Here is a 57,671-nt window from a genome sequence, read left to right as displayed (position 1 = left end):
CCAAAGGTCCATCGTGTCGGCGACCACAAATCGTCGTGGGTGGGTGCATTGGGCGAGCATTTGAAGCTGGTTGTCGGGTGACATGTTGGCCAGCACCACGACCTGAGAATCCGCAATTTCAGCGGGGATCTTCACTTCCCAGCTCTCCAGCACATTGAGGCCGACTCGGTGGGTGACGCGCTCGTTGAGGTTCTCCAGATATTCGCCGCTCCACGTGAAGGATTCCCCCTCGGACTGTTCGACTCCGTTCAGGCAAATGCCGCGGTTTTCTAGCATTTGGAGATGATGGGCGGGGAAATCCCGGCCGATGATGCCCACGAGGCGCACATCCTCGCAGAAGAAGCTCGAGGAAAGAGCGGCATAGGCGGCGGAGCCCCCCAAAAGGTCGGCGCCCTCAGCCGTGGGAGTCTTCACATGGTCAATCGCAATGGTGCCGCCGACGAGGACGGAAAGGGAAGCGGAGTCGGACATGGCCCGAATTCCTCATCCACCACCCCAATGGGCAAGCGGAACTCTTGGAACCGGGGCAAAAACATGATTTTCAGTGCTCTTCGACGGGTCTTGCGGATCCGGGTGTCCACGTAGGCGGATGCGAGGTTTTTGTCGGCAAGAACCCCTTCCCCTGGGTGGGTGAGCGAGAAATGAGAGTGTAACTCGCTTGAAAAGAGGTGGTTGATCGGCGACAGTGGCAGATGCTTGGAAGTGGAACGGGAATTGCAGTCCGCCACGTGGCAAGAGCGTCACGGAGGCCCTCAGTTTTTCCTCGACGCGTCCGGCCAAAATCCGTAATTCCAAACTCGTCATGAAACTATTCACCACCATTGCTGCGCTTGGCGCACTTACGGTCGCGTCTTTCGGGGCAACGACCGATCCTGTCGGCTACATTACTCAGACGATCGTCGGTAAGACGGCGTCGTCGGATCCAGATGTTTTCAACCTTCTCGGGATCACCCTACATGGATCGAAAGTCGTTTCCGGAAGCCTCACGGCAGTGACGGCAACATCGGTTTCCGCCGACATTGATTTTGATACTCTTCTTGAGTCAGGAAACACCTACGTTCTGCGGATCACTTCTGGGGCTCAAGATGGCGCTGTGGTCGCAGTCTCCGATTGGGGAACCAGCGCAGGGTTGGATGCTGGTGCACTTGAAACTTCTCCCAATGATCTTTCTGCCGCTGGTGTTGCGGCAGGAGATACCTTCGAGCTTCGCGTGGCTCCAACAATTTCATCTGTTTTCGGTGCTGCAAATGAGATTGGTTTTGCTGAAGCCACTTCGATCACAACTGCAGATGTAGTCTGGTTGCCTACCGGTGGTGGCGGTTTCGCTAAATATTTCTATCACCCAGGTGCGAGCTTCCCTGTTGTCGTTGCTGAAGGTTGGAAGAACTCCTCGGGACAAGCTGCGGGCGATACTCCGATCGTGTATTCCGATGGTCTGTTCGTGCAGCGTCGTTCCACTGGAGATATTTCCTTGGTGGTCACCGGTGAGGTGATTCTCTCAAATACTCAGCTTCTTGTGGAGGCCGGATTGTTCAACTATGTGGGTTCTATTTTCCCAGTTGGTTCTACTCTTGGTAATAGCGGACTTGAAGCGAATCTACTCGCGGCCACTTCGATTTCAACTGCCGACGTGGTTTGGCTCCCAAATGGATCGGGTGGCTACAACAAGTTTTTCTATCACCCCGGTGCGAGCTTCCCTGTCGTAGTTGCTGCCGGTTGGAAGACAAGTGCTGGTGCTGATGCTTCAGCTCAGGCTTTGACACCCGGCATGATCATCCAGCGTCGCGGTAGTGGTGATGTAAATGTCACCATTTCGGTTCCAGACTACAACCTCGAGTAATTGCACTTATTTCTTGGACAAAGGATCTAAGTTTATTTTTCTGATATAAAGATAATAACCATGAAAATGAAATTAATTGGATCACTTGTTGGTGCTCTTGCGATTGCGGGTGCTAACGCGGCAACCATCACTTTGACCAACTTCGATGGGACTAACTTCAGTGGTGTGGTGGACTCAAGCGGAAGTATTCTCAACAGTGTTGGATTTGCTTCCATTGGAACCTTCTCGTCTGATCCGACCAGCATTGATGATCTGAGCAGCTTTGTTCAATTTGGGAATTCTCTTTCCGTTGGCGCAAACAGCTTCATTTCTGGTGATATCAATCAGTCGCTCACTTCTGGTGATAGTTACGTTGGTGGGTCCGTTTATGTTGTTATCGGCAACGGTACTGATCTTGCTACGTCCACTGAGTTCTTTGTTTGGAAGGCGACCTCGAACCCTTCGGGTAATGTTTACACCGAAGATGCTCCTATCGGCGGTCCTGACACTGTGAGCCTTCAAACGTCGACGGGCACTGTGCTGATTGGTGGAACGACCACTGCCGATTTCGGAGGTGGCAGCCAGACTGCTTTCCAGCTTGTTGCTGTTCCAGAACCCTCGGTTGCTCTTCTCGGTGCACTGGGCCTTCTTGGCCTTGCTCGCCGCCGTCGCTAATGGCTTGAGGCCTTTGCAACGAACGATTTCAAAAACGGGAACCCAAAAGGGTTCCCGTTTTTTGTTTTCGTGGCGAGAGTTCGATTGAGGAGCAAGTCGGCATCTTAGGAGGAAGGGAGAAGAAAAGCGCGGCTGGCAGGAAGCGTTGTTGAAGCTTTGTAATCAATTGGTTGAGATCGCTGAATATGATCAGTCGAGTCTATTCAGCGGCGTTGAGGGGGGTGGATGCTGTGGAGGTCGAAGTGGAGGTCAGTGTGAGTGGTTCGGAAGAGCCGCGGATCGTGATCGTGGGGCTTCCAGACGCAGCGGTAAGGGAGTCATCTCAACGAGTGTCATCCGCGATCCGGGTGTCTCCGATTCGGCTGGCGGATGGGGTCAAGACCGTCAACTTAGCACCGGCCGATCTGCGGAAAGAGGGGCCTTCCTTTGATCTGCCCATCGCCCTTGCCATGGGATTGGCCTCGGAGGAGGCATCGGTCGCCGTCGAGGAGATCTGTGTGGTTGGAGAGTTGGCGTTGGATGGAACGGTGCGTCCAGTCAAAGGCGTGCTTTCGATCGCGCTTGAGGCCAGGAAGCAGGGGCGGAGAAAGGTGCTGGTACCGGAGGCGAATGCACGGGAAGCGGCCGTCATCGACGGGATCGAGGTGATTCCTATCCGAAATTTCTACCAAGCCTGGTGCTACTTGCTGGGAACAGAGTCGATCTCCCCGATGATTTTGGATCGCGATACTCTATTTCAGGAGGCGTCGAGTTATGAGGTGGATTTCTGCGAGGTGAAGGGCCAGCACCATGTGAAGAGGGCGTTGGAGGTGGCGGTAGCAGGTGGGCACAATCTTCTCATGGTCGGTCCCCCTGGGACGGGAAAGTCGATGTTGGCCAAGCGGCTGCCGACGATCATGCCGGGGATGAGCGATGAGGAGGCGATCGAGGTGACGAAGATTCAATCCATCGCTGGGCTCCTGGATGCTAAGCGAGGATTTCTTTCGGCGCGGCCCTTTCGTGCTCCGCATCATACCATCTCTGATGCTGGGCTGTTAGGTGGTGGCAGTAATCCTGGGCCCGGAGAAGTTTCATTGGCCCACCATGGAGTGCTGTTCTTGGATGAACTTCCGGAATTTCGCCGTCAGACTCTGGAGGTTTTAAGGCAGCCATTGGAAGACGGGCAGGTGACGATTTCTCGTGCGGCGGGTTCGATCACCTTTCCGGCTCGGGCGATGGTGGTGGCGGCCTTGAATCCTTGCCCATGCGGGTATTATGGAGACTCGAAGCGAGAATGCCGGTGCTCGCCGCGACAGATTGAGAACTATCGGCAGCGGATTTCGGGCCCGTTGCTGGATCGGATCGACCTGCACGTCGAAGTGCCGCTGGTGGATTTTCGTGAGTTATCGAGCACTACGGAAGGGGAGAAGTCGGCGGCGATTCGGCAGCGGGTGATTGAAGTGCGCAGTCGTCAGTTCGAGCGGTTTGTGGGAAGCTCGACGCGGACGAATGCGGGGATGAGTCCCCGGCAGGTGCGAGATCACTGTCGATTGGATGCCGAAGGGGCCGGGTTTCTGGAGCACGCGATGGAGGCATTGAGCTTTTCTGCAAGGGCACACGACCGAATTCTCAAGGTGGCGCGGACGTTGGCGGACCTTGAAGGATCGGATGCGGTGGCCTCCCACCATGTTTTGGAGGCGATCCAGTATCGCTCGCTGGACCGCGCATTATTCTCCTGAGGAGCGCCAAGGATTTACCGGCAAGGCGAACGCAGGCTGGACGAAGAGGTTGAGGAAAGATTACCCATCGATCGCATGAAGATCTTTTCCTCCGCAGGGCTCCTGGTGATCGGTGCCCTGGCGTTCAGCTCCTGTCAGCCATTTTTCCGCACGGAAGTCGGAGCCCCGGCTGCTGGCTATGATGAATCGGATGCCTATCGGCGCGGCTTTGAAGATGGGAGCGGGGACCGTCTAGCGGGTCGGGCGCACAATCCTCACATCAATGAGGATTCGGCGACCCTGCCCTCCGCTCATCGGAAGAACTATCTGTGGGGCTACACCGACGGATACGGAAACCCGTCGGGAGCACGAGTGATGGGCAGCAAGTAAAGGGGGACCGCTTCAGTAGGTCGGCAGGGTGTCCTGTGGGGTGGACTCGGATCCGTCGAAGTTTTTTCCGTGGGCCTTGTATTCGAGGCCTTGTCCCAGCTGGCGGAAGTCCCGTCCGACACCGATCATCGTATTGCAGGAGCTGAACGAGATGGCAACGAGAGCGGCAAACGCGAGTTTCATCATGGCTTTTCTGATAGCGATGAAATCCCAGCCTGCAATCCGGAATACGGCCACTTCGGGAGTGGGGGGCGACTTTATTGGGGGCGACGCGGGTGCCGTTGAGCTTCTAGCGTCCGCTGAGTTCTCGGCGCATCTCGGTGATTTTGCCACGAAGTTCAAAGATTCCACCACGAAGCGCTTCGGTGGCGATTCGTTGATCAGGATCGATGGTGTGCGAGAGGAGGCATGAGCAGGCCTCTAGCGCTTCATTTTGGGCATCGAGGCAGCGTTTGAGAATGGCCAAGACGTAACCTTGCTCGCGCTGGTAGTGGCCATTGAGGGCTCCCGCGAGCTTGGCGGCGACGAGCGAAAGGGCATTCATGATCCGCTGGGCATGGGGGGCACCGTTCCCACTATTGCGGAGGAGATCGATGGAGCGAATGGCGAGGTCTTGAGCCTCTTCTTGAAGGGGGTGCACCTCGAATTCATCATCATCGCTCTCCTCGTAGAGCTCCTCTCCGGAGTCCTCGGACCAATCGAGTCCGAGACCGAGGTCGGATTCAAGATCATCGGCCATGGCTCCAAGCAGACCATCCCAACCCATGACGAAGGCTTCTTTCTGCTCGGCATCAGGATCGTCCATGTATTTCTCAAGGACCTCTTGGTAGGCATCGGTGAGACGGTCGCTTTGTTGAAGTCGCTGCTCCCAGGCGAACTCATCGTCTCGGGCGGAGCCCTCACTGGCATCGGGGCGAGCGATGAGGGTGGTGAGGAAATCCCGCATGGCTTGAAGATTTGCCAGTTTCTGGGCCTCCTCCGCGTCCGCGTCCATCGTCCAATGGGCTTCGCTGAGCCGAAGCTGATAGTCGCAGGATTCCAAGAGGATGCGTCCCTGGCTTTCGTCAAACCACTCGAGATAGAGTTCGTTTTTCCAAACCATGGGGACCACTTCGCCAGCGGCTTCCCGAGCGAGGCACTCGCTCAGATCGCAAGTGGGCACCCTCGCCTTCCGTGAAGCGGTCATATCGCCGACCAAACCCTTTTGGCGAAAGTTCAGGGAGACGGTTTCGAAGGGGCGTGAATTGGTGAATTGGAGGCGAGCCCCTGCGAGGTCTCGCCAGCAGTCCCCCGTCAAGTCGAGGCTTACGGGCTCGCTCGCGCCCACCATCCAGAGACGTCCTGTCGTGCGCCCTTCGAGGGTGTTGTCGATTTCGCCGCGGATCACCGCGCCTGCGATGCGGAGGGCCATGGCTGGGGAGTGTCGGAAATTCCGGCCCGCTCCGTCAATCCCCTTGCGAGGCGCGATCAAGGGGGAAAAATGGGAGGTTGGAGAAGGCGCTTTAACTTCTTGATGGGGGGATGACCGAGCTTAGGCTGCCGGCGAACTTCGTCATGGAATCGATTGGTCCCTTTACCCACGTTTTGCTGATCCTGGTTGTGATCTTGTTTTTCAACCTGATCATTTTTGTCCACGAGCTGGGCCATTTTTGGGCAGCGAAGTGGCGGGGATTGCGGATTGATCGTTTTCAGATCTGGTTTGGGAAGCCGATCTGGAAGAAGGAAGTCAATGGGGTTCAATATGGCTTGGGTTGGATCCCCGCCGGAGGCTTTGTGGCATTGCCCCAGATGGCGCCGATGGAGGCGATCGAGGGGGATCATCGGAAGGACAAGGAGGCGTTGCCGCCGATTTCCCCTCTGGATAAGATCATTGTGGCGTTTGCGGGCCCATTGTTCTCCTTCCTGCTTGCGTTCACGGCGGCGGTTTTGATTTGGGTGGTGGGCAAACCGGAAGACTCCATTCCGACGCGGCAAGTGGGTTGGGTACAGAAAGATAGCCCCGCCGAACGGGCAGGCTTTCAGCGTGGGGATGAAATCATCGCCGTGAATGGGAACCCGGTCGACATGTGGGTGGGCACTCTGGACAGCGTGTTGATGCAGGTGGTGACCAGCAAGGGGCAGGAGATTTCGTTCACTGTGAATCGTCCCGGAGTGGGCGAAATGACTCTGGTTTCTGAATTTGAGATTCCGGAGACGGAGTGGTGGCAGCGGCGCGCTGTCCGGCAGGTGGGGATTTCTCCGATGGAGGGACCGGTGGCAATCATCCCGCTTTCCGATTCGGAAAATGCACCGGCGGTTTTGGCGGGGTTGGAGGCGGGCGACCTTTTGTTGGCGTTCAACGACACCCCCATCGTCGACAGCCAGCAGGCATTTGATTTTCTCCAGGCCAATGGCGCGGAACCGGTGGAGGTGACGGTGCAGCGAGACGGTGAGGAGAAGGTGATGACGGTGACACCGGTAAAGCCCACTTCCCCCGTTTTCGATCCACCTCGTTATATGATTGGTGCTACCTTCGTGAATGAGCCGGGTGAAGACGGTGGGGCTCGCCAGATTTGGGTACGGCCGTCGCCAGTTTCTCAGGTCGTGAATGTTTTGCGCCAGATGTGGGTCACGGTGAGCAGTGTGGCGTCGGCGGATTCCAGCTTGGGAATCCAGCACTTGAGTGGTCCCGTCGGGATCGGAAAGATCCAGTTTTACTCGTTATTGATGGATCATCCGATGAACCGCCTCCTGGAGTTCATGGTGCTGATCAACATCAACCTGGCGCTTTTGAATTTGCTTCCACTGCCGGTGCTGGATGGTGGCCACATCACCATTGCGGTGATGGAATCAATCGCGCGGCGGCCGGTGAATGTGAAGTTTCTGGAAGTCCTGCAGCTTGGTTTCGTGTTCTTGTTGTTCAGCGTGATGATTTACGTGACCTCCAAGGATGTGGCCGATGATTTTGGCATGGGCAGCGGTCCAAAGCGGGAGAAGTTGGTATTCCCCGCACCGGCTGAGTCCTGATTTCACATGCCACCCGTTTGCCGAACCGCCTCGTAGAGGGTGATGGCGATGGCGGTGGAGAGGTTGAGACTGCGGGTCGACTCCTGGGCCATCGGAATGCGGAGTGCTTGCATTCCGGCGGCTTGGATCATCGGTTCGGGGAGCCCCCGGGATTCGCAACCGAAGACGAGGTAATCTCCCTCTTCGAATCCTGCTTCCCAGTGGGAGCGGGTGGCTTTGGTGCTGAGAAACCAAAATCGGGAGCTGGAGTCCGCCGATTGGAGAAGGGAGGGGAAGTCTTCCCAAACGTGAAGGTCGACGTCTTTCCAGTAATCAAGCCCGGTCCTCCGGACGTGTTTGTCATCAAGAGAGAACCCGAGTGGCTTCACGAGGTGGAGGCGGGCACCGGTGGCGAGTGCCAGGCGCCCAGCGGCTCCGGCATTGTGAGGGATCTCGGGTGCGACGAGGACGATGTGCAGCATGAGTTAGGTTCGGAAATGTTCCCAGCCACCTTGTATGGCGGATTCGCAAAAGGGGCCTTCGAGCAATCGGCCCACGGCGTGAATGGGGGCCAGCTCTTCGGGCCATTTGAGAACGAGGGCGTGCCAGCGAGCTGGAGAAATGGCGAAAAGGAGCTCATAGTCCTCGCCGTCTCCGAGAGCTTGATCGGGGGTGCAGCCCGGGGTCACAGGCAGAGCTTCAGGAATCCATTCGAACTGGCAGTGGCTGGCTTGCGCAAGCCGGGGGAGATCTTTGGCAATCCCATCGGAGAGGTCCATCATCGCGCTGGCACCGGCCTGTGCGAGCAGGGCCCCTTCCGCGCAGCGAGGTTGGAAATCGAGATGTTTGCCGTGGATCGATCCGCCGAGGGTGCCTGTGACGGCAATGACGTCGCCGGGCTGGCCCCCACTTCGCAGAACGCAGTGGCGGCGGTCGACTTGCCCGGTTCCTGCCACGGAAATCATGATGGGCCCCCCGTCCGGGACTGAGGTGGTTTCGCCCCCTGCGAGCGTGGCTTCGTGGGCGGCGAGGCAGCGGGCGATGCCTTGATAAAGCCCTTCGACCCAGTGGATTTCCAGGTCGGGAGGACAGGCGAGAGTGATCATGATTTCGCGTGCGCTTCCGCCCATGGCGGCGAAGTCGCTGATGACTCGAGCGCAGGCTTTCCAGCCGACTTTCTCTGGCGGTGCTTCGCGGAGGAAGTGGATTCCTTCTACGATGGCGTCGGTTTTCAGTAATCGCCATGGGCCATGGCCATCGTCGACGACTGCGCAGTCGTCGCCCGGCCCGACGCATAGCGTGGAGGGGGGAAAGGGAGTGAGGAGGCGGGCAATCAGCGCATCTTCACCAATGTCGCGCAGCGTTTTCACGATCCAGGAGGTGCCTGGATCAGGTTGAACTTGATCGCCAGTTGCCCAAGCACGGTGAGGGAGTTGAAGGCGGCGTGGATCGACATGGGCATCCAGATCGAGCCGCTTAGTTCGTAGCTGAGTGCCAGAAGAGTCGCGAGGAAGGCCAAGGGGACCAGGGCAACCGTGTTGTGGTGAACGGTGGCAAAAACGAGGGCGCTGACGATCACGGCGGCGGTCCGACCGGTTTTGCTTTTCACCATGGTGTAGAAGTATCCGCGGAAGAGGACCTCTTCGGTGACGGGGGCGACCACAGCAGCCATGATCACGAGGCAGATCAGAGTGACCGGATCGTTGAGCTGTTGGAATGCTTTGACGACTTCCTGCTGACCGTCACCGCCTTCCATGTCCTGAAGCCAGGGGATCACGCCGATTGCGTAGAGTACGGTCATGAGGATCCAAGTCGCGCCAATGCAAATGGGAATGGAGGCCAGCCATTTGACCCATTCGATGCCGCGTTTGCCCGGCCATTTGAGTCCGAGCCAGAGGGTTGGCTTGACGCGCCACACGGCGAGACCGAGCACGAGAATCGTGAGCGCAATCTGCATGAACATGGTCGAGAGGATCGTGGGAAGCTCGACTTGCACCGGTTGCTCAGGGTGTTTCCCCATGAACACCAGCACGATGGGCCAGAGGTAGAGGAGAAGGATCAAGGCCATGAGCGCGAAGTCGTAGCCGCGGATCCAGGAGGTAGGGATTTTGTCCAGTAGGGTGTGGGGAGCCGATGCGTCCGTGGCGGAAACCTCCGCTGAAGGTGGAGCAAGCGGAGCGATAGATGGGTTGTCGGGGTCCGGTGGCGACGAGGCGAGGTGAGGGGTCGCCTCCGCTGGCAAGGGAGGCGGGCCTGCGGGGAGGGAATCGGGAGAGTCGAAGGAGGAGGAGAGGGCTGCGGCAGAAGCTTTTCGCCGAGCCTGCATCCGCCAGCCGATGATTGCGACGATGAGGGCGATTCCAAGAGCACCCAATTCCAGCCCTATTCCCAGTTTGGTCGGCATCGGGCGCAATCTGGGCATGGGAAGCGGTTCAATCCAGCGGAATTCCCTGGGAGGGGAAGTCGTTGCGGATGGGATCCCGCGATCAAGGGCCTTCTTGATGGCTTGCCGCGGCCCGGGCGATTGGTCGAGGATGCGTCGCCCCACCCCATTCCCCCCCTCGATCTTATCAATCCTTATCGACAACTCCTGCGCCGGCGCTTTGCCGAACCGATTCTTTTCCTACTGGTGTTCCTGATGGGCATTCAGTTGTGGGACCTGCATGTCCCTCGCCTCGGGCCGGCGCCGCCCAAGACGGCGGCGGAGCAATCGTCCGACTGGCAGCTGGCTCTGCGCAAGGCGGACCGGGACCTCCGTCTGGCAGAGGGGCTGGGGGAAATGCCCTTTTGGCTGAGAGCCTTGTTTGGTGTGGATTCTCTGGAGCGGACCATCGAAGTTTCGAGAAGTCGCTTCGAGAAGTTGATGAACGCCCCCTATTTGCGGGAAGAGGGTCGGATGGGTTTGGCGGAGGAAAGTGAGGGAGCCTATGCTTTGGCGGTGCTGACGGCCCTGTCGGAAGATGCCAGTCCTGCTGCGGGCCCGTTCCGAAGTTATGGGTTGGCGGGGCCTCCGGCAGAAAAGGAGGTCACCGCCCGGATCATTGAGGCGCGCGAACAGTGGTGGGATCTTGCCTACCTAAGAGCATTGAAACGCAGTGAGTTCGATGACTACGCTCGGCTTTCGTCGACACGAACCGGGCGTTTGGTGGGACTCACATTGAAGTCCAGAGGAGTGGTGATTGCCGTGGCGTTTGGGGGCCTGGTGTTTGTTCCGGGGACGCTGTTGGCTTTTCTGCGCGCTCGTTCGAAAGGCTCCCGATTCAACTACGCGGAGCGCTGGAAGGCATCGTTCGGCGTGGGGGTATTTCTTTTGGCCTATTTGGCCTCGTATGGATTCACGATGACTCTCAATCAGGGACTGGCGTTGGCCGCCGACCCCTCGGCATCGGGAGGGGTGCTGTCGATGCCTGCCTACATTGCGCTCGATAGTCTCACGCGGTTTTTGCCGGCGTTGATCGGTCTCGGGATGTTGTTTCGGCGAACCCGGCACGCGGTGGATCGCTTGGGGATTGCGGGACCATTTGATGGAAAGTTGGTTCTGGGATGCTTCGCGATCTTGCAGGTGATGGACTTCGGGCTACGGGTGGGCTTTGATCGTTATTCGATCGAGGATCCGACCGGGGGGCTCACATTGAGCGAAACCGGCGGGTGGGGGTTGGTGTTAGGGATCGTGTCCGCATGCCTAGCCGCACCCATCGCCGAAGAAATCCTCTATCGAGGCATCCTGTTTCGATCGCTGGCGAATCGTTTTTCGATTTTTTCAGCGGCAGTTCTTTCGTCGGCGGTTTTCTCCCTGGTGCATGGGGTGTCGATTACAAGCCTCTTGATGATTGGAATGGTGGGCTGGATGGCTTCCTATACATTCGTTGCTTCCCGGACCCTGCTCACGGCCATCGTTTTACATGCTCTTTACAATGCTTCTGTAAAAATCCCTGAGTGGATCGTTTACCAAGTGCCGCTTTTCTGAGACCCCTGTCCCGTCGTATTTCATGAGTGAAGAAACCTTCATTGCACCTCAGCCAGAGCACCTCTCGGAGTTGCTGCCGGCTTTCGAATTTGAGTCCTTCATTGCCCAAGGTGGCATGGGGGCCGTCTACAAAGCCAAGCAAAAGTCTCTGGATCGAGATGTCGCGATCAAGATTCTCCCGCGTGAGTTTGGTGCCGACCCGGAGTTCCGGGCCTCCTTTGAAACGGAGGCCAAAGCGATGGCGAAGCTGAATCACGCCAACCTGATAGGGGTGTATGACTATGGGGATGTGGATGGCATGCCCTACATTGTGATGGAGTATGTGGATGGCAGTTCCCTCTATCACTATGCGTGGAACAAGGTGCTGGAGAAAGACCAGGCGGCCACCCTGGCGAAGGCGATCTGTGAAGGCCTGGGACATGCCCATGAGAACGGAATCCTTCACCGGGATATCAAGCCCGCCAACATCCTCCTGACCTCCAAGCTGGATCCCAAGATCGGCGACTTCGGATTGGCGCAGTCGACCGATGGAGAAGGGGATGGGCTGATCATGGGGACCCCGGGGTACACCGCTCCGGAGGTTTTGTTCGATCACCGTCCAGGGGATGCCAAGGCAGACATTTATGGAGTGGGGGTGATTTTTCACGAGTTGGTGACCGGTCAGCGGCCCGATCCGCAGTATCAGGAGGCCTTCAAGACCTGTGGGGACGCGAAGCTGGATGCGATTTGGCGGCGGGCGACGGCGGCAGATCCTTCCCGCAGGTATGGCACGGCGGAAGAAATGGCCAAGGATCTGGGGGCTTGGCTGAATAGTCCGGCTGCTAAGTTGAAGACCGTGGGAACAGCCGGGGTGCAGCGCGCTGCGGTCCTTTCGCCTCCCCATGCTCCGGCGCGGTCCGCGACCCCATTGCCGGGCGCAGTCCCCAAGCGTCCAGCGGCGACGTCTCATGCTTCGAGCGGAGGTGGAGGAGTGCTGGTGCGGAATTTGGTGATCATTGCGGTGTTGATCGCCGGGATCTCCGTGGTTTGGAAAAACCTGAAGAAGGAACAGGAGAATGTCCGCAATGAGAACGAAGCGATTCGGCAGCGCAATGCCGAGACTTTGGAAGCTCAGAAGAAGATGATCGAGGAGGCTCAGAAAGGCTCCTCGGGTGGAGCGGAGAGCGGTTCAACCGCCGAGCGAGATGAGACGACGGAGCAATCCCTGGCTCGTCTGCAGCGGGCTCTGGTGGCTGGGGTGCGTTCCCAGCTTCCTAAGGGCTCAGTCAGCCGAGGAGAATCCGATTTTCTTTTTGTCCAGGAGCCGATGTCGTGGCACGCGGCGGCGAACTATGCCGAGCAGTATGGAGGTCACCTCGCGACCTTGGCGGATGAATCGGAATTCCAATGGATGCTCTCGCTGGTTCCGGATGACGGAACTTTGTGGGTGGGTGCGGGCCGCATGGAGGGCAATCAGTGGGTGCAAGTGGATGGGACTGCCTGGCCGATGAGTTCGACTCCGAATGGGGTGGGCAGCTACGCCAGTCTCGACAAACTGGGCATTGCGCGAGCACGCGAGGAAACGACGGAGATGCCATTTTTGATCGAGTGGGATCGCGATGGGACCAATCCGGGTTCACTTGAATCGATGTTGGTGCGAGCGGCGGAGACTCAGAACCAAGCAGCTCCGAGTTACCCGCCGGGGACACGAATTCAGGACTCGAGGAGGTTCTGTGTGTTTCTGCGTCCGATGACTCAGGCGGAGGCGTCCCGCTTGGCAAAATTGGGTGGCGGAGTGCTGGCCTCGCCAGCGACTCGCGACGAGCAGATTTGGATGGAGGAGGCTCTGAGTAAGGTGGCCGCACCCAAGGGGCTTTGGCTGGGCGGAGAGAAGCAGGGACTCGATTGGACCTGGATGTCTGGGCAAAGCTGGGACGCAACTGCGTGGAGTGAGCGGGCGGTGCCTCAGGTCGGCCGGGAAGGGCTGGTATTTGTCCCCGGGACGGGGTGGATGGATTTCGATCCCGGAGCCCTTGCGGATGGATTCATTGTCGAGTGGAGCAACGACATCAGCTCGGGCTTGGTTTCCGATGAGGGCGAGCCTGCTTTGGCCCATGCGGATGTTGCCAGCTTGCGCAATAAAGCGATCGAACTGGTCGGTGAGCAAGTGGCCAAACGGGACAAGGATCTGGAAGCCAATCTGTCAAAGTTGGTGTGGGATCTGAATGTGTGGCGCCGGGGTCTGAATGCATCGGAGGCCACCCGATGGGGGATCCATGTGGAATCGTTGGTGGAGGATTTGGAGGAGAGCTCCGATCACCGGATTCCGACGCCAGCTTCTTTGGCGGAAAAGGCATCCCTCCAGGTTTCTCCGGACATGAAGAAGTCGATCGACTTCTACCACAACAAGCAGAGCGCGATCGATTCCGCTTACCGCAAGGAGCTGGTGGTGATTCAAAATGCTTACGCCAAGCGCTTGCAGGCGATTGGGGAGGCGTTGCCGAAGGGGAGTGATGAAGTGAGTTCCTCCATCGCCCGCATGATCCAGCATTCGGCGAGTGTCGAAGGCTGGGCCAAGGGGCTGATGAATTCGGCGGGTCAATAAGCGCTTAGTAGAATTTCTGGGGTTGTGGACGGCGATGGAGATCGCGGTCCACGGCCTCTAGATAAACTTTGGGCTGAACGGCGGAGGCGGCCATTTGGGTTTGGGCGGCCAGATGGCTACGCCAGGAGGCAAGTTCGCCTGTAGGAATGGTCTTGGGGTGGGTCACCGGCACGCCCAGTCCGACCAGCGCGGCCAACCAGGTGTCGATGCCCATGGCTGACTGGCCGCGGGGTAGGGCGTGAGCGAGCACGGGGCTCGCGCCTCCTTGCTGATAGAGGGCGACCAGTTCGTCGTGAGCGCCGAGGGATGTGGCAGCGGCTGCGTGATCCCACCAGGCGGAACTTTGTTGGCCATGGAAGCGGTGGTGGAGGGCGGAAAAATCCTGAATCTCCTGAAGTGTTTGGTGACAGGAGTTTTGGTAGAGTCGGCGGCTGGCTTCGCCGACCTGAGATTCGTTCTCGGCCAGGATTCGAGCGATCTGGTGGGCTTCTTGGACGATCAAAGCGAGGCGCGTGCCGGTCAGGGGAGAGGTCCATCCTGCGGCGTCGCCCATGGCGATGAGGTTGCCAACCCATGGGCGTGCGTGATGCCCTGTTTCCCAGGTGTGGAGACGGGCTTCCGAGGAGGGTGTGCCGGACTTCGCGAGAAGGAGTTGTAAGGCGGCATCTTCGCTGAGGAAATCGGGATGGAAGGCCACGCCGATGCCGATGTGTTCGCGGTGTTCGACGCGCCATCGCCAGCCGGACTCGTGAGTTTCGAGGGTGGCTCCTGAGCGGATGGCTTCGCTGCCACGGCGGCGCAGGGCCGTCCAAGCTCGGGTGCAGTGGCCGGGCGCATGATCACCTGTCCAGTGGTGTTCAGGGAGGTGGGAGCGGAGGCCATCGGCGCGAGGGGTCAGGTCGAGAATCCAATCGGCGCGTCGCTCGGTTCCATCCTGAGTGCGCAGGGAAACGAGAGAGTCTCCCGAACATTGAACTTCGACGACGGTGTCGTTGAGGATCTTAGCGCCCGCGGCCTGACATGCCCGGAGCAAGAGTTGGGAAAAGGGTGCGGGAGCGAGCTGGAGACCGCAGATGCCATCAAGGATGCGGATGCTATTGCGGCGGTCTTTCGGAAACAGTTTGCCCGCGCTGAGCAGGGCCATGCCGGTGGTGGATTGGCCCAATCCTTCCGCGTCGGCGAGTCGTGCTAAGGGAGTGGTCAACCCTGTCGGCAGGCTGGAAAAGGGAGCTTCGAAGGCTCGATGGAACTGACCCCGCATGCCCCAGCGCAATGAAAACCCCAAAGACCAGGTGGGGTTGGCGATTTTGTGGAGGTCATCGCGGCCGATGCCTCCGATGGTCGCGAGTTGCTGCCACAGGAGCGGGGTGGTGGTTTCTCCGATGGGATCGGCATCGCCGGGTGTCACCAGAAGGGTGAGCGGGCGGCCGGGCAAAAGGCGCCGCATCAGCAGGGCAGCGAGGGCGGCATCCGGAGCGGGGCCGACGACAAGAAATGTGGGATCGGATTTCATGACCAGTTCCAGGAGGGGGTGCGGGTGGCGGCGAGGATTTCACGGACGCCGAGAGCGGTGGCGGCGGTCTGGGCGTGACGGCGGTGTGCTTGGTGGACGCGTTCGGTTTCCTCCGGTTGGGTGAGATGGACGTTGTCGAAGGGGAGGCGAAGACCGATGAGCAAAGCGAGGTAGCCCTCCAATCCGTAGGCGGAGGGTTGGGTGGGAAGGCTGGCTCCCAGGAGTGGAGAGGGACCAATTTCTCGATATGCGGCGAGGAAGTTCTCAAGATCCGCGAACTGTGCCTGAGCGCGGGAGGTGATCCAGAATGGGGTGTCGAGACGGTGGTTGTGGGCGTGAAGTAAGGCGGTGAGATCGCGGGCCTCTTTGCGCAAAGCGAGGGTGCGTCGGCAGTAGAATTGGCGTTCGACTTCGCCGGGGCAGAAAGCACAAGCTTCAAGCAATTCCGCTAGCCAGCGACATTCATGGGCGAGTTGGGAAAGGCGACCGGTGACGAGAGGTTCGGCGTCCCCCATCGCAGCGCCAATGGCGACGACGTTGCCGACCCACGGGGTTTCGACATGACCGCGTTGGAAGGTTCCGCGGAGGGGTGCGGAGGCCTCTGGATGGGTTTCACGCAGCAGGGCCTCGATGTCTTCGGCGGCATGGTGTTCGGAGGAGAAGACCTGTCCTACCTGAATCGAGTCTTCGTGTTCGATTTGCCAGGACCACCCGTGGGGCTGGGTGCGGAACGTGGTGTGGGGGTGAATGGGGCCTTCGGGACGGGGAACGCGGACCGCGCACCACGCGTCGGCGATCAGTGAGGAAAACTTCAGAAACTCCACTCCCAGTTCACCGCGGATCCAGGCAGCGGCCTGTCCGGAGGCATCCACGTAAAGATCGGCCTCAAGTTGCCCGGATTGCTGGAGGTGAACCCCTCGGAGTTCTCCGTTGGCGGAGTCGACCCGGATGATTTCCTCGTCGAGGATTTGAATGCCCTGTTCCTTTGCGAGGGTTTCGAGAAGTTCGAGGAGGGGTTCGGACTTCAAGTGATAGCCGTAGCCCCCTTGGAGAGCGGGCTTGCCAAGCGGTCCGGTGGGGAAGGCTTTATCGCGTCGAATGAATGCGGCTGAGCGGCTGATGTCTTGGATTTCGACGGCAGCATAGTAGCCGGCAGCTTTGGTGACCCCTTTGGGGATTTGGGTGAATTGAGGGTCGTAAGTGAGGAGGAAATCTTCCCGGGGACCCCATTCGAGGCGGGATCCGAGCTTCCACACGGGCTTCACAGAATGGTGAAGTCGGGCGGGTGAGATGCCGAGGAAGTCATGGAGGAAGCTGGGCAAGGCCGCGTCGGTGCTTTCGTCGGGCAGGGGTGCGGAAAGGTTGGGCGGACGCAGGACGGTGATGTCGATGTTGGAGCCCCGTGCGCGGAGGCTCAGGGCGGCGACAAGGCCGTCGAGCCCGCCGCCGAGAATGAGGATTTTCGGGTTCGCGGTGGAATGCATGGATTTTGCCGACATCAGACCGCATTTCTGTCCCGCGGCAAGGAGGAAGGGTGACTTCGATGCGCGGGATTTCCTGCCGCTGCAGGTGTCTCGGCGGGAATGCCAAAAATCCATTTTGCATGGCACGGCATCGGCCTAGGATGCCGGCGATGGTGTTGGACATGGTGGCTGCGGGGGGCTCGACGATCACTCCGTTTTTCGGGGTGCTGGCCTTGGTGCTGGTGCTCGCGGTATTGGTTTCGTTGTTGTTAGTGAAGTTTCGCCAAAGTCTTTTGGTGGGCTATTTTGCGGTCGGGATCCTGATCGCGAACAGCGGTTTGCTGGGGCTGGTCGGAGCGGGACGGGAGGATCCGGTGATTGGGAATCTGGGGGAGTTAGGAGTGATTTTGTTGATGTTCACTCTCGGCATTGAGTTTTCGCTGGGAGAGTTGCGGCATCTTTGGCGGGTGGCATTGTTCGGAGGCGGATTGCAGGTGGCGCTCTGTGGAGGGGTGGCGGCTTTGGCGGCGGCGCTGGCGGGACTGGGGGGGGCGGAGTGTGCCGTGATCGGGGTGGCGGTGGCATTGAGTTCGACGGCAGTGGCGATGAAATCCTTCCAGGATCTCGGCCAGGCTCACAATCCGGGGGCCCGCGCTTCTTTGGGGATGGCCTTGTTTCAGGATATTTTGGTGATCCTTTTCATCCTGGTGCTCCCTGCCTTGTATGGAAAGGGCAGCAGCCCCTTGGTTGGAGTCGCGACGGCGCTTGGAAAGGGGGCCTTGTTTTTGGGGGCGGCTTTGCTGTTGGGAAAATACGGAGTCACGCCCTTGTTGCACGCCGTGGCACGGACCCGATCGCGGGAGTTGTTCACGCTGACGGTGATTGCTTTGTGTGCGGCGGTGGCACTGGGAGGAGAGGCGCTGAATTTGTCTTTGTCGCTGGGGGCGTTCGCGGCGGGCTTGGTGGTGAGCGAGTCGATCTACGCCCATCGAATCATGGCGGATGTGTTGCCATTCAAAGACCTTTTCCTGACGATCTTCTTTGTCTCGGTGGGGTTGATGATCGATGTCGGAGCGGTTCTGGATCAGTGGTGGTGGGTACTCACGGGAACCCTTTGTTTGCTCGTGATGAAGGCGTTGGTGGTGACAGGGGCGGCGCGGCTGTTGAAGGTGCCGATGAGGCCGGCCTTGTTGGCAGGAGCGAGTTTGGCGAGTACGGGAGAGTTTTCGCTGGTACTGCTTTCCAAAGCAGGGGAGCTGCGGCCGATGGATCCCGGCGTTGAGCAGTTGTTGCTGGCCTGCACGGCGGTATCGATGGGCTTGGTGCCAGGTTTGATGAAGAAAGCCGGTCCGTTCGGGAAGTGGTTGGAGAGCAAAGGATGGATCAAAGCCCACCAACGTCCGCCAGCGGGGATGGCGCTCGGTGCCGCGGTGGGAGGAATCGAGGACCATGCGGTGATCTGTGGTTATGGCCCGGTGGGAAGCTCGCTCAATGAGGCACTGCGGCGTTGTGGGATTGATACTCTGGTGCTGGAGTTGAACGTGGACACGGTGAAACGCCTGAAAAAGGAAGGTCAGCCGGTCTTGTTCGCGGATGCCACGCACCCGGAGGCTTTGGATCTGGCGGCAATTGGGCGGGCGCGAATGGTGGCGTTCACCTTTCCGGCTGTGGAATTGACGGTGGCCGCCTTGCCTTTGGTGCGGGAGCGAAATCCAGGAGTGTGTGTGTTTGCACGGGCTAAGTTTCCGAACGAGGTGGCTCGGCTCGATGCGATGGGAGTCAACGTGATCCACGATGAGGCGGAGAGCGCCGGCGCCATGATTCGTGCGGCGATGAGTGCCTATCAACGGGCGGATCTCGAGGACGAGGAGGTCAAAGAGATCGTGGTGGAGGAGACGGAGGTCTGAGGGGAGTCGAGGGAGGCGGGGATTTTCCCTTGCTCCAAAGGGCGTGGGCCGGGATATCTCCGCGCGAGCCATGTCCGCCGATTCCATTCTCACGACCGTCCGGCAGTATCTGGAGTTCGACCCGACCGTTCCGGTAACGCTGACCCCGATTACCAAAGGCGCATCCGGGAGAACGATTGTGCGGGTGGTCACCGAGGAATACGAGCCGTTCATTGGGATCTCCTGGACCGACGAGCGGCCGGACAATGATTTTTACCCGAAGGTCGCTCATTTTCTGGAGGAAAAGGCGGGCCTGAATGTGGCTTCGATTCTCCACGAGAATCTGAAGTGGCGCGTGGCGCTGGTCGAGGACCTGGGCGATGAAGATCTTCTCGATCTAAAGGATGAGCCCTGGAAAGAGAGGGAGCCCTATTACCGCTCAGCGTTTCGGCAGCTCGACAAATTGTTCTATTGCCGGGCGGCGAAGGACGTGGAGTTCAATCCATCGTTTGATGCCGGGATGTATCGGTGGGAGCAGGAATACTTTTTCGATCATTTCGTGGAAGGTTTGCAGGGTGGGGATGCAGAGGCGTTGCGGGAGGCCCCCGAGTTTTTGCAGCTGGCGGATCGGCTGGGGGCCTCGGCCAAGCATCTGGTGCATCGGGATTTCCAGTCGCAGAACCTCATGCGAGTCGATGGAAAGGCCTATTGGATCGATTTTCAGGGCATGCGCCGGGGTCGCCAGGAATACGATTTGGCCTCGTTGATCTATGATCCCTACATGGACCATAGTGCTGAGGAGCGGGAAAAGTTGATGGACCTCTGGGAGGACATTGCCGAGGACCGCCCGGCGGAGCAGGTTTTTCGGGAGTGTGCTGCGCAGCGCCTGATGCAGGCGTTGGGGGCTTACGGGAATATTTTGAGGAATCGGAAGGACGAATGGTATCGTCCGCATGTGCCGGTGGCGGCGCGGTTTTTGGCGGAGGTCACCGAAGGGCTGCCAATTGGAGAAAAGCTGAAACCGGTGTTGGAGTCGGCGATCGGCTGACGTTTCGCTTTCCACCCCCGCCACAGACGCTATCGGTCGGGCCGTGATTCGGATCGAGCATCCACGATTGGCTGGAGCGGTCGTCGCCTTGGGCGTCGGCTTGCTGATGCTGGCGGGGACCCCCTCGATTCCTGCCTTGGAGCGGGCGGATCGGCGGGTTTTCTCTGGGTTGTATGGAGGGAATCCTGAGATTGAGGGGATGGGGAGCGCGACGGACCCGCGGCAGATTGTTCGTGCTGCGCCACCAGCGGAAGTGGAGCCGTTGAGTTTGCTGACCTTGGAGGAGGACCCGGAGGGGTGGTTTGAAGCGATGCCGCCGCCGCCCTCGGATGTGGCGGTGGTGCTGGCGCGTCTTCATGGTGCGGGTCTTTCCCATTTGGGATTCGGATACCCGTTGCAGTGGGAAGAGCCGGATGTGCTGGCCTTGCAGGCGATGCGCGGGGTGATGGATCGTTTTGATGGGCTGGTTTTGGGCTTTCCGCTGAAAGATTCGACGGCTGGAGAACCCGTCGCTGCGCCATTTTTGCGGGCTTCCATTGATGAAGACCGAGTGTCGGGGGATGTGACAGAACTTCCTGTGGTCAACGCGGTGCGCGGCGTGGCACCTGAGTTGGGTGGGCGTCGGACGCTTGCTGGCTTCACCCGGTTGGAGAGCGAGAAGGAAGAATCGGAACGCACGTATCTGTTGGCTCGGTGGGGCGACCGGGTGGTTTTTTCGTTGCCGCTGGCACTGGAGATCGCGCGACTAGAATTACCCTTTGACGAGGTGGATATTGAGGTGGGTCAAGTGATCCGGTTGGGTGCGAACGGTCCGAGGATTCCCATTGATTTTCGTGGTCGAGCCCGTTTGCCCGAGGAGATTCCTGAGGTCAACCGGGTGCCCTTGAAGGCGGTGATTGAAGAATCAGTCCCGAGTGAGGTGCTGGAGGGTCGTCATCCGGTGCTGGTGGCTGATGGGCGGGTTTTGGCTCCCAAAGAAGATGTGGCCTGGGCTTCTGGCGTGGCTGCCGTGGATGCGTTGATACGCTCGGCCCCGGTGCGAACATCGCTCACTCCGGTGCCACGATTTCACGGCTTGGCTGAGCTGGGATTGCTGCTGGGCGGTGCATTGATGAGCGCCGGGCTGATGCGGGGGCGGATGATCGAATTGCGAGCGGCGACGGCTGCTGGGTTGACGGTCGGACTGGTGGTTTTGTCGGCGGTGGTTTTGAGACAGGCTCACCTTCATCCGCCGTTGCTGGCCTTGGCTGTTTTGCCGTTGAGTGCCTTTCTTGCGAGCGAGTATGCTCGATGGTCAAACCGAGTGGGCGTCGTGAAAAGTGATGAGCAGGAAACTCTGGTCGAGAAGGCGGCCGCGGCGGCGAAGAAGAAACCCCGTCGCAAGCGCAAGCGATAGGCGGGCACCGGCTTGCATTGGAGGCGTCTCCGTGGTCGGGTGGTGCCAGCGCCATGAGCTTGCAGAACTCCACCGACAAAGCCGAAGCCCTCATTGAGGCTCTCCCTTATCTTCAGGCCTTCCGAGGGAAGACGTTTCTCATCAAGATGGGAGGTTCCGCGATGGAAGACCCCGAATTGGTGCGCAAAGTAATGCGGGACATCGTCTTTCTTGAGGTTGCCGGAATCCACCCGATTGTCGTTCACGGCGGCGGCAAGGCGATTTCTGCCGCCATGAAGACGGCCGGGCTGGAAGCGGAGTTCATCGGTGGTTTCCGGAAAACCAGCGAGGAGGCGATCGGGATCGTGGAGAAAGTCCTTTCGAATGAGATCAATCCCGGGTTGGTGCAGATGATCCGGGAGTTTGGAGGCAAGGCGACGGGCATTCCCGGCACGGATGTTTTTCTGGGCGAGAAGATGCGCGCGAAAGATGCCGCCGGCCAACCGGTCGACATTGGGCGCGTCGGCGAAGTGGTCGGCTGTCAGCTGGCCAACATGGAGCCCGCATTTCGAGCGGGGATCGTGCCGGTGATTTCCCCATTGGCCGCTGAGTTGGCGACGGGAAAGCCTCTGAATATCAATGCCGATCTGGCCGCGGCGGCCTTGGCGAAGGAGCTGCGAGTTTCTAAGCTGGTGTACCTTTCCGATGTTCCAGGAGTGATGCGTGATCCGTCTTTCCCCGACACCCTGATTCATTCGATCAACCGCCAAGAGGCGGAGGCATTGATGTCCGACGGAACAATCACTGGAGGCATGATCCCGAAGATCCGAAGTGCGATGGATGCGCTGAATGCAGGGGTTCGAAAAGTTCACTTTGTCGACGGCCGACTTCCTCACGCCTTACTCCTCGAGATCTTCACGGACGGCGGCATTGGGACGGAAGTCACCCGATGAAATCCGTCCCCCATCGAGATCCTAACGAGCTTGATGGGAAAAGGACTCCATGACTTGAGCGTCTCGTGATCTCCAGGTGAATCCCCTACCTTGTATGGACGAACCCTTCGAAATTCTCGGTGATGACTACTGGATGCGCCAGGCGCTTCGGGAGGCCAAACGCGCGTATGATGCGACGGAGGTACCGATCGGTGCGGTGGTCGTCCGCGAAGGCAGGATCATTGGTCGGGCCTGGAATCAGGTGGAAACCCTCAAGGACGCGACGGCGCATGCGGAGATGCTGGCTCTCACGGCGGCTCAGCAAGCTGTCGGAGATTGGCGGCTGGAAGGCTGCACGCTTTATGTGACCAAGGAGCCTTGCCCGATGTGTGCGGGGGCGATCGTTCACTGTCGGCCTGACCGTGTGGTTTTTGGATGTCCTGATGAAAAGGCAGGAGCTGCCGGTGGATGGATCCATTTGCTGGATGCAAACCCGCCATTGAATCATCGCTGTGAGACGGTCTCGGGAGTTCTCGGGGAGGAATGTCTGGCATTGATTCAGGGATTCTTTCGCGAGGCCAGAGCGAAGAAGAAAGCGCTGCGGGATGCAGCGAAAGCGCATCCTGATGAACTCGCCTGATATGGGGCGGGTGGCGTTGCTGGCGGGTATGGTGCTGAGTTCTTGCAGCACTCTGGAGTTCTATTCTCAGGCCGCGGTGGGTCAGCTCGATGTGATGCGTCGGACGCATCCGAACGAGCAGGTATTGAAAGCGACGGAGGATCCCGATCTGCGGGATCGGCTCGAACTTACGGCGCGGCTGTTAACCTTTGCAGAAAGCGAACTGAAGATGCCCAGCGGCGGTGCCTATGAAAGGTATGCCGATTTGGAACGGGATCATTTGGTGTGGGTGCTGCACGCAGCGCCCGAGCTATCGATGGAGCCGAAGAAGTGGTGGTATCCGATCGTTGGTCGGCAGGCATATCGAGGTTACTTTCGTGAAGATTTGGCGCGGAGGGAGGGGGCCAAACTCGAGGCACAGGGTTACGAAGTGTGGTCCGGAGGGGTGGATGCATTTTCCACTCTGGGTTGGTTTCGTGACCCGGTGCTGAACACCTTTGCAGACTACGATGAGGTGGATTTTGCCGAAACGATCTTCCACGAGTTGGTGCATCGAAAATACTACATAGCTGGTAAGACCGATGAGAACGAGGCACTGGCTGAGGCGGTCGCGAGGGAAGGTGTGCGGCGTTGGTATCGACATACAGGGCGTCCGCAGCTGGTCGTGAAGTACGAGGAGCGCCTGAGGAAGCTCGCGCTTGCCCGTGAAGCCATCGTTTCGACGTCTGAGCGGCTGCGTGAGATTTATGCGAGCGAGAGGAGCGATGAGCAAAAGCGCGAGGCGAAACAAGAGGCATTGAATCGGCTTCACCGAAAATTGCGTGCCTTGAGAACCCGTTGGGGGCGGGGTTTGACGTCATGGATCGAGGAGCCGGTGAACAACGCACGACTGAATGCGTTCACCACCTATGAGGAGCGCGTGCCCCACTACACGAAATGGATCGAAGAAGCCGGGGGGGATTTTGAGAGGTTTTGGGAACGAGTGAAAGCCGCTGAATAGTTGGCCAGGTGGTCGCGGTGGCATCGCCGCTGCGATGGGCGGTGGGTCCAATGGAGGGGGAGGCTCGGTTCGACCGACGCCGGGGCTTTCGGAACGAAGGGAGATTTCCGGGAGAGAGGTTGGTGAGATTTTCAGCTCTTGGGGAAGATTGGATCGCGGTTTGGCGTAGCTGGGATTCGATGAGAGCGTGGTTGTTGGCGGCGATAGGCTTGGGTGTGGTTTCCGCTGCGGAAATCGATTGGCAAGAGGAGTCTCGGACTCTTGTGGCGGAAGGGGGAGGATATGGACGGATCGCACGGATCGATGGAGAGCGGTGGATGTGTGCGTATTCTCGGCGAGGGGCGATTCAGGTGAGGTTCACTGAAGATGGGGGGCTGCACTGGGGAGTGGAGCAGGAAGTGGGAAGGGAGGAGGGGGCGGGGCTGACCAATGCGGAGGTTTTGGTCCGGAAGAATGGGGAGATTTGGTGCTTCTTCAATCGGCGTCCTCGGGAGGGTTCGTCGGATCCCTTTGCGGTGGGCTTTTTCCGCAGTGCAGATGGGGGCCGGAAATGGGGTAAGCCCGAGGTGATCTACGAGGCGGGGAAAGAGTTTGAGAACGGTTGCTGGGAGCCTGCTGCGCTCGAACTGGCAAGTGGTGAGGTGCAGGTTTATTTTGCCAATGAAGGTCCGTATCGAGACAGCAACGAGCAGGAGATCTCACTGTTGCGAACGCAAAATGGGGGTCGGAGCTGGAGTGAGGCCGAAACGGTTGCTTTCCGGTCAGGACATCGCGATGGCATGCCTGTGCCGGTGGCGTTGCCGGAGGTGAATGGGATTGCGGTGGCGATCGAGGACAACGGTTTGCGGGGCACCTTTAAGCCCGTGATTCTCGGCACGTCTGCGGAGCGAGGGGGGTGGAAGGACGGTGTGGTCGACAGCGCCAGTTTTCATCGCTGGAGGGCGCTCAAAGAACCTCTGGCCGCAAGAGCCTACGCCGGTGCGCCCTATTTGAGGTGGGTGCGCAAGGGCGTGACAGTGCTGTCTTTTCAGTTGGCAGAGAACGGAGAGATGCGCGATTCGAGGATGGCGGTGTGCCTGGGGAACGGGAAGGCGCAGGATTTCGAGACGCCGTCATTTCCGTTTCCGGAGGGGAGAGGGCAGCTGTGGAATGCGCTCTTTGTGGTGGATGCGCATACGGTGATGGCGATCACTGAAGCGAGCCTCGATGGCAAACGGGGAATTTGGACGATCGAAGGGACCGTCCGCCCTTAACGGTGGCCGACACGGGTCGGGCGGCGACGGCGCAGGAAGGTCGCCGTTCCGAGGGCGGTCAATGCAGCGAGGGACGGCTCCGGCACGGGCATGGGGAGGGAGGAAATGATGGAGCTCAACCCGGAGCTGTTGGCTCCGGAGTAGGTATAAAACGAGGCAATCCGTTCTTCGTAGGGATCGCCAGGGTAGTTGCCAGCCGTGTCGATGAAATTTCCGGTCAGTCCGGGTGGGTTGGTGACGGAGTAGGCAATTCCGACGAGGCTCAGCTCACTTCCAACGGTGGCAAAGAGCGGGCTGCCGGAATCCCCGGTCTCGATGCGCATCTCATTCGTCTGGTAAGCGTTGGCGGTATCGCCCGAAAGGTTCTCGACCAAGACCATTTGGTCCCACCCTGCGTTGCTGCCAAAAGTATTGGTAACGCCGGCGATGGTGACGGTGTTGGTGTCCTGTTCGAACCAGGATTCGAGTCGATTGACGCCGAGTGCCATGTCGGTCATGGCCCCACCGCCATACGCCGAGTTGGAGGTGGGGCTTTGGGCGATGGAGAGGAGGTTTTGCCCGGAGAGTCCGGTCTCCGCGACGCTATTCGCCGACGCGGTGGCGTAGTTGTATGTGGTGATGGATGAATCCACATTCACGCTGAAGTAGCCGACCCACAGATCGGTGCCGCTCACCTGATAACCGCCTGAAACGGTGTATTCGAAGTAGCTACCAGAAGGGGAATTCGAGTTGTAAAAGCGGACGGTCTCTCCAGCAGAGGGGTGGAAATGGTTGGCGCTGACGAAATAGTAGCCGCCGATCATGGTGGCCCATTCCCCGTCAGAAGTGCGACCGACCCCCGAAAAGTCGTAGAGGCTGCCGGCAAAGGAGGGATCATCAGCAAAGCGGTCATTGATGGCCGCGGTGTGATTGGCGATGATGGCTGCCGGGAGAGGCGAGGTGAGCGCTTGGAAACCAAAAGCCAGGAGGGATGCCTTCGGAAATTTCATGGTCGTCTTTCATGCTTCACGTTCCTTGGGTTGTCAAGTTGCCAGAAATTTCCTGGGGCCCTGCGGAAGCTGGACAGAGGGGCGGGTGGGCATGCAGGTTCGGCCCGTGGGCGGAATGCATGCCATCATCGGGACCGACGAAGGTCGCGTCAAAGAAGAGGCTCTGCGGCTTCATCGGGAGCTGACCGGCGGAGTGGACGATGGTTTCACGCATGAGACGATCGATGGCACGGCGGACCATTCCGAAGGAGCATTTCAGATTTGCCGAGCGGTGGTGGAGGCCCTCAATACCTTGCCATTTTTCGGTGGAGAGAAGGTCGTCTGGTTGAAGTCTGCGACCTTTCTGGTGGATGATGTGACGGGGCGCTCGGAGCGGACTTTGGATGGGGTTGAATCGCTGCGTGCCTGTCTGGACCGGGGGCTGGCGCCGGGAGTGACTTTTTTGCTGAGCGCGACGGGGATTGATAAGCGGCGAGCCTTCTGGAAGTTCCTGGAAAAGAGCGCGAGCGTTCGGAGTTTCGACAAGATCGATACCTCGAAGGACGGTTGGGAGGAGGAAGTGGCGCTGTTGGTGCGGGGTCGCGCCCGGGATCTGGGGTTGTCGTTTGAGGAAGAAGCTCTGGAGTTATTCGTCATGCAGGCGGGGGAGGCGACGCGACAGATTGGCAGCGAGCTGGAAAAGCTGGATCTTTTCCTCGGTCCGGAGCGTCGGGTGGTGAGCTTGGAGGATGTGCGGCTCTTGGTGCCGATGAGTCGTGCAGGCATCGTTTTTGAGATTGGAAAATCTCTGCAAACGGGAGATGCGGCGCGGGCAATCGAATTGATCGACCGACTGCTGGTGAGTGGGGAGAGTGCCATTGGTCTGATGCGGGCCTCGATGATCCCCACGGTTCGTAGCTTGTTCATGGCGAGGGTGGTCGCCGACATGGGAATTCGCGGAAGTTCTTATCCTGCCTTTGCGGCCGCGCTGGACAAGCTGCCCCCCTTGAAGAAAGCCTGGCTGCCACAAAAGAAAGCGGGCGGGGTGAATGCCTATCCGCTGTTCCTTTCCCAACAAGCGGCGCGGGCTTTCAGCCAATCGGCGCTGCGAAGCTTGATGGAATCGGCACTGAAGGCGGACAAGGCTCTGGTGACCACAGGGCTTGATCACCGGCTGGTGTTGCATCGTTTCGTGGCGGAGATGAGTGCTGCGGTGGAGCGGCGATAGGCGTGAACTGGGGCTGAAAAGGCCACTGCCTGTGGGGGCGATGGGGGTGATTTTCTGTTTGGTGGGAGCGATTTTCTGGCGTTCGGCTTTGGTTTCTCCAACCAAGAGCACCGCCAGAAGCTCTCAGAAGAAGCCGATGATCAGGGTCGGCCATGACGGGGGGCTTGATTTGCGTCGTCTTCTGAATTTGTGGTGGATGCATCGAGGTGGTGCGGCCCGGGTGGCGAAGGACCCTTGAGGCGGGAAAATCCCGTCGGTTGGCTGCTCCCCGTCTTGACAGGACGGGTTGGCCATGCATCCTCCCCGCCCCGCCGCGTTGGAACGTGGCGTCATCCCTACCTGCCATGAAAAAGGATCTGCATCCCAACTACGCGCCGGCGATCTTCGTCGACATGACCACTGGTGCTCGTTTCATCACTCGCTCGACCAAGTCTTCCGAGAAGAAGGAGACCATCGATGGTGTGGAATACAACGTCATCTCGATGGGCGTGACCTCGGACTCTCACCCGTTCTTCACGGGCCAGAAGCAGTTCGTCGATACCGAAGGCCGCATCGACAAATTCCAGAAGCGTTTCGGCTCCGTGCGTCGCGTGGGCAAGCCGAAGCTGGGTGCCTGATTCCCGCTGTCTGGCAACGATTTTCCCCGACGCCCGTCCGCTGATAGCGGCCGGGCGTTTTGGTCTTTATTTCCATGCAGCTGCCGATGGGCTTGCGTCGGTTGGGGCCCTGACTTTATGACGGGGGTGTGCGTGATTCCACCGACCCCTTGTTGGACCCGGAGCGATTGGAATCGCTCCGCAAAACAGGCCTCGTGGGCCAGGGCGGGTTCAATGAGTATGATCGCCTGACCGAGCTGGCTTCGTCGGTTCTGAAGGTGCCGGTGTGCTTGGTTTCATTGGTGGACGATGAAAAGCAGGTATTTCCTGGTGCCTGTGGATTGCCTGCTCCGATGGATCAGGAGCGAAAGACACCGCTGAGTCATTCCTTTTGCCAGCTGGCGGTGAGGACGCGCCGGCCCTTGATCATTCGAGATGCGAGCCGGGATGCCCGGGTCGCGGGAAATCCTGCGATTCTCGATTTGGGGGTGATGGCCTATCTTGGGTTTCCGATCATTGGGCGGGATTTCCAAGCCCTCGGTGCGTTTTGTGTGATCGACAGTCAGCCGCGGGCCTGGACCGCAGGTGAAATCCGCCAAGTCAGGGATTTCACGGCGGTGGTCGCGGATTTGATCGATCATCGACTGGAGCGGGAGCGTTTCCGGACGGACCTCGATTTGATCATTCACGATTTGAAGAATCCGCTGTCGGGTGTGGCAATGGGGGTTTCGATTTTGGAATCGAGGCTCGAAGGGATGCCCGAGGATTTGGTGCCGTTGGTGGAGGCTATGGCGGATTCGAGTCGTCGGGCCAGCGAGTTGCTGGGCAAGATTGCGCGTTCGGATCGGCGTGAGAAAGAGTCGTGTTTCGATCTGATGGTGCGCATCGAAGAGGTGGTGGACCGACATCGTGCGATCGCTGATGAAAAGGGGCTCGAGCTTCAGGTGGAAGCGGTGAATGGTCGCCAATCGGTAGCGGTCGCGAGCTGGGCGGTGGTCAGGGTGGTGGAAAACCTTTTGACGAATGCGGTGAAGTTCAGTCCGAGAGGCGGAGTGATTCGTGTTTCGGTTGAGCGAACGCACGACGGCAGCCATCTGGAGATTTCGGATCAGGGGCCCGGGTTTTCCGAGGCTGACCGAGCGAAGCTGTATCGGCGTTATGCTCGGCTGAGTGCTGAGCCGACAGCAGGGGAGGAGTCGACTGGTCTGGGCCTTTCCATTGTGAAGAGCCTGATGGATCAAGTCGGTGGGACCATCGAATTGGTGAGTGAGCCTGGGGAGGGAGCGCGTTTTCGGTTGGTGTTTCCCAAGGCATGAGTGCCCGGCCTCGCATCGGCAACCTTTCCGGGGAGTCGCGTGGGGTCAGTTATGGAGTGATTTTCGGGGTCTGGGCGGAGGTTCTGATTTTCTGCCAGCTGCACGATCTTTACTTGGCACCGATCGCTCCCGAGCACTTCACGGAGTATCATCCGCCGCTGTGGGGCATTGAAAATTGGCGGCTGCTGGCAGCGGCATGGGCATTTCGTGCCTCGATCGGCCCTGGCATTCCGTTGGGAATTCTGGCCTTGTTTCTCGGGCGTACGGGGAGTCGACCTCCGGTTCCTGTGAAAACGATTCTGTTGGGAGTGTGGCCAGCTTTGGCTTTGACGGAGTTGGCGGGTCTGATCGCGGGGGCCTGGTCGTGGTTCTTCAAGAAGCCGGTGTATCCAGAGTTCCTCTATCCTGAATTGACGAGGGAGTTGATGACCACGCAATCGATCCAGCTCACTTGCTATCTGGCGGGGACGCTGGCAGGGATCGGTTATTTGCTTTGGCTGAAGCGGAGAAGGGACCTGCTCTCGCGTCCTTGAAGTGCTCGCTGGGGGCAGCGGCTGGATTGACTCCTGAAGGAGGGCAGTTTGAGGGTCTTGGCAGAAAAGAAAAGCCGGCCCCGACGAACGGGACCGGCTTTTGGGAAACCTTGCGGTTGGGGTAGGATCAATCCTCGTCGGACGGGCTCCACTCCTCGGCAGCGGCGGCGGCGAGGTTGAAGGCCTGTTCGAGGCCAACCATCTCGGAGGACGGACGCAGGCTTTCGAAGCTGGCGCTTTCCTTCTTGAGCTCCTCTTCCGAGTAGCTGACGGCCTTGATCGAGAGACCGATGCGGCGCTCGACTTTGTCGACCTTGATGACGCGGGCTTCGATTTCGTCGCCGACCTTGATGACGTCCTTGACCTTTTCCACGTGATCTTCGCTGAGCTGCGAGATGTGGATGAGGCCGTCGATGTCGCCATCGAGGTTCACGAAGGCGCCAAACGAAGCGATCTTCGCGACGGTGCCCTTGACCAGATCGCCGACCTTGAAGCGTTCGTCGATGTGGCTCCATGGATCGTCCTCAAGCTGCTTGAGGCCGAGGGAGACACGCTGGTTGGCCTTGTCGATGGAAAGCACGATCGCTTCGACCTCGTCGTTCTTTTTGAGAACTTCGGAGGGGTGGTTGATCTTGCGAGTCCAGGACATGTCCGAGACGTGGACCATGCCGTCGATGCCTTCTTCGAGTTCGACGAAGGCGCCGTAGGCGGTGAGGTTGCGGACCGGGCCCTTGATGGTGGCGCCGATTGGGTAGCGGACCTCAATTTCGTCCCAAGGATTGGGCTCGAGTTGGCGAACGCCGAGGGAGATCTTCTGCTCTTCGATCGAGATGCCGAGGACGACCGCTTCGATTTCCTGATCGAGTTCGAGCACGTCGCTCGGGCGAGTGATGCGCTTGACCCAGGAAAGCTCGGACACGTGCACGAGGCCTTCCACGCCACGCTCGATTTCGACGAATGCGCCGTAGGGCAGGAGCTTGGTGACCTTGCCCTTGACTTGGGTGCCGATCGGGTACTTGGCCTCGATGTCCTCCCATGGGTTGTCGGTCATTTGCTTCAGGCCGAGGGAGACACGCTCCTTCTCGCGATCCACGTCGAGGATCATCACCTCGAGCGATTGACCGATCATGAGCATTTCCGAAGGGTGGTTGATGCGACCCCACGACATGTCGGTGACGTGAAGAAGGCCATCCATGCCTTGGAGGTCCACGAACGCACCGAAGTCGGTGATGTTCTTGACGGCGCCCGTGACCTTGTCGCCAACCTTGACGGTCTGGAGGAAGCGCTGGCGGAGTTCGGCGCGCTCGGCTTCGATGACTTCGCGGCGGGAGAGGACGATGTTCTTGCGGTCGTCGTTGACCTTGACGATCTTGAACTCGTAAATGTTACCGACGTATTCGGTGAGGTCCTTCGGCGGAATGATGTCCACTTGGGATCCAGGCAGGAAGGCTTCGACGCCGACGTTGACGGTGAGGCCACCTTTGACGACGGCCTTGACCTTGCCGCGAACCAGGCCGCCATCTTCGTAGACGCGGACGATTTTTTCCCAGTTCTGCTTGTGGGCGGCCTTCTCCTTGGAGAGGACGACCATGCCTTCGTCGTTTTCGAGTTTCTCAAGGAGAACTTCGACTTCGTCGCCGACTTCAATTTCTTCGTCTTCGAACTCGGCAGCGCTGATGGTGCCTTCGGACTTGTAGCCGATGTCGACGAGGACGACTTGAGGGCGGATTTCGATGATCGTGCCTTTGACGATCGTGCCTTCCTTGAACTCGCGGAACTTGGAATCGATCAGATCGCTAAGTTCCGTGTTGGTGTTGTTAAGCACGGCAGTGCTCATGTGGTTTGGGGTTAGGGTTGTGTTCCTTGGTTCGTTTTCCTTCCGGCATTGCCCCGGTTTTTGGACCGGCACGCTACGGGGCTCCAACCGCGTGCCAGCTTCAGGAAAGAGAAACGGGCGGCGAGACTAGGGATGGAAAGGCCGATGACAAGTGGAAAAGCCCGATGTTCAACGCTTTGCGAATCGTGAAGGTTACGGAGAGAAATCGATACCAGGAACGGTTCTTGAAATTCCGCCATCCCCACCTCAGGGGGATGCGTAGGTATTCGTAAAGGAAACGATTCCTATCAAAATGGCAGAAATGCCATGAATTGGCGGAATTGATTGAAAAATGGGGGTTTGATGAAGAATCCGCAGAAAGAATTGTTGGAAGTGGGCTGGCGCTTGGCACGTAGATTGATTGTCTAATCAGGTCTCGCGCCCGCAGGTCGGGTGGGCGGAGGCTTCAATCCCAAGATGCAATCCATGTCTACTCAACCACTTAACCTGCAGCGGGGTCTCCTCGCGGCGGCTGTGGGGATGATGGCGACCTCCAGTGTCGCTCACGCAGCCCCCACTGCCTTCAAGTACCTTCGATTCGAGCCGGTCGCGGTTCGAACGCCTGGGTCGATCTTCCAAATGTCGGAGCTTCTGCTGTTCGATGAGAATGGCGATCCCATCCCCACGCCTCCCGGCGGGACGGTGGGAGTCAGCGCGGAAAATCCTGATACACCTGCAGGAGAGCTCCCCGAATATGCCTTTGACGGAAACAAGACCAACAAATGGCTGGATTTCAGCTGGGACGATACCGCGCTCATTCTCGATTTTACCCAAATCAATGGGGGAACCGATGATTCTGTAATCATTGGCAGCTACAACTACTGGACGGCGAACGACGCCAACGGACGGGATCCGGTGACCTGGCGCTTGGAGAGTTCCGAGGACGGGGTGACCTGGACTCTGGTCGACTTGGTAAGTGATGCTTCCGTTAATACGGCACGGAACGCCCAAGCACTGGCGACGAATCGGGAGATTCCAGACTCGATCAGTCCTCGGATTCTCTACTTTGAATCGGACAATCTCGACTATCCAGGTTCGACTGCAGTCATTCCAAACGGGAATTGGACCTTCTACTGTGAATGGGAGCTGGGTGACACAGCTGAAATCACGGTCAATGGAGGAACTCCGATCCCGGTCGAGAATGGCGACTACCCCGAGATCGCGCTTCCGGATAACTCCGACTCGAACGTCAAGTTGACCGTCTATGGCGTGGGGGGAACCACGGCTGAGAAAACTATGACGATCCGGACGGAGGATTCCACGACCAGAACCGTCGAAATGGTACGCTTTTCTCCGATGAAAATGCGTGCTGGAACCGCCATTCAGCTGGGTGAATTTTTGTTCTTCGACCCGGAAGGAAATGAGGTGATTCCCGTGAATGTCGTTGACGACGCTGGTACCAACGCTGCGGATGCAAACGAGGGTGCGCTCAAGCTTATCGATGGCGACTCTTCAACCAAGTGGTTCAGTGGGTCAGCAAATCCGGTCGTCTTTGAGTTCAGTGGCCCAGTGGAACTGGGTTCCTATCAGTTGGTCACGGCCAACGACTTCAATGGTCGTGACCCGATTCAATGGGTGTTGGAGGAAAGCTCCGACGGTGGAGAGACCTGGACCTACATCGAATCGATGACAGGTTTGGATTATTCGACCCCCACGGATCGATTCACGCCAACACAGGTATTTCCATTCCCGGCAGACGGCACGATGATGCCAATCATCGATCTCTTCACGGTTGACTTCGGTTCCGTGGCGACGGTGGGCACGGCCGGCGATACTGTTGACCTCGATTGGATCGTGTTCATGGGCGGCACGATTGATATTCAGCCACAAGTAGGTGTGGTTGGCTCGGCGGATGGATACGCTGAAGTATCAGTCAATGAGACGACTACCTTCGTCCTGACTGCCACGGCAGAGACTGGGACTCGCTCGGTGAGTGCAGAAGTCTATGCGTATCTGTTGACTCCGTTCGATGGAACCATTGACTACCCGGGCTTTGACAATGCTGACGGTGTCGTGCCCTTGGGCTCATCGACGGTTTTCAACGCATACGATGTCTTCGTCAACGACCCCGATACGAATCGCCTGCGACTCACGGATCAAGGCACCCAGCAGTCTGGAACCGCTTGGTTCTTCGATCCGATCGACTTGAGCGGTGGATTCAAAACAACGTTCGAGGCCGAGATTACGCACAGCCTTTACTATAACGGCGCGGATGGAGTTGCCTTCATCGTTCAGAATTCCGAGTTTGGAAATACCTATCAACCTTCTGCCTTCACTCCTGCGGACACTGAAGCACGGACAATGGCGATCTTTTTAGATTCCTACAAGAACGGTGATGATGATCCCAGTCACGCGAGCCTCAAGGTGGCGGTGAACGGTGTCGTGATCGCTCAGCAGGACCTCTCCTCCACAGGCCTGGCGATCGCCAAGGGCTTTGAAGGAAACTACCTCCTCACTGGAGTGGGAGGGAATTCTGGGTATACGGTTGAAGTCTTTTATTACCCTGGCCATCTTGATGTGACAGTTGAAGGTGTGTTGGTAATTGATGGTCTGGCGGTGGATCTAGGCGCTACGGGTGCTTCCGTCTTGGATGCTGAAGGTAAGGCCTACGTTGGTTTCACTGCCCGAACGGGAGGACTTGGCGAAAACCACGACATTCTGAATTGGATGCTGACGACGGAAGGTATCGAACCCCCAGCGGCTCCACTCGCCCTGACGTCTTATAGCTTCGACTTTTCGGTCTCTCCCGCAACGGTGACCCTTACTTGGGATTCGACGGCTGGTGATTATTATGGCATCACTACCTCGACGACTTTGGGGGATTGGACATCAGTGATGGACAATATCCTTGCCACAGGCGTTTCCACCACGATGACGGTTGAGGTCCCGGCAGGAACGGCAGGCTTCTTCCGAGTGGAAGAAACCACGGCACCTGAGCCCTGATCGCGTTCCGGTCACGATTCACGAATTCATTCAAGCCCGGCGGGAGATTTCCCGCCGGGCTTTTTCGTGGAGAGCGGGCGTGGGAAAAATGACGGGAACACCCTTTGGGCTTCGGAAAATCCTCGCGATGCCGCCCGCCGCGATGGTGAGGGCTGCCGTCCCTTTTTCCCAAACCCATGAAACCCGTTATTTCCGCCTTACTGGCCGGTCTCGGTCTGATGAGCGTCCAAGCTCAGACGACTCTATTTTCGGATACCTTTGATCGTGCCGATTCAAGAAACATCGATTTGTCGCTCCTGGGCATCACCGATGGTACGGGTTCCTCTATGCCGGTGGATGGGGTGTATGGGCACGGGTTTGTGGACCCTGCGAATCTGACGAGCGGGCCGGATGGAGTGGCTGCCAATGGAGGGGGCGCGCGGATTGCCAACGGTCAGCTAGAATTGGCCACCGGTGCCGGAACTTCGAATGCCTACGTGCGCCACAACTTTGTGGATTCCTCGATTCTTGAGGCGGGAGGCATGGAAGTGAGCCTGCAGATCACATCGGTTTCCCAATCGACGGAGGGTCAGGGTGGAGGCTTTGCCATGGGGATGTCTGAGGCTCAGGCAGAGGATACGGGGGACGCCTTTGATGGCGGGGGCAGTAGCACGGGCTTGAACAAAATGACTGATGGCCTGGGTAATAGCGCCAATACGGTGGCGGTGTCCGATTTCTGGGTGGTGCTACGCGCAAATGGAACTTTGGCGTGGGGTGGGGTCGGAAATCAGGCGGCCTTTGGTACGGCTTCAGTTGGGTCGAAGGTCGGCACGATCTCGGCACGGTTCGAATTCGATAGTTTCGAGCAGGATGAAACCGTCGCCTATCAGGTCTTCTTCGACGGCACCCTGATGGGAGAGGGCTCGTTTTCGTGGGATGAATCGGCTGAGAATTTCATCGGCTTGGACGCCCGGGATGCTGCGGCGGTGGGGATGGATCAATTTCAAATCACGACTTTAGGGGCGCCGCCGATCACGGCATCGTTGGAAGCGAATCCATTGGTGATTCCGGCCGACGCCACGGCGGAGCCGGTCACGTTGACTTGGTCCGGTGAAAACCTGCCGACCGGGACGAGCTATGAAATCCTGGCGAGTCCGGCGGCGGTCTTTCCTTCCGGTGGTCAATCGGGATCTGCCGAAGCTGGCTCGGGAGCGGTTGAGGTGCAGGTTGATGGCACACAGGGCGATACGGATTTCACTCTGCGCTTTCTCCTAGACGGAGAAGAGTTGGCGACAGCGACTCGCACGGTCCGAAAGCATCGAACGAACGTCCTGTTGATCTTGCTCGATGACATGGGCTTTTCCGACTTCGGTTGCTACGGATCGGAAATCCATACACCGGTCATCGATTCCTTGGCGGCCACGGGTTTGCGCTATCGGAATTTCTACAATACGGCTCGTTGTTCGACGACCCGTTGTGCGTTGCTGAGCGGACTCTACACTCAGCAGGTAGGGGATCCTCCTGGAGCTTCCTTGCCGCCATTGCGAGAGGACAACAACGTCACCATTGCCGAGTTGCTTTCCACTACAGGATACCGGCGTTACATGGCGGGGAAATGGCACACTGGAACGGGAGATACCCGTTCGCCCATCGCTCGCGGCTGGGAGCACATCTTCGGGCACCGCAGTGGCGGAAACGACCCGCATAATCGGGTGAGCGGAAGCAACCACGATTCGTTTTGGAAGGCTTCCAACTTCGGCTTCTACTCGAAGGACGGTGAAATCGCTGAGATTGACTATTCGAATTCGACCTTTCACCAGACGGATGCGATCGGTGACTATGCGCTGAAATTCCTCGATCATCACCGCGCCAAGGAGGATGGGGCGCCGTTCTTTCTTTATCTGCCCTTCAATGCCCAGCATTGGCCCATCAATGCTCCAGCTGAAATGGCGGATCGATACACCAATGCGGGCGATAGCACTCCGGACAGTCTGACCGTCGATGGGGGCGTCGATGGGGGCGACTACTATGATTACGAGGTTGGTTGGGATCAAACTCGAGCCGATCGCCTAGCTCGGCAGAAGGCCCTTGGCATCTTCGATCCCGCGGTGGAGCTTTCCCCCCGCAGTCCCGCGATCAATTCGGATGGGACCGACAATCCGGATCCTTCGATCATTGTCGATATTCCAGCGTGGAATTCCTTGGGTTCGGATCGCCAGACGGACCTCGCGCGCCGGATGGCGGTTTATGCTGCCATGCTCGAGCAAATCGACCGCAACATCGGACGGGTGGTGGAGCATCTCGACGAGTTGGGGGTTCTGGACGACACGCTGATTTTCCTTCTGGCCGACAATGGTGGAAACTATGAAGGCGGATTGTTTGGGCGGACCCAGGGGACGATCAATGCCGAGCCTGTCACCGGTACGTCTTCATTGGCGGGAATGGGTCAGGCTGCCACCCCCGATCTGCGGTTGGGAGGGGGCTGGGCGAACGTCAACAACACGCCCTTCCGTCTCTACAAGCACTACCAGCATGAAGGCGGCATTCGCACTCCGTGCATCATTCACTGGCCCAATGGGATCACTTCGCCTGGCCGTTGGGTGAAGGATCGGGGCCATCTGATCGATATCATGGCAACCATCTCCGAGGTGACGGAAACTCCGTGGCCGGTGACTTGGCCGGGCCGCACTTTGTTGCCGTGGGAGGGAGAGTCGCTGGTACCCCATTTCCAGCCAGAAACCGTTGCTCAGTTCCCGGTGCGACCGCTCGGTTTCGAGCACGAGAGCAACCGCGCCTGGTTCAAGGGCAACTACAAGTTCGTTACCAAGCACTTTTCCTATCCGGATGGGTCATCGCCGCAGAATGAATACGAACTCTATGATGTGTCGGTGGATCCGGTGGAGTTGCATAATTTGGCAGGTGAGCAACCGGCCCGTGTCGCGGAGATGATTGACGAATGGAATGCCTGGGCGGTGCATGTGGGGGTTCCTTCCGATCGGTTGATTTTGCCGCCAGTACCCCAGCTGGATCCTGCAGAAATGGAAGAGGACCTGTTCGTGGACACCTTCAATCGTCCTGACTCGTCCGATCCCGACTCTGAAGCCCTTGGGATGACAGGTTCACTGGTGCCCGGGCTTGGGGCGGGTTCTGCCTACTATGATTCCTGGGAAGAAGGTTCTACAGAGGTTCTTGGGATGAACCTTTTGATGGCCAATGGCACCGGCATGACGGAAGTGGCCCTTCGCCACAATTTTGTCGATGCGGAGATCTTGGCCGCCGGTGGGTTTTCGGTCGAACTGAGAGTCGACGAGATTTCCTCGGGAAATGCCGACGAGGCGAATCGTTATGCCGGCATCGCCCTTGGCCTCAGCGAGGCGGAGGCGCAGAGCTCGAATGATGTTTCCCAGGCGGGCCCGCCGACTTCGTTTCGGGGGCTATCCGGGGGAGCTGTGGGAACGGCAGATGCCTTCGTGGAGCTGGATCAAAATGGCAACGTGAAGTGCTGGGTAGCGGGGCAGTTGGTAGAGACCGTCGCGGTCGGGGCTACCCGGGGGACTTTGCTGGTTTCCTGTGAAACGTCGGCTTTTGAAGCGGGAGGCAGCGCCACGTTGCGAGCCTACTTCGATGGCCAGCCCGTCGATCTCGATAGCGCGACTGCTGGGATGGGCAGAAGCTTTTCCTGGAGTCAAACCGGCCAGAATTACCTAGGCTTGAGCGCGCGGGCGACTGGCCATGTGACTCTCGACAACCTGGCGGTTCGCTTGCACCCGCTTAGCCGAGTCCTCGCAGCGCTGTATGCCCGCGAGGCTGGGCTCTCTGGGGCTGCCTCTGGCCCCGGCGCGGATCCGGATGGCGACGGCGACGACAATTTCGTGGAGTGGCTGAAGGCTGGCAATCCTGATGGTTCGGATGTCGGCACCAAACTTCTCTCCGTGATGCCCTCCGCCGATGGAGTTTTCCGATTCAGCTACGCCCGGATCAGCGACGCAGATGAGTCGGGTCTGAGTTACAGCTTCCGGTATTCAGAAGACCTGTCTGGCGAGAGCTGGACCCTTTTTGAGCCAGAAACGATTTCCGCCGAGCCGCTCGGAGATCGCCATGAGGTGCGATTGGCTGCCGTGCCGGGTGAGCTGGCCGCTGGGCGTGAGCGACTGTTCATCGTGGTCGAGGTGAAATGACCATTTTTCTGGGTGACCTGCCCGAGCGCAGGTCGAAGGGGTCCGAGGGATGGGGGGTTCTGTTCCTCGGGCCTCTTTTTCTTCCAGTTCGCAATTAGGAATAAACGCATTCCACCGCAAAACAGGCCAAAACTTGCCTTGCGTCCCGGGCCATGGGGCGCTATCCCCGCCGCCCGCGATGTCCGAAACCGCCGAGAAATCCCTCAAGCTTGCCCTTCCCAAGGGTAGCCTGCAGGAGCCGACCCTCGAACTCTTTGAGAAGGCCGGCTTCAACATCTATGTGTCGTCGCGCGGCTATCGCCCATCGTCGGACGACACGGATCTCGACCTGTTCTTGATTCGGGCCCAGGAAATTGGCCGCTACATCGGTCAGGGCTTTATCGACTGTGGCATCACGGGCCTCGATTGGGCCTCAGAGGCGGGATCGGATTTGGTCGATCTCGCCGAATTGCCCTACTCGCGCGCGACCGTCCGCCCGACCCGTTGGGTTCTGGTCGTTCCGGAGGACTCTCCGATCCAGAAACCCGAAGATCTCGAGGGCAAGCGCATCGCCACGGAAGGCGTGGGAATCACCCAGCGATACCTCGCGGAGAAAGGCATCAAGGCGGACGTCGAGTTTTCCTGGGGTGCTACCGAAGTGAAAGTCCCCGATTTGGTGGATGCCATTGTCGATGTGACCGAGACCGGTTCATCGATCAAAGCCAACAAGCTTCGGATCGTCGATACTCTGCTGACATCCTTCCCGCACTTCTACGCCAGCCCCGCTGCGGCGGCTGACGAGTGGAAGCGCGAGAAAATGGACCGCATCTGCATGATGCTCAAGGCTGCGCTGGATGCCCGCGATAAAGTGGGACTCAAGATGAACCTGCCTGCCGACCGTCTTGACGCCATGCTAGAGCGCCTGCCTTCATTGCGTCGACCGACGGTTTCCCAACTCGCCGAAGATGGCTGGGTAGCGGTGGAAGTGGTCATTGAAGAAAAAGTCGTCCGCCATCTCATTCCCGAGCTCAAGCAACTGGGTGCCGAAGGCATCATTGAGTATCCGCTCAACAAGCTCGTTCCCTGATTTTCCAAGCCAAACACGATAACCCCTAACCGCAACGATCATGGGCTCGCTCAAAAAGCGCCGTAAGGCCAAGATCAACAAGCATAAGCGCAAAAAGCGCATGAAGCAGAACCGCCACAAGAAGCGGCTCCGCTACAAGTCCTGACCCTAAGTCAGCGACCGCTTGTTCTGATCCAAGCAAACGAAACCAGACAGGGGTCCGGGAAACCGGGTCCCTCGTTTGGCGTACCCATGTCGCCTAGGATTCTGAGGCGACGGCAAATAATTCTGAGGAATTCTTCCAAGGGTTTTGGCGGCGGGGTGTCATCTCATGGAACGATGAACCCGAAATGTGGTCATGCCGTCCGCCATGAAATCCCTCAGCCCACCTCTTCCGCCCTCTGGAGCTGACGAGCTTGTTCCCTTTCCGACGGTGAAAGGGATCAAGCCAAGTTTGCGAGAGGTCTTCGAGGCCGAGGAGGGTCCGCTGCTCCGATTTGCTTGGGGCATGTTGGGGCGGAGGGAGATCGCCGAGGACCTGGTCCAAGAGGCCTTTCTCCGGCTGCATGCCCATTGGGATGAAGTGACGCATCCGCGGGCTTGGCTGTTCCGCTCGGTGAGGAATCTCGCCCTCAATCATCTGCGTCATCATCGTCGTGAATCGGTGACCGATGTGATCCCGGACGAGGATGCCACCGGCGACCCCAAAGAGCAGCTATCCCGACTCGAGGCCGCGGGCGCCATCCGTCTCCTGCTTGCCGAACTCGGGGAAGATGACCGAGCTCTGCTCACCCTGAAGTACGATGAAGACTTGAAATACGCTCAGATCAGTGAGCGCACCGGGCTCTCCGTCGGAAACGTCGGCTACAAACTTCACCATCTTCTCAAAGGCCTTGCCGAGCGCTTGCGCCGGATGGGCATCGAGAGCTCCGACGGTTGAACCCCTTTAACTCTTCTTTCTGCCATGAGTGATCAAGTCCCACCGCTCGAACCCCAAGGCGATGATGCCCTGGAAGCCAGGATTGTCGCATGGGTTCTGGGCGAAGTCTCCGCCTATGAGGCGGAGGAGTTGCAGCGTCAGTGTGAGTCCGATCCCCGTTTGGAGGAATTTGCCCAGAGCATGCGAGAGATCGATGGGCTGATTCATGAAAGTGCGCGGGCGACCGGAGAAGAATGGCGACTCTCGGAAGGACGGCGTCGGAACGTCATGGATCGGTTGGAAGAAGGGGAGTCTCGTCATCGACTGCGTCCGAGGTGGCAACGCGCCTTTCTCGGCATGGCTGCTTGTCTATTGATCACTCTCGTGGCTTTGCCGGTGATCGTCCGGAGAGGTACCCGGATTCCTGCATCCATGAGAGTGGCAGAGGTTCCCGCCACGGCCGCTTGGAAGGAGTTGAAATCCGTTCGGGAAGTTCCCCGGAGTGCGGGTCAGCCTGTAGGCGACCTAATTCCCCAGACTTGGAGTCGGAACCGAGAAGCTGCCTCGAAAGCGGACTTGCTCGATGATGGGATCCCTCCGGCAATCGCTGAGCCAATGGCAAGAATCGTAGAGAGCGGCAACCGTTCGGGCGATGGAGCGATTGATCGAGAGTCGATCGCGGGTCTTCTACGAGAGGGGAGTGTGGGGTGGGGTACTCTTTCGGACGATTTCGTCGATCCTTCACTGGAGGGAGAAGCGAAGAAAGAATCGGCCCCCCAAGCGGAGGAAGGGACTGAACTTGCGGAGCTCCCGGCGATGGGAAGACTTTCGATGGATTTGAAGAATGAGACGCCGGTCGATAAATTCTCGAAAGGCCCGACTCTCTCCGATCCTCCGATCAATGAGGTGGGATTGGTTCAGAAAGACGCCGGAATGGGTGGCTCGCAAGGGTACGGATGGACGGACACGAACCAAGGCATCGTCTCTGACGAGGCTGCGGATGGTGATATCCGCCGACGGCTGGACCTGGCACAGTCCTCCTTTGAGCTGGGCCTATTCGATGATGCCAAGGAAGCCTACGAAAGCATCCTCGGAGAGGATCGCTACCATTTGGCGGCCCGACGTGGGCTGGAACGAGTTCAGGCCGCGAAAAGTCAGTTCTATCGAGCGGCCTACGATGCAACCCGTGCCGAATTGCTGAGCGAAGTGGACAAGGCTTGGGAGCTCGAGGTTCCCACAGAGGCAGATGTGGAGATGTCAAAGCTTCAAGAGGAATTGATTTCACAAGAGGACCTCGTGGAAGAGAAGCGCCGAGCGATGACTCAACTCGTCCGCACGGAGAGAATCCCCTATGTGCCTGCTCGTTCGGACCCCGATTCCGAGCGACGGAAGCCTGAGATTGCCGCGAGTCGTGAACGATTCGCGGAGTTGGAAGCCCAATCACTGACCTTGCAAAGCCAAATGGATCGGCTCGACCGCTCCGAGGGTCAGCAACGATTGAACTATGCCGCGGGGATTCTTGAGCCTGAGAGCGAGTTGGGGACGATCCGATCCCAATATCAAGAGGCCAATCAAGCGCTACAGTCGATGCGCGATGAGGGTCGGGGCGAGGAGTCGCGTCGGCTTCAGGAACAAAAGGATCTTGTTGAAGATCTCCGGGGTCAGCTTGACCAAGGAGTGGCGGATCTTCGCCAGAAACTCGATGCGCACCTTGAGGAGAGTCGACGTGAGATGGAAAGTTTGAAGTCGAGCGTGAACTTTGATGATGGGCATGAGCTCTCAAAGGAGGCCTTTGGGAAGCTCCGCAATGATTTTAAAATGGCTCAGGATCGGCTGGAAGAACTTCGAGCACGGCAGGCTCGTTTGATGGCGGAGGCCCAGAGTCATGTCGTAGCGGAAGCTCGCGATCGGATCGATGCGCTGTCAAAAGCGGCGGCACTCCAGACTCTCGATAGCCTGAAAGAGTCGAAGGCAGCCGAAGAGCCCTTCTCCACATTTTCCCTGCACGTTAGCGATGCCTCGTTCAAGTTGGCGGCGGCCGCTTTGGATCGGGGAGAGGTTCCGGAACCGGCGAGCATTCGACCTGAAGAGTTTTACAATGCATTTGACTATGGTGACCCCACTCCTGGTACGGGAGATCCCGTGGGTTGTGTGATCGAGCAAGCGGCTCATCCACTTTTCCCGCAGCGGAATTTGCTGCGACTTGGAGTGAAGACCGGGAGTGCCGGACGTTTGCCGAGCCATCCCTTGAATCTCACGATCATGGTGGACAACTCGGGATCCATGGAGCGAGAGGACCGGCGGTTCGGATTGCGGCAGGCAATGGCCAGCCTGTCTTCCTTGTTGAAGGTCGGAGACACAGTGACATTGGCGGCATTTTCGCGACAGCCGAGGTTGCTGGCGGATCGCCTGGATGGCTCGGCTGCTGGAAAGTTGATGGATGCGGTGTCGACCTTGCCGAGTGAGGGAGGAACCAATCTTGAAGAGGCGTTGCAGTTGGCGGAGGAGTTGGCGTCCCGGCAGTTCGCGCCAGGGGCTCAGAATCGTGTGGTGCTTTTCACCGATGGAGCGGCCAACCTTGGAGATGCAGATCCGGAGTCGTTGCATGTCCGAGTGGCGAGATTGAGAAATAGGGGGATCGCTTTTGATGCGGTGGGGGTGGGAACCGAGGGATTGAATGACCGGCTACTGGAGCGGCTGTCGCGGGATGGAAATGGGCGATACACTGTGATCCGGGATGCGGCCGACGCTGGGCAGGAATTTGCGGAACAATTGGCGGGCGCATTCAAGCCGGCGGCAGAGGACGTGAAGGTCCAGGTGAAGTTCAATCCGGCGAGGGTGGGACATTATCGGCTGATCGGTTTCGATGAGCACCGTCTGAATCCGGAGGATTTTCGAGACGACACGGTGGACGCGGCGGAAATGGCGGCAGAGGAGGAGGGGATCGCTCTCTATCAGGTGGAGGTATTGCCCGAAGGATCGGGCGATGTGGGAGAAGTGTGGGTGAGGTTTCTTGATCCTGCCACAGGAGCTCGGGTCGAGCGCAAGTGGAGCATTCCCTTCGCGCCCCAGGCGGTCGCTTTCGACCAAGCGTCGCCCAGTCTGCAGTTGGCGGGGCTGGCCGGGTTGGCGGCGGAGAAGCTGCGAGGTGGCGGGGCTGCTGAGGGGATCGATGGGGCTTCTTTGCGAAAGGTGATGGCAGAGGTGGAGTTGGCCTACGGCCGAAATCCTCGAGTGCTGGAGTTGGGACGGATGATCGGACAGCTGAAGTGATTTTACTGGGTGTTTACCCCGCAGGGGAAGCCGAGCGGATAGGTTTCCAAAAACGAAATTCCCATGAAGACGATGCTGGTGAAGACAGGATGGAGTTGGGTCGTCGGCGCTGTGTTGGCGCTGGCCAGTGCGACTGCCCAGAGTATTGGAGATGGGTTGGCCGTTCTGCCTTTTGACCAATTGGGCCAGGAGGTGCCGGAGTTTTATTCGGTGGAAGCGGAAACTTCCGTTGCCCTAGATGATCGTCGAGCGGTGGAGACCGTGCATCTACGAGTCGAGGTACTGCAGGGCTGGCCGGAGGCGATCGAAGTCGGGCTTGAAGGGGAAGGACAGGTGCTGGAGGTGACGGGTGCAGGGCTGGCTTCGTGGTCGGTGCGTGTGGATGCCGATGGTCAGCGGTTCTTGGATCTCACGCCGGAGTTGCCGGTGGAGAAGCCGGTACCGTGGCGGGTGGGGGCGCCTTGGAATTTCGAGGTGACGGCCATGGTGGAGCATGATTTTGAGCGGGGAGAGGAGTTCTCGTTGACCCTGCCCGGACCTGGGAAAGCGGTGGGGTTTCTCTCGCGCGTGGATCTGCATCCCACGGAGGGACAGCGGATCAAGGTGCTGGAGGTGTCGGGCTTGAATCCGGTGGAGGAAGAGAAGTTGAGCTTTGAGGGTTCGGGTCGCCCGCGACTGAAGGTGTCGGTGGCGCCACAAGGCTGGGAGCCACGTGGGATCGAACTGATCGAGCCGGAGTTGGTGGGAAGGTCCGAAGCGGAGGGCCTTTCATGGGTGTTGAGGGGAAGGGTCCGGGTCAGCGAGCCTGGGTCGGAAACGATGCTGCTGGCTCATGGGGCATTGAGTGGAAGAACCTCAGGAGCGAATTGGCATGTGAGTGTGGTGAAGCGAGGGGAGGATTGGGTGAATGTGCTGGTGGGCGACGTGGTGGGAGAGAGTGAAATCGAGCTTTCGTTTGAGGTTCCGAAGAGGGTCGAGGGTGAGTGGTCGAAGGCGGCGTTTCTGCTTCCAGCGGGGACGATTGTGCCCGTGCGATTGGAAGGTGTGGACGGCGGAGTGGTGTTTGATGACCAGAGTCCGTGGGTCCCCGTGTGGCGGGAGGGGGCCTGGCAGGGTTTCCTGAATGCGGAGGGCGAGGCCGAGCTGGCTTGGAAAGACGGAGGTGAAGACAAGGAGGAAGTGTTGCTCTATGTTTCGAACGAAGCCACTTCGGTCGAAGTGGGTGCTGGAATGCTACGTCAACTGTCGGAGTTGAGCTTCCGGGTTCTTCAAGGGAGCCTGCCCGCGTTGGAGATGGGCATCACGGGCGAGGGGGAGGTGGTTGCGGTCGAAGGTGAACAGGTGCTGGCCTGGGAAGTAGTTGCGGGACCGGATGGGCGGCGATTGAAGGTGAGCTTGAGTCAGGCGGTCGAGGGTGAAAGTCGGTTGCAAGTGCGCAGTCAGCAGGCATTGGGTGCATTTCCTCTTGAGGTCGGGCCGCTGTTTTGGAAGCCGGTGGGTTCGTTGAGGCACCGAGGGTATTTGAGGGTGGTTCCGGAGGGCTCCGTGCGGGTGGAGGTGAGAAATCTGGAGGGAATGATGCAGGTGTCGCCGGAGTTGTTCCCGGACATGCCTCAGGAAAATTCTGAGGCATCGAGTCATCGCTCAGCGTCGAGTTCGGCGGGCTGGGTGTATCGATTTCCCTCTGTCGAACATGACTGCCGGATCGGTGCTGATCGCGTGGTGCCTGAAGTGGGTGTGACCGAGGTGACGGTGCATGAGATGGGGGCGAGCGATCGGCGGATGGTGAGTCGAATGGAGTTGGACATTCGTGAGGCTCCGGTGCGGGAGTGGGTCGTGGGGGTTCCTGCGGGATTTGCGGTTTCTGCGGTGGAGGGTGCTGAGGTGGCGGATTTTGCCCTGGGTCATGAAGACGCTGCGGGAGTGCGGTGGTTGAAGGTGTTTCTGAAGGAGGCGGTGATGGGGAGGCAGTTGATTTCTCTGAATCTGGAGAAGAATCAGGCAGCGGAAGCCGGCGCCTGGACCTTGCCGAGGTGGATTTTCCCTGGGGCGAAGTCGATTCGAGGTTGGGTAGGGGTTTCGTCGGCTCCGGGATATCGCGTGGTGATGGGTGAGAGTGAGGGGCTGATGGAAGCACCGGTGGATTTTTTCCCGGGATCAAAGGTCGGCTTGCAGCAGGCATTTCGGATCCGGGAGGAGGACTGGTCGGCGACGATGCAGGTGGAAGCTTTGGGGCGAAGTGTGCAGGCAGATGCCTTCCACCTCTATTCGCTGAAGGAAGGCGTGGCGTATGGGAGTGTGGTCGTGAATTACTTCGTGGTGGGCGCACCCGCGACGGAGTGGCGATTGAGGATGCCGGAGGGAATCGGCAACGTGGCCGTGACGGGTCAAGCAGTGGGGCGCGATTGGCGACAGGAGGGAAACGAACTGGTGGTGCCTCTGGTACGGCCTACCTTGGGTGGGTCGACGATATTGGTGACCTTCGAACAGCCGATGGGCGCTAGGGGCGGGGAATTGCGACCCGGTGAGCTACGGCCGTTAGGTGTGCAGGCCGAGCGGGGGTATGTGCAGGTGACGAGCCCGCTGCAAATGAAGTTAGAGGGGGTTCGCAGCCAAGGGTCGGTGCTCAAGGTGGATCCCAGCGAACTGCCGATAGAGTACCGATTGTTGTCGGATGCACCGACTTTGGGTGCGTGGCAGTACACTGCCGGGGATGGGGACTTGGCAGTCCAAGTGGAGCTTTTTGAGAGCGACGAAATGGCGGGAGAGATGGTGGATTTTGTGGCGCTGGAAAGCCATGTTTCGCGAGATGGTCAGGTCGCCACCCAGGCGCGGATTTTTGTGCGGGCGAAGGCGGCGACGAATCTGGAAGTGGGGCTACCGGACGGGGCGGGTCTGTGGGAGGCACGGGTGGCTGGTGAGCGGGTGAATGCGCGCTTGGCGAAAGGCGTGATTCTGGTGCCGCTGCCTGCGATGAAGGATCCGAATGATCCCGTCGAGGTGACGTTGCGATACGGGCAAACTCTAGGGAAAGGTACGATGGAGCTCGTAGCGCCTCGGATGGGGGCAGCGACAGCGGTGACCGAATGGAAGATCCAAGGGGATCCGGGACGGCGCTTGTTGCCGAAAGGGGGCACCGCTGAATGGGTGAGGCCGGTGCGGACGGAGACCGGATTCGAATGGATTGCAACACACGGTCGGATGTGGGCGGCATGGGTCTTGTTTCTGGCTGCCCTGGGAGTGGTCCTGCGGCAGATTCGGCCAGTGGCGGGATTGGGATGGATGGCTTGGTTGGGCGCTGCGGGTTGGGCCATTCATCTTGCTGTGAATGCCTGGCAAGAGCGTCGACCGAATCTGGCGACGCTCGAATGCCGGTCGCCAGCGATCATGGATGGTGGTGAGCTTTCAGTGAGGTTGGAGAATGTTGGGCGTTGGGCAGCGTGGATCGAGCCGATGGGATTGCTGATCATGATCATCGGTTTGGCCGCTTGGGTGGGGTTGGCTTGGAAGTGCAAAGGGCGAGGAGTCGGTGTTGCCGTGGCAGTGATGGTGATGGGATTGCTCGCTCAACCGGGAGGTGCGGTGGTATTTTTTGCGATGCTGGCCCTGGCGCTCATGATCATGGTCGGGCGTGGGTTTTGGCAGAAGGGCGTGTGGGGTCGCCGGATGGCCAAGGGAGCGGTAGCCGCCTTGGGGATGTTGTGGGTTGTTTCGCCACGAGTGGAAGCGAACGGCGTGGCGGAGGCGGTTGAGCAGGAGTGGAGCTTGGACGGATCTCGCCTCACCGGGGAGGTGAGGGTGCGAGTGCGGGCCGAAGAGGAGGGGGAACGCTTTGTATTGTTGAAAGCCCCGGCGGTACTGACGAACTTCGAAGGGCAGGGTCTCCGTGTGGTGAAGGAAGCGGGGGTGTATTACGGTGTCGCCGACTCGGTGGGTGGTTGGGAGGGCAGAGCGCGTTTCGAACTGAACATTGCAGATCCGAAGGCGGGCTGGATGATGCCGACGGGGCCTGCTGTGGTGGAGCAGGTGGTGGCCACCACGGTGACCCCGGGGTGGGAGTTTTGTGCGGACCGGGCTGTAAGTGTGTCGCAGGAGGGGGACATCGCGAGGCTGCATTTGATGCCGGGAGGGGGAGCGCGGATTTGGGTCCGGCCGCAGCAACGAGATGTGAGCCAGGAAGAGATGCGGTTTTTCAGTGAGATGTCGCAGGTTTACGTGCCGGGGCCTGGGGGGGTGAATGGCTTGCATCGCTTGGGAGTGCGTCCGGCACAGGGCAGAGTGAGGACCTTGCAGTTGGAGATTCCTGAGGGCTTCACGGTGGGAGAGGTGCGAGATGGTCCGGTGGGGCGATGGAGATTCGACCCGGGAACGAGGGAGTTGGAGATCACTCTAGAGCCGGCACAAGAAACGCCCTTTTCGGTGGTGGTCGAGACCCAGCGGTCGATGGGGAGACTGCCGTTGGACCTTGAGTTGGCGCCTGTGCGGGTGACGGGTGCTGCGGGTGAGATGGGCATGTTGGGATTGGCGTTTGGGGCGGAGGCGCAGCCGGCAAATGAACGGGGGGTGGGCATGAGCGAAGTGGGGTTGGACGATTTCGAGGGCTCATGGTTGCTGGAGGCGAGTGGTGGGGAGGCCGTGCCCGTGTTGCAAAAGGTCTATCGGTATGGTGAAGAAGAGGCGCGTGTTCAGCTGAGGGTGGAACCGGTGGCCGCGGAGATTCGGGCAGTGTGGAAGGAGACCTTGTCCTTGGGGGATGATCGGGTGGTGATGGCCGCCGATTTGGAGGTGAAGCTGGCCCGGGCTGGAGTCTTTCAGTTGGAGGTTGAGCTGCCAGAAGGTCTCGAGGTGGAGGCAGTGAGTGGCGAGTCCTTGAGCCATTGGATGGAATCGAGGGTAGAAGGGCGTCGTGGGTTGGTGTTGTATTTCCGGGAGCGCACTCTTGGTCGGCAGACATTCTCGTTGTCGCTGAGTGGTCCGTCGCCCTCAGGTGAGGAGGAGTGGATGGTTCCTCGATTGGCGGTGCGTGGAGCAACCCGGCAGTCGGGTGCATTGACGGTGGTGCCGGAGCGGGGGCTACAGGTGCGAGCGGTGTCTCGGGAGCAGGTGTCGCAAAGTGACCCTGGAGAGACGGGAGCGGCTGCGCCGGGGGCACTGGTGTTTCGTTTGCTTCAAGGAGACTGGTCCCTGGCTTTAGAAGTGAAGCGACTTGCACCCTGGGTGACTGCACAGGTTCTGCACCGAGTGACCTTGAGGGAGGGGCAATCGCTAACGCGAGTGCGGATGGTCTACAGGATCGAGAACTCGGCGCGGAAAGCGTTGCGTGTGAAGATCCCGGGATTGGATGAGCGAACGGCTGCGACGGTACGCGCGAGCGGGCCATGGGTGGCGGATTTTGTGCCAATGGTCGACGAGGAGGGTGTTTGGGAGTTGAGATTCCAGCGTGCGGTGGCGGGTGAGACGGAGGTGAATATCGAGTTCGAACGTGGTGAGAGCACAGAGCTGAGGGAGGTGATGGTGCTGGAGCCGGAAGAGGTGCGGCAGTTGTCGTACTTTGTGGCAGTCGGGACCTTGGGGCGCATGGCCGCGGAGGAACCCGAGGCGGTGCGAGGATGGCGAAAGTCGGATTTCTCGATGATTCCCTCGGCCCTTGGTTCGAAAGTCGGCGGGGATCGGCCGGAGTGGGTGTATCGGGTCGCGGAATCGGAAGGCCCCTTGGAGGTGAAGGTGAATCGGCAGGAGTTGGCGCCGTCGGAGCGGCTGCGAGTGCGGGAAGGTCACCTCGTGACCTTACTTTCCGGAGAGGGCGATTCGATCACTACGGTGGTGCTGACGATGGATGCGCAGGCGGAGTCGACTCTCTCGCTCAGCTTGCCGGACGGGGCCTCCCCGCTCAGTCTGCAGGTGAATGGGGAGGGCGTGCCTCTGGTGCGCAATGGGCCCAGTTGGCGGTTCTATGTGCGGCCATCCTCGTTGCCGGATCAGCCCACGGAGGTGCGATTTGCCTATGGGGTGTCTGACCAAACGGGGAGTGTTCTCGAAGCTCCGACGTTGAGTGTGCCGCTGGAGAATCTGACTTGGGATGTGAGAGTCCCAAGAGGGTGGCAGTTGACGCAGAGTCGGGGGGATTTCGAATGGGTCGACGAGGGGGATGGGGGCGATACCGGCCTGGGTCCCTACTTGGCAGCGATGGCAGAAAGGCGAAAGACGGGCAAGGTGATGGCGGCGGCGGAGCTTGATCAGGGTTATGCGTGGCTCCATGCCGGACGGCAGGACAAGGCCGGTGAGGCGTTGGGAAAAGCCGCTCGGAATTTGGCTCTGGATGAGGCATCGAATGAGGACGCACGGGTGCAGTTCCGGAACCTGAAGGTTCAGCAAGCATTGCTGGGGCTTCAGACCCGCCGGCAACGGATGTACCTCGACAATCGGTTCAATGGTGGCGATGTGCCGAATGCGCAGATGGAGCAAGCGGTGGAGGTCAATCCGGTGCTGCAAGGGGAAACGAACTTCGATCCGGAGTCGTTTGATCGGTTGATGGTTGGGAATTCGGTGGAGGTGAATCACTCATTGAGTGAGATTGCCGGGTGCATCGTGGATCAGCAGATCCAGGTGGAGGGGGGGCGTACGGCGCTTGATGTGGGTTTGCCGAGCTTTGGAAAGACCTGGCGTTTTACCCGTAGTTTGCAGGTGGAAGGTGATCGGCCGATGGCCCTGGTGTTGAAGTTTGATCGCGAGCGTCCGAGGGGTTGGGTGTGGGGCGGCATCGTCGGGGTGCTGGCGGTGGGAGTGTTGGGTATTGGCTGGAGAGTGCGACCGTAGTGTTGCAGAAACGGTGAGCCCGGGGATTGCCAAGTCCGGGCTTGCCGCGGATGGTTCGGCGCGTGGGGTTTCCGGCGGATTTTCTTTTCGGCACAGCCAACGCGGATCATCAGGTTGAGGCCCATGATCCGGGTCGCGAGGACGTGTGGGATTTGTGGGAGCGATGTCAGGAGCGGATACCCCGCGGGCGAGCGACTGATTTTGCGCACCGTTATGAGGAGGACATTGGACATGCGGCGGCGATGGGCTGCCGTTTGTTCCGTTTCTCGATAGCCTGGTCGCGGGTCGAACCGGAATGTGGTCGATTCGACGCGGAGGTGTTGGCTCATTATCGTCGTGTGGCGGAGTGCGTCGAGCGGCACGGGATGCAGGTGATGGTGACGCTGCATCACTTCGTCTGGCCGTTGTGGCTGGAGAGAGACCATGGGGGAATGATTGGTGAGGCATTTCCCGATTTGTTCGCACGCTATGCGGACCGGGTGGCCGAGGTGATGGGGGACCGGGTGGACTGGTGGATTACCTTCAACGAGCCGAGCCAATTGACGTTTGGGTATATCAAGCCGTGGTGGCAGAGTCGCTACTACATGCCTCCGGGGATGCCGCGGGGAGCATCGGTGGATTCGGAAGCCAAGGCGGTGGGGAAGTTGGTGCCAAATTTATTTCGTGCGCACGCGCGGGCACGGCGATTGATCCATTCTCGGCGTCCGGGATCTCCTGTGGGTGTGAACCCATTGGTGACGGGTTTTCCGGTATGGTTGCAGAAGTTGATGGACTGGGGGGCGTGTCACCGAGCGTTGGGAGAAGCCTTGTTCAAGTTCACGACGCGGCGGGCGTTGGTATCGGAGAAGTCGGAGGTGGACTTGGTGATTGGAGGCATCAGCGCAGCGGACCAGACGCGATTTGAGATCAGTCATCCGTATGTGCGAACCGGGAAAGCGGTGGTGGTGAGATCAGAGTTTCGAGGGGAGGGCAAAGAGGCCTTGAACGGACTAAGAGTGGGAGTGGTGGATGTGGGAAATCAGGCAGAGTCGTGGCGGCGGGATTTGCCGGCTGATGCGCAGGTGTTGATTTTCTCCAACTACGACGAAGCTCGGAGTAAGCTTCGCCATGGTGGTGTGGAGGCTCTGTATGGGGATGCTTTCTACCTGATGCCTGAAGGGGTGAATGGATTGAGGGTGTTGTTGGGGGACTTGACGGAAGAGCACTACGTGGTGGCGGCGGCCCACGGGCATGCTCGATTGATGGAGCGGGTCAACCGGGCAATCGCGGGGCTGCGAGGGGAAGAAGGAGATTGGCCGGATCACCCGGGAATGCCTCCGACGTCGGTGCATGAGGTGTTTCGAGGGGGGGATAGTCTGCCGGATGATTTGTCGAGTGCCCGCGGGGTGCGACGAGTGAAACGGCGGGGCTTCTTGCGGATGGGATTTCGGCGGGACGCGGCGGGGCTTTCTGCAGATGCGCCGGCGCCAGGTTTGGAGATGAAGTTGGCGAGGCGAATTGCGGCCGAATTGTTGGGGGATCCAGAGGCGGTGGAATGGATTCCTCTCGATCCGGCGGAACGTTTGACGGTGCTGGAATCGAAGTCGACGTGGTTGAACTGGGCATGGCGATTTTGGGGGACGACGAGCCTGATTGCCAATGCGAGTTGGTGGTATTTGGGCACCTCAGGAAGGCTTCCCGAGGAGTTGTGCCCGGCGGAAGCGGTCGGTGCGCAGGATTTCATCGGGTTGGACTACTACTGGGGACTTCCGACTTTCGGATTGCACCGATTTCGGTTGTTGGAGGAGGCGGCGCATGGGCGGTTTTTGAGGGCGCCGGTGTGGCCGCGAGGTTTGAGGAATGCGTTGCGGAGGTTGTCGGGTTGGTTTCCGGGACAGGAGTTGTTGATTGTCGAAAACGGCTGCCCTCCGGAAGCGGGGGGGATGAAGCGCGGTGACTACATGGATGCCCATCTGCGGGAAGTTCACGCGGCTTTGGAGGAAGGTTTGCCGGTCCGTGCCTACAATTGGTGGTCGATCACCTCGAACCGCGAGTGGGGGCATGCATTCGATCCGAACACGGATTTTGGCCTCTACTTCGTCGATTTGGATCACGATCCGGCATTGCGGCGGGTGGCGACACCGGAGGTGGAACGCTATCGGCAATGGATTGCCGGGGAGAGAAGTTAGACGGAAGGGTGATGTGCGTCCAGCCACGCGGCTTCGCCAGGCCAGCCGAGTTCGGCAAGATTTTGTCGGACGTGAGCGGGAGATGGGATGGTGAGGGAGTCCCTTTGGATTTGGTGAAAGTCACGAGGGAATTCGGATGAGGGGAGGGCTTTTTCGGCGAGATGGAAGCAGGCCCATGCCCGCCAAGAGCGGATTTCCCGTCGGGTCCCCCGAACTCGGGTGGCGAGGTGCTGAAAGTGGCGCACGGGGTTGCCAAGAAATGGACCCTGGGGGCGGTTTTCTAGCATCCAAATCAAGGCCGCGTAAGGCGCGGGCCAGAGGTGGAGGATCGGTTCATCGCCGCGCAGTTCGGCACCCCAGGCGCGGTCGAGAGGGAGAATGGCCTGCGCGGGGAGCCCCCGTTGCCAAAGGCACTGGGCATAGGTGAGGGCGGCGAGATAGAATTCGGCATCGCGCCTTTCGCCAAAAGCCCGCAGTTCCCGATAGCTTAGGTTTCCCCGGGCAGCGGGGAGAAAAGGGCAAGGTGCGATCACGCAGTGAGGTAGCGCCAAGGAGCGGAGATTGCCAAGGCTGGGAGGAACGGCGGGGAGCTTGCGCTGAACGGATCCGGTGGTAACGGGGGCAGATGAAAGCGTTGATTGCCTTGATGATTTCTGCCGTGGCGGCGGTCGCGGCCGACCCACGACCTCTGCTGCTGGTGCTGACGAATCACAAAGAATTGGGAGATACGGGGAAACCGACGGGGTTTTTCCTTTCGGAGGCGGCTCACCCGTTTCAAGTGTTTGAGGCGGCGGATCGAGAGGTGGTGTTGGCGAGCCCTCAAGGAGATTTCGCACCGATCGATCCCAAGTCAATGAAGCTGGAGGACGCTGCGAGCCGGGAGTTTTGGGAGAAATTTGGAAATGGAGATCCGGATCGACCCGGAGTGGCTCAGACAAAGAGCCTGAGGGGTCTGAAGGCGGAAGATTTCGATGGGATTTTCTTTGCTGGCGGTCATGGGGCGATGTGGGATTTTCCGGATTCGGATGCGGTGCAGTCCTTGACGGCTGCCATTGATGAGCAAGGGGGCGTCGTGGGTGCGGTCTGCCATGGTCCAGCTTCATTGGTGAAGGTGAAGCGATCGAATGGGGAATCGCTGGTTTCCGGAAAGAAGGTCGCGGTGTTCACCAATGCGGAGGAGAAGGCGGTCGAGTTGACTCAGGTGGTTCCGTTTTCGTTGGAAGATGCGCTGCGGGAGGCAGGGGCGGAACCTCAGATCGGGGAGAATTTCCAGGAAAATGCTGTTCTGGACGGTCGCTTGGCGACGGGTCAGAATCCAGCATCGGCAACGAGAACGGCCGAACTGTTTTTGGAGGCCCTGCGGGTTCGGTGAGTGAGGATTTGCCGCTGGATTTGAGATCCGGTGTCGTTTGATGATCGATGGCATGAGGCTTCTGGTACTGCTCGCAATGACGGCTCCGGTCTTCGGAAATCCGAAGATGGAGTTCGCTCGCGGAGTGCTGGAGTCGGCGCGTGGGGGCGATGGCACACGACGGTTCGAGAAGGCGCTGGAGGAGGATCCTGAGGCGTGGCCTTTGGTGCAAAAGGTGGCGACGCTGGCGGAGCGATCGGGACGATCGGAAGAGGCCCTATCGCGCTATGCGGTTTTTGCCCGCGCTCATCCGGAGCGTTTGGAGGCGCAGGTGGCTTATGCGGATCTGCTGGGGAAAGAGGACGGAGGCAAGGCGGCAGAGGTGTTGGAGGCGGCTGCGCGGCAATTTCCGCGAAGTATCGGGGTCCGGCGGCGGTTGTTTCGCAACTATGAATCGCGAGGGCTGCGGGAAAAATCTTTGGAGCTGTTTGCGGAGGCGACGCAAATTCACGATCCAAATGGGGTGAAGTTCGCCTTGGAATTGGCGCGAAATCTTTTTGCCCGCGATGATCAGGAGGTGCAGCTGCGTTTGGACCGCTTGTTAGAGCAAGCCATGCAGGTGTATGCATCATCACCGGAGCTGGCGATGACGGCGAGCGAGCATTATCGCACGACAGGCCGTCTCGATCAAGCTGTCGAGGTATTGGCGCGGCATGCCGAAGCGGCACCCACCTCCCTTGATCTGCGGGTGCGCTGGGGTGTTTTGCTCCTTGCCGCGAATCGCGATGATGAGGGACGGGAGGTGTTGGAGGCCGTCCTGAAAATCGATCCGCGGCGGTGGCTGGCCCATCAGACCTTGGCGAAGTGGTACCGAAAGCAGGAGCAGCCGGATCGGGCACGATATCATGCGGCAGAGCGTTTGAAGATCCATGGCGGAGATCCTGGAGATTTCGAGGCACTGGCTCAGGAGTGGCTTGATGCCGAGCAGCCGCGGCCCGCGAGAATTCTATTGGAGAAGGGAGTTTTTGATTTCCCTGAAGATGCTGATTTGGCGGCGCTGTTGGCGGTGGCGACCCTGCGTGACCCTGAAGTTCGGCCGCGAGCATCGGCCCGTTTTCGAGAGGCTGAGCGTTTGTCGGGACCCGATGGACCAGCATCGCGACCCGAGTTTCAAATGGCTTTTGCCGATGACTTGATGGCTGCTGGCGAGTGGGAGGCGGCGGAGCAGCGGTTGCGGCAGGCGATTCAATCCTTTCCTCCGGAGGCCAACCGCGAGACGGCAGCGGCACTCCGTCTGCTAGCAAAACTCTGGGAATCCCAAGGCCGAAATGAGGCCGCGGCCACCTCATTGAGGCAACGCGCAGACCGTCTCCTCGTTCCCGCATCCAAATGATTGCACCTCAGCCTGTCGCAAGCTATAGCCCCGGACCCAACCCCCGCTGACACATGAAGAAACACTGGAAGAGGGCTCTCGTCCTAACAATGCTCACGCTTTTGGCGGCGAGCTGCGGTAACTCATCGAACAAGATTCTCCTCGGTCCAGATGGGAAGCCAGTGGATAAGCACGGCGAACCCATCAATCCCTATGAGCCGGGGACCTATGAGCATTTCAAGGCCGAGCGGGGCTATCCAAAGACATCGAAAATCTGGAAAAATGATCAGTTGCTGCCGGTCACCGATGCCAGCAATTCGCGGCTGATTCTTTCGCGGAAGCAGCAGCGGGGATTCCTCCTGAACGGCGACGAGGTGGTCCTCGACTACCCGATCTCGACGGGCAAGGAGGGTCATGCGACCCCGGACGGAGAATACAAGATTCTCGAGAAGACCGTGGACAAGCATTCGAATGCCTACGGCAATGTCTACGATGCCGAGGGAAATCGTATCTACGGGAAGGAAAAGCCCTCCGACGTTCCGGAAGGGGGACGCTTTGATGGGGCGCCCATGCCTTACTGGATGCGATTGACGAATGACGGAGTGGGCCACCACGTGGGCAATGTGCCACGCTATCCGGCTTCTCATGGGTGCATTCGTGGACCACGCAGCATCATGCCGACGGTATTCCGTAAGGTGAAGGTGGGCACCGAGGTCACCGTGGAGTGACCTGCCTGGTGGTGGTGGAGACCGCTGCCATTCTGACGAGTTGCACGAAGTCCCTGAGCGTGATTGCTTGGGGACCATGGAGGAAAAATCCGACATTCCCAGTGAGGCCCGCGATGATCCCGCGCGTTCGCTGCGCATGGCGTTGGCATTCTGCGGGTTGTTGGGGGTTGGTATTCTAGCCGTGGGTGCCGAACATCCGGCGATTCGAGCTGCGGCGGGTTCGGTCGGCGCTCTGTCGATCGTGACCCTGTCCTGGAATCTCCGCCGAAAAGTTGGAGTCAACAGCCGGGAGGCGGAGATTCTCGCGGAGCGCTTGGTTGCGGAGTGTGATGAACTCGAGCAGAAGCTTTCCGATGTCCGCGAGGAGCACCAAACGCTGGAGCGCTTCTTCGATGCTCTGATGGAGCACGTGCCGTCGAGCCTCTACTTCAAGGACATCGACTCACGCTTTCTGAAAGTGAACCAGAAGATGTCGGAGTGGTTTCGTTGCGGGCACCCCTCGGACATGCTCGGGAAGACCGATCATGATTTCTTTGATGTCTCGCATGCTGACGATGCCCTGAAAGACGAGCGGGAAATCATCCGCACGGGCCAGGCGATCGTCGGAAAAATTGAGCACGAGGAGTTTCACGATGGGAAGAAGGGCTGGGTTCTCACCAACAAGATGCCATTTCGTGATCAAAGCGGTCGGGTCATCGGCACGTTCGGCATGTCGAGCGACGTCACTGAGCTGATGGAGACTCGCAACACCTTGGAGCGGGAGCGCAACATGCTTCGATCGTTGATCGACAGTTTCCCTGACCGCATTTTCGTTCGAGATCCGGGTCGACAGTATCTTGTAGTGAATCGCTCGATGGCAGAGTGGGCGGGAGCCAAGAGCCCTACGGAGATGCTGGGTCGGCGGCCGGAGGACTTCTTTCCTCAACGAGTGACGGGGAAAGGAATGGATGAGGATCTCGACTTGCTGGCGGGCGAAAGGGAGGTGGTGATTCGCGAGTGGGTGATGACGGATGCGGACGGTGTGGATCATTCCGTTGTGACGACGAAGGTGCCATGGTTCGATGTGGATGGGCGTTGTGTGGGAATCGTTGGCATGGATCGCGATGTCAGCGCGGAGCGGCGAGCAAGGGCCGAGTTGGCGGAAACTCAGCGGCGGCTTCAGGAGGTCATGGACAA

41 protein-coding genes (2 of these 41 cut by a window edge) are annotated in these 57,671 nt (G+C 59.1%); 30 read left to right on the top strand and 11 right to left on the bottom strand.

The window, feature by feature from the left end:
* On the bottom strand, positions 1–471 hold the start of the coding sequence (locus HNR46_RS13470) for a PfkB family carbohydrate kinase (RefSeq protein WP_184019654.1). Its footprint begins 489 nt before the window's first position; the window shows 471 of its 960 coding nt (coding positions 1–471); the start codon lies at positions 469–471; its stop codon lies beyond the left edge, outside the window.
* Between the two features lie 331 nt (positions 472–802).
* Here HNR46_RS13470 and HNR46_RS13465 point away from each other — a divergent pair, with 331 nt between their 5' ends.
* The 4 genes from HNR46_RS13465 (at position 803) to HNR46_RS13450 (ending at position 4,581) form a co-directional block, all read left to right on the top strand.
* Complete coding sequence (locus HNR46_RS13465; protein ID WP_184019652.1) at positions 803–1,840, top strand: hypothetical protein; 1,038 nt, start codon at positions 803–805, stop codon at positions 1,838–1,840.
* Between the two features lie 60 nt (positions 1,841–1,900).
* A complete protein-coding gene (locus tag HNR46_RS13460) occupies positions 1,901–2,494 on the top strand; it encodes a PEP-CTERM sorting domain-containing protein (protein ID WP_184019650.1) in 594 nt (197 codons plus the stop codon).
* A 185-nt stretch (positions 2,495–2,679) separates the two neighbouring features.
* Complete coding sequence (locus HNR46_RS13455; RefSeq protein WP_184019648.1) at positions 2,680–4,212, top strand: YifB family Mg chelatase-like AAA ATPase; 1,533 nt, start codon at positions 2,680–2,682, stop codon at positions 4,210–4,212.
* Between the two features lie 75 nt (positions 4,213–4,287).
* Positions 4,288–4,581 (top strand): hypothetical protein, encoded by a 294-nt coding sequence (locus HNR46_RS13450; protein WP_184019646.1) that lies wholly within the window; start codon positions 4,288–4,290, stop codon positions 4,579–4,581.
* Positions 4,582–4,593: 12 nt separating this feature from the next.
* Here the strand turns inward: HNR46_RS13450 and HNR46_RS13445 are convergent, their stop codons facing one another.
* Together HNR46_RS13445 and HNR46_RS13440 are read right to left on the bottom strand one after the other, a co-directional pair.
* A complete protein-coding gene (locus HNR46_RS13445; protein WP_221285165.1) occupies positions 4,594–4,767 on the bottom strand; it encodes a hypothetical protein in 174 nt (57 codons plus the stop codon).
* Positions 4,768–4,870: 103 nt separating this feature from the next.
* Positions 4,871–5,992, bottom strand: coding sequence for a hypothetical protein (locus HNR46_RS13440; RefSeq protein ID WP_184019643.1), 1,122 nt, complete (start codon positions 5,990–5,992; stop codon positions 4,871–4,873).
* A gap of 110 nt (positions 5,993–6,102) precedes the next feature.
* Between HNR46_RS13440 and rseP the strand changes: the two genes are divergently transcribed.
* Positions 6,103–7,587 carry an RIP metalloprotease RseP gene (rseP, locus tag HNR46_RS13435; protein ID WP_184019642.1) on the top strand — a complete coding sequence of 495 codons (1,485 nt, stop codon included), beginning with the start codon at positions 6,103–6,105 and terminating at the stop codon, positions 7,585–7,587.
* Positions 7,588–7,589: 2 nt separating this feature from the next.
* On the opposite strand, the gene HNR46_RS13430 is transcribed toward rseP, so the two are convergent.
* From HNR46_RS13430 to HNR46_RS13420, 3 genes are read right to left on the bottom strand one after another with little or no spacing between them, the layout of a single operon-like run.
* Entirely contained in the window at positions 7,590–8,048 is a 459-nt protein-coding gene (locus tag HNR46_RS13430) for a tRNA (cytidine(34)-2'-O)-methyltransferase (RefSeq protein ID WP_184019641.1), read from the bottom strand.
* Between the two features lie 3 nt (positions 8,049–8,051).
* Entirely contained in the window at positions 8,052–8,936 is an 885-nt protein-coding gene (locus tag HNR46_RS13425; protein WP_184019640.1) for an AIR synthase related protein, read from the bottom strand.
* Positions 8,933–9,988 (bottom strand): CPBP family intramembrane glutamic endopeptidase, encoded by a 1,056-nt coding sequence (locus HNR46_RS13420; RefSeq protein WP_184019639.1) that lies wholly within the window; start codon positions 9,986–9,988, stop codon positions 8,933–8,935. The genes HNR46_RS13425 and HNR46_RS13420 overlap by 4 nt, the downstream gene beginning before the upstream one ends.
* An 84-nt stretch (positions 9,989–10,072) precedes the next feature.
* On the opposite strand from HNR46_RS13420, the gene HNR46_RS13415 reads away from it, so the two are divergent.
* Together HNR46_RS13415 and HNR46_RS13410 are read left to right on the top strand one after the other, a co-directional pair.
* Positions 10,073–11,533: a CPBP family intramembrane glutamic endopeptidase gene (locus HNR46_RS13415; RefSeq protein WP_184019638.1), complete on the top strand. Its 1,461-nt coding sequence runs from the start codon at positions 10,073–10,075 to the stop codon at positions 11,531–11,533.
* Between the two features lie 22 nt (positions 11,534–11,555).
* Positions 11,556–14,117 carry a protein kinase domain-containing protein gene (locus HNR46_RS13410; protein ID WP_184019636.1) on the top strand — a complete coding sequence of 854 codons (2,562 nt, stop codon included), beginning with the start codon at positions 11,556–11,558 and terminating at the stop codon, positions 14,115–14,117.
* A gap of 4 nt (positions 14,118–14,121) precedes the next feature.
* Here HNR46_RS13410 and HNR46_RS13405 read toward each other — a convergent pair whose 3' ends face one another.
* Both HNR46_RS13405 and HNR46_RS13400 read right to left on the bottom strand, forming a co-directional pair.
* Positions 14,122–15,630, bottom strand: coding sequence for a tryptophan 7-halogenase (locus HNR46_RS13405; RefSeq protein ID WP_184019632.1), 1,509 nt, complete (start codon positions 15,628–15,630; stop codon positions 14,122–14,124).
* Positions 15,627–17,114: a tryptophan 7-halogenase gene (locus HNR46_RS13400; protein WP_184019630.1), complete on the bottom strand. Its 1,488-nt coding sequence runs from the start codon at positions 17,112–17,114 to the stop codon at positions 15,627–15,629. The genes HNR46_RS13405 and HNR46_RS13400 overlap by 4 nt, the downstream gene beginning before the upstream one ends.
* A gap of 119 nt (positions 17,115–17,233) precedes the next feature.
* Between HNR46_RS13400 and HNR46_RS13395 the strand changes: the two genes are divergently transcribed.
* The 7 genes from HNR46_RS13395 (at position 17,234) to HNR46_RS13365 (ending at position 25,206) form a co-directional block, all read left to right on the top strand.
* Positions 17,234–19,000 carry a cation:proton antiporter gene (locus HNR46_RS13395; protein ID WP_221285164.1) on the top strand — a complete coding sequence of 589 codons (1,767 nt, stop codon included), beginning with the start codon at positions 17,234–17,236 and terminating at the stop codon, positions 18,998–19,000.
* Between the two features lie 70 nt (positions 19,001–19,070).
* Positions 19,071–20,027, top strand: a complete 957-nt coding sequence (locus tag HNR46_RS13390; RefSeq protein ID WP_184019626.1) for a phosphotransferase — start codon at positions 19,071–19,073, stop codon at positions 20,025–20,027.
* 43 nt (positions 20,028–20,070) lie between these two features.
* On the top strand, positions 20,071–21,423 hold the full coding sequence (locus HNR46_RS13385; protein WP_184019624.1) for a hypothetical protein: 1,353 nt from the start codon (positions 20,071–20,073) through the stop codon (positions 21,421–21,423).
* 53 nt (positions 21,424–21,476) lie between these two features.
* Complete coding sequence (gene argB, locus HNR46_RS13380) at positions 21,477–22,355, top strand: acetylglutamate kinase (RefSeq protein ID WP_184019622.1); 879 nt, start codon at positions 21,477–21,479, stop codon at positions 22,353–22,355.
* 94 nt (positions 22,356–22,449) lie between these two features.
* Positions 22,450–22,974 carry a tRNA adenosine(34) deaminase TadA gene (gene tadA / locus HNR46_RS13375; protein WP_184019620.1) on the top strand — a complete coding sequence of 175 codons (525 nt, stop codon included), beginning with the start codon at positions 22,450–22,452 and terminating at the stop codon, positions 22,972–22,974.
* Complete coding sequence (locus HNR46_RS13370; RefSeq protein ID WP_184019618.1) at positions 22,961–23,953, top strand: aminopeptidase; 993 nt, start codon at positions 22,961–22,963, stop codon at positions 23,951–23,953. The genes tadA and HNR46_RS13370 overlap by 14 nt, the downstream gene beginning before the upstream one ends.
* Positions 23,954–24,132: 179 nt before the next feature.
* Positions 24,133–25,206 (top strand): sialidase family protein, encoded by a 1,074-nt coding sequence (locus HNR46_RS13365; protein WP_184019616.1) that lies wholly within the window; start codon positions 24,133–24,135, stop codon positions 25,204–25,206.
* Here HNR46_RS13365 and HNR46_RS13360 read toward each other — a convergent pair.
* Complete coding sequence (locus HNR46_RS13360; protein ID WP_184019614.1) at positions 25,203–26,195, bottom strand: PEP-CTERM sorting domain-containing protein; 993 nt, start codon at positions 26,193–26,195, stop codon at positions 25,203–25,205. The two genes, HNR46_RS13365 and HNR46_RS13360, sit on opposite strands and share 4 nt — an antisense overlap.
* A gap of 115 nt (positions 26,196–26,310) precedes the next feature.
* Between HNR46_RS13360 and holA the strand changes: the two genes are divergently transcribed.
* From holA to HNR46_RS13340, 4 genes are all read left to right on the top strand, one after another.
* Positions 26,311–27,402, top strand: a complete 1,092-nt coding sequence (gene holA, locus HNR46_RS13355) for a DNA polymerase III subunit delta (protein WP_184019612.1) — start codon at positions 26,311–26,313, stop codon at positions 27,400–27,402.
* Positions 27,403–27,746: 344 nt separating this feature from the next.
* A complete protein-coding gene (locus HNR46_RS13350; protein ID WP_184019610.1) occupies positions 27,747–28,019 on the top strand; it encodes a type B 50S ribosomal protein L31 in 273 nt (90 codons plus the stop codon).
* Between the two features lie 128 nt (positions 28,020–28,147).
* Positions 28,148–29,314 carry an ATP-binding protein gene (locus tag HNR46_RS13345; protein ID WP_184019608.1) on the top strand — a complete coding sequence of 389 codons (1,167 nt, stop codon included), beginning with the start codon at positions 28,148–28,150 and terminating at the stop codon, positions 29,312–29,314.
* Positions 29,311–29,847, top strand: a complete 537-nt coding sequence (locus HNR46_RS13340) for a hypothetical protein (RefSeq protein ID WP_184019607.1) — start codon at positions 29,311–29,313, stop codon at positions 29,845–29,847. The genes HNR46_RS13345 and HNR46_RS13340 overlap by 4 nt, the downstream gene beginning before the upstream one ends.
* Positions 29,848–29,974: 127 nt before the next feature.
* On the opposite strand, the gene HNR46_RS13335 is transcribed toward HNR46_RS13340, so the two are convergent.
* On the bottom strand, positions 29,975–31,756 hold the full coding sequence (locus tag HNR46_RS13335) for a 30S ribosomal protein S1 (protein ID WP_343076039.1): 1,782 nt from the start codon (positions 31,754–31,756) through the stop codon (positions 29,975–29,977).
* A gap of 393 nt (positions 31,757–32,149) precedes the next feature.
* Here HNR46_RS13335 and HNR46_RS13330 point away from each other — a divergent pair, with 393 nt between their 5' ends.
* From HNR46_RS13330 to HNR46_RS13295, 8 genes are all read left to right on the top strand, one after another.
* A complete protein-coding gene (locus tag HNR46_RS13330; protein WP_184019605.1) occupies positions 32,150–34,666 on the top strand; it encodes an L-type lectin-domain containing protein in 2,517 nt (838 codons plus the stop codon).
* Positions 34,667–34,842: 176 nt separating this feature from the next.
* Positions 34,843–38,823, top strand: coding sequence for an arylsulfatase (locus HNR46_RS13325; protein WP_184019604.1), 3,981 nt, complete (start codon positions 34,843–34,845; stop codon positions 38,821–38,823).
* Between the two features lie 178 nt (positions 38,824–39,001).
* Positions 39,002–39,889 (top strand): ATP phosphoribosyltransferase, encoded by an 888-nt coding sequence (hisG, locus tag HNR46_RS13320; protein WP_184019603.1) that lies wholly within the window; start codon positions 39,002–39,004, stop codon positions 39,887–39,889.
* Positions 39,890–39,929: 40 nt separating this feature from the next.
* Entirely contained in the window at positions 39,930–40,034 is a 105-nt protein-coding gene (locus tag HNR46_RS13315; RefSeq protein WP_184019602.1) for an AURKAIP1/COX24 domain-containing protein, read from the top strand.
* 204 nt (positions 40,035–40,238) lie between these two features.
* Positions 40,239–40,808, top strand: coding sequence for an RNA polymerase sigma factor (locus HNR46_RS13310; RefSeq protein WP_184019601.1), 570 nt, complete (start codon positions 40,239–40,241; stop codon positions 40,806–40,808).
* 24 nt (positions 40,809–40,832) lie between these two features.
* Positions 40,833–44,060: a YfbK domain-containing protein gene (locus HNR46_RS13305; RefSeq protein ID WP_184019599.1), complete on the top strand. Its 3,228-nt coding sequence runs from the start codon at positions 40,833–40,835 to the stop codon at positions 44,058–44,060.
* Between the two features lie 63 nt (positions 44,061–44,123).
* Positions 44,124–50,876, top strand: a complete 6,753-nt coding sequence (locus tag HNR46_RS13300) for a hypothetical protein (protein ID WP_184019597.1) — start codon at positions 44,124–44,126, stop codon at positions 50,874–50,876.
* Between the two features lie 50 nt (positions 50,877–50,926).
* Positions 50,927–53,044, top strand: a complete 2,118-nt coding sequence (locus HNR46_RS13295; RefSeq protein WP_184019595.1) for a family 1 glycosylhydrolase — start codon at positions 50,927–50,929, stop codon at positions 53,042–53,044.
* Here the strand turns inward: HNR46_RS13295 and HNR46_RS13290 are convergent.
* Positions 53,041–53,577, bottom strand: coding sequence for a hypothetical protein (locus tag HNR46_RS13290; protein ID WP_184019593.1), 537 nt, complete (start codon positions 53,575–53,577; stop codon positions 53,041–53,043). The genes HNR46_RS13295 and HNR46_RS13290 overlap by 4 nt on opposite strands.
* A gap of 92 nt (positions 53,578–53,669) precedes the next feature.
* Between HNR46_RS13290 and HNR46_RS13285 the strand changes: the two genes are divergently transcribed.
* The 4 genes from HNR46_RS13285 to HNR46_RS13270 all read left to right on the top strand — a co-directional run.
* Positions 53,670–54,416, top strand: a complete 747-nt coding sequence (locus HNR46_RS13285) for a type 1 glutamine amidotransferase domain-containing protein (RefSeq protein WP_221285163.1) — start codon at positions 53,670–53,672, stop codon at positions 54,414–54,416.
* A gap of 52 nt (positions 54,417–54,468) precedes the next feature.
* Positions 54,469–55,788: a tetratricopeptide repeat protein gene (locus HNR46_RS13280; RefSeq protein ID WP_184019591.1), complete on the top strand. Its 1,320-nt coding sequence runs from the start codon at positions 54,469–54,471 to the stop codon at positions 55,786–55,788.
* Positions 55,789–55,841: 53 nt separating this feature from the next.
* Entirely contained in the window at positions 55,842–56,495 is a 654-nt protein-coding gene (locus HNR46_RS13275) for a L,D-transpeptidase family protein (RefSeq protein ID WP_184019589.1), read from the top strand.
* 76 nt (positions 56,496–56,571) lie between these two features.
* Positions 56,572–57,671, top strand: the start of a protein-coding gene (locus HNR46_RS13270; protein ID WP_184019588.1) for a PAS domain-containing protein. The gene runs 1,183 nt beyond the window's last position; 1,100 of the gene's 2,283 nt are visible here — the first part of the coding sequence; its start codon is at positions 56,572–56,574; its stop codon lies beyond the right edge, outside the window.

The sequence above is a fragment of the Haloferula luteola genome, assembly GCF_014201715.1.
In the GTDB taxonomy this organism is placed as follows: Bacteria; Verrucomicrobiota; Verrucomicrobiia; order Verrucomicrobiales; family Akkermansiaceae; genus Haloferula; species Haloferula luteola.
Note: the sequence above shows the minus strand (reverse complement) of the source record. Positions and strands in the feature narration are given on the sequence as shown.

Bases quoted from the DNA above. Each gene is read 5' to 3' on its own strand.
- HNR46_RS13465 (WP_184019652.1), top strand. From the start codon at position 803: ATGAAACTATTCACCACCATTGCTGCGCTTGGCGCACTTACGGTCGCG.
- HNR46_RS13460 (WP_184019650.1), top strand. From the start codon at position 1,901: ATGAAAATGAAATTAATTGGATCACTTGTTGGTGCTCTTGCGATTGCG.
- HNR46_RS13455 (WP_184019648.1), top strand. From the start codon at position 2,680: ATGATCAGTCGAGTCTATTCAGCGGCGTTGAGGGGGGTGGATGCTGTG.
- HNR46_RS13450 (WP_184019646.1), top strand. From the start codon at position 4,288: ATGAAGATCTTTTCCTCCGCAGGGCTCCTGGTGATCGGTGCCCTGGCG.
- HNR46_RS13445 (WP_221285165.1), bottom strand. From the start codon at position 4,767: ATGATGAAACTCGCGTTTGCCGCTCTCGTTGCCATCTCGTTCAGCTCC.
- HNR46_RS13440 (WP_184019643.1), bottom strand. From the start codon at position 5,992: ATGGCCCTCCGCATCGCAGGCGCGGTGATCCGCGGCGAAATCGACAAC.
- rseP (WP_184019642.1), top strand. From the start codon at position 6,103: ATGACCGAGCTTAGGCTGCCGGCGAACTTCGTCATGGAATCGATTGGT.
- HNR46_RS13430 (WP_184019641.1), bottom strand. From the start codon at position 8,048: ATGCTGCACATCGTCCTCGTCGCACCCGAGATCCCTCACAATGCCGGA.
- HNR46_RS13420 (WP_184019639.1), bottom strand. From the start codon at position 9,988: ATGCCCAGATTGCGCCCGATGCCGACCAAACTGGGAATAGGGCTGGAA.
- HNR46_RS13410 (WP_184019636.1), top strand. From the start codon at position 11,556: ATGAGTGAAGAAACCTTCATTGCACCTCAGCCAGAGCACCTCTCGGAG.
- HNR46_RS13405 (WP_184019632.1), bottom strand. From the start codon at position 15,630: ATGAAATCCGATCCCACATTTCTTGTCGTCGGCCCCGCTCCGGATGCC.
- HNR46_RS13400 (WP_184019630.1), bottom strand. From the start codon at position 17,114: ATGCATTCCACCGCGAACCCGAAAATCCTCATTCTCGGCGGCGGGCTC.
- HNR46_RS13395 (WP_221285164.1), top strand. From the start codon at position 17,234: ATGGCACGGCATCGGCCTAGGATGCCGGCGATGGTGTTGGACATGGTG.
- HNR46_RS13390 (WP_184019626.1), top strand. From the start codon at position 19,071: ATGTCCGCCGATTCCATTCTCACGACCGTCCGGCAGTATCTGGAGTTC.
- argB (WP_184019622.1), top strand. From the start codon at position 21,477: ATGAGCTTGCAGAACTCCACCGACAAAGCCGAAGCCCTCATTGAGGCT.
- tadA (WP_184019620.1), top strand. From the start codon at position 22,450: ATGGACGAACCCTTCGAAATTCTCGGTGATGACTACTGGATGCGCCAG.
- HNR46_RS13370 (WP_184019618.1), top strand. From the start codon at position 22,961: ATGAACTCGCCTGATATGGGGCGGGTGGCGTTGCTGGCGGGTATGGTG.
- HNR46_RS13365 (WP_184019616.1), top strand. From the start codon at position 24,133: ATGAGAGCGTGGTTGTTGGCGGCGATAGGCTTGGGTGTGGTTTCCGCT.
- HNR46_RS13360 (WP_184019614.1), bottom strand. From the start codon at position 26,195: ATGAAATTTCCGAAGGCATCCCTCCTGGCTTTTGGTTTCCAAGCGCTC.
- holA (WP_184019612.1), top strand. From the start codon at position 26,311: ATGCATGCCATCATCGGGACCGACGAAGGTCGCGTCAAAGAAGAGGCT.
- HNR46_RS13350 (WP_184019610.1), top strand. From the start codon at position 27,747: ATGAAAAAGGATCTGCATCCCAACTACGCGCCGGCGATCTTCGTCGAC.
- HNR46_RS13340 (WP_184019607.1), top strand. From the start codon at position 29,311: ATGAGTGCCCGGCCTCGCATCGGCAACCTTTCCGGGGAGTCGCGTGGG.
- HNR46_RS13330 (WP_184019605.1), top strand. From the start codon at position 32,150: ATGTCTACTCAACCACTTAACCTGCAGCGGGGTCTCCTCGCGGCGGCT.
- HNR46_RS13325 (WP_184019604.1), top strand. From the start codon at position 34,843: ATGAAACCCGTTATTTCCGCCTTACTGGCCGGTCTCGGTCTGATGAGC.
- hisG (WP_184019603.1), top strand. From the start codon at position 39,002: ATGTCCGAAACCGCCGAGAAATCCCTCAAGCTTGCCCTTCCCAAGGGT.
- HNR46_RS13315 (WP_184019602.1), top strand. From the start codon at position 39,930: ATGGGCTCGCTCAAAAAGCGCCGTAAGGCCAAGATCAACAAGCATAAG.
- HNR46_RS13310 (WP_184019601.1), top strand. From the start codon at position 40,239: ATGAAATCCCTCAGCCCACCTCTTCCGCCCTCTGGAGCTGACGAGCTT.
- HNR46_RS13305 (WP_184019599.1), top strand. From the start codon at position 40,833: ATGAGTGATCAAGTCCCACCGCTCGAACCCCAAGGCGATGATGCCCTG.
- HNR46_RS13300 (WP_184019597.1), top strand. From the start codon at position 44,124: ATGAAGACGATGCTGGTGAAGACAGGATGGAGTTGGGTCGTCGGCGCT.
- HNR46_RS13295 (WP_184019595.1), top strand. From the start codon at position 50,927: ATGGTTCGGCGCGTGGGGTTTCCGGCGGATTTTCTTTTCGGCACAGCC.
- HNR46_RS13285 (WP_221285163.1), top strand. From the start codon at position 53,670: ATGAAAGCGTTGATTGCCTTGATGATTTCTGCCGTGGCGGCGGTCGCG.
- HNR46_RS13280 (WP_184019591.1), top strand. From the start codon at position 54,469: ATGAGGCTTCTGGTACTGCTCGCAATGACGGCTCCGGTCTTCGGAAAT.
- HNR46_RS13275 (WP_184019589.1), top strand. From the start codon at position 55,842: ATGAAGAAACACTGGAAGAGGGCTCTCGTCCTAACAATGCTCACGCTT.